Annotated in this window: 45 protein-coding genes and 5 tRNA genes; 27 read left to right on the plus strand and 23 right to left on the minus strand. The window is 41.5% G+C overall.

Features of this window, described 5'->3' with window-relative positions:
* The 7 genes from AX660_RS01750 to AX660_RS01780 form a co-directional block, all read right to left on the minus strand.
* Nucleotides 1–1020, minus strand: a 1020-nt coding sequence (locus tag AX660_RS01750; RefSeq protein WP_407669331.1) for a sodium:solute symporter family transporter, incomplete at its 3' end; no start/stop codon positions are given.
* Between the two features lie 495 nt (nucleotides 1021–1515).
* On the minus strand, nucleotides 1516–2211 hold the full coding sequence (locus tag AX660_RS01755; protein ID WP_068371595.1) for a DUF6445 family protein: 696 nt from the start codon (nucleotides 2209–2211) through the stop codon (nucleotides 1516–1518).
* Nucleotides 2212–2219: 8 nt separating this feature from the next.
* Nucleotides 2220–3707 (minus strand): tryptophan halogenase family protein, encoded by a 1488-nt coding sequence (locus tag AX660_RS01760; protein WP_201027394.1) that lies wholly within the window; start codon nucleotides 3705–3707, stop codon nucleotides 2220–2222.
* Between the two features lie 44 nt (nucleotides 3708–3751).
* Entirely contained in the window at nucleotides 3752–4786 is a 1035-nt protein-coding gene (locus tag AX660_RS01765) for a cupin-like domain-containing protein (RefSeq protein ID WP_068371598.1), read from the minus strand.
* 35 nt (nucleotides 4787–4821) lie between these two features.
* Nucleotides 4822–5559 (minus strand): SapC family protein, encoded by a 738-nt coding sequence (locus AX660_RS01770; protein ID WP_068371605.1) that lies wholly within the window; start codon nucleotides 5557–5559, stop codon nucleotides 4822–4824.
* A gap of 173 nt (nucleotides 5560–5732) precedes the next feature.
* Nucleotides 5733–8795: a TonB-dependent receptor gene (locus AX660_RS01775; protein WP_068371606.1), complete on the minus strand. Its 3063-nt coding sequence runs from the start codon at nucleotides 8793–8795 to the stop codon at nucleotides 5733–5735.
* A 421-nt stretch (nucleotides 8796–9216) separates the two neighbouring features.
* Complete coding sequence (locus tag AX660_RS01780; protein WP_068371608.1) at nucleotides 9217–11022, minus strand: M61 family metallopeptidase; 1806 nt, start codon at nucleotides 11020–11022, stop codon at nucleotides 9217–9219.
* 158 nt (nucleotides 11023–11180) lie between these two features.
* Between AX660_RS01780 and AX660_RS01785 the strand changes: the two genes are divergently transcribed.
* The 4 genes from AX660_RS01785 (at nucleotide 11181) to AX660_RS01800 (ending at nucleotide 14486) form a co-directional block, all read left to right on the plus strand.
* A complete protein-coding gene (locus tag AX660_RS01785) occupies nucleotides 11181–11864 on the plus strand; it encodes a PilZ domain-containing protein (protein ID WP_068371610.1) in 684 nt (227 codons plus the stop codon).
* A gap of 90 nt (nucleotides 11865–11954) precedes the next feature.
* On the plus strand, nucleotides 11955–12416 hold the full coding sequence (locus AX660_RS01790) for an Mpo1 family 2-hydroxy fatty acid dioxygenase (protein ID WP_068371612.1): 462 nt from the start codon (nucleotides 11955–11957) through the stop codon (nucleotides 12414–12416).
* 176 nt (nucleotides 12417–12592) lie between these two features.
* Nucleotides 12593–13678 carry a sensor histidine kinase gene (locus AX660_RS01795; RefSeq protein WP_068371615.1) on the plus strand — a complete coding sequence of 362 codons (1086 nt, stop codon included), beginning with the start codon at nucleotides 12593–12595 and terminating at the stop codon, nucleotides 13676–13678.
* Nucleotides 13668–14486 (plus strand): LytR/AlgR family response regulator transcription factor, encoded by an 819-nt coding sequence (locus AX660_RS01800; protein ID WP_068371618.1) that lies wholly within the window; start codon nucleotides 13668–13670, stop codon nucleotides 14484–14486. The genes AX660_RS01795 and AX660_RS01800 overlap by 11 nt, the downstream gene beginning before the upstream one ends.
* Here the strand turns inward: AX660_RS01800 and AX660_RS01805 are convergent.
* Nucleotides 14476–15498 (minus strand): ATP-dependent 6-phosphofructokinase, encoded by a 1023-nt coding sequence (locus AX660_RS01805; protein WP_068371622.1) that lies wholly within the window; start codon nucleotides 15496–15498, stop codon nucleotides 14476–14478. The two genes, AX660_RS01800 and AX660_RS01805, sit on opposite strands and share 11 nt — an antisense overlap.
* Nucleotides 15499–15751: 253 nt before the next feature.
* Between AX660_RS01805 and AX660_RS01810 the strand changes: the two genes are divergently transcribed.
* Nucleotides 15752–16675, plus strand: a complete 924-nt coding sequence (locus AX660_RS01810; protein ID WP_068371623.1) for a DMT family transporter — start codon at nucleotides 15752–15754, stop codon at nucleotides 16673–16675.
* 23 nt (nucleotides 16676–16698) lie between these two features.
* Here AX660_RS01810 and AX660_RS01815 read toward each other — a convergent pair whose 3' ends face one another.
* Both AX660_RS01815 and AX660_RS01820 read right to left on the minus strand, forming a co-directional pair.
* Nucleotides 16699–16983: a hypothetical protein gene (locus AX660_RS01815; protein ID WP_068371624.1), complete on the minus strand. Its 285-nt coding sequence runs from the start codon at nucleotides 16981–16983 to the stop codon at nucleotides 16699–16701.
* The gene (locus AX660_RS01820; RefSeq protein ID WP_082768695.1) at nucleotides 16980–18635 is read right to left on the minus strand and encodes a response regulator; all 1656 of its coding nucleotides are present in this window, start codon (nucleotides 18633–18635) and stop codon (nucleotides 16980–16982) included. Before AX660_RS01820 ends, AX660_RS01815 begins: the two co-directional genes overlap by 4 nt.
* Nucleotides 18636–18965: 330 nt before the next feature.
* Here AX660_RS01820 and AX660_RS01825 point away from each other — a divergent pair, with 330 nt between their 5' ends.
* The 6 genes from AX660_RS01825 to AX660_RS01845 all read left to right on the plus strand — a co-directional run bounded on the left by AX660_RS01825 (nucleotide 18966) and on the right by AX660_RS01845 (nucleotide 24871).
* Nucleotides 18966–20144 (plus strand): FAD-dependent oxidoreductase, encoded by a 1179-nt coding sequence (locus AX660_RS01825; protein WP_068371627.1) that lies wholly within the window; start codon nucleotides 18966–18968, stop codon nucleotides 20142–20144.
* 53 nt (nucleotides 20145–20197) lie between these two features.
* Entirely contained in the window at nucleotides 20198–22027 is a 1830-nt protein-coding gene (locus tag AX660_RS01830) for a DUF885 domain-containing protein (RefSeq protein WP_068371630.1), read from the plus strand.
* 17 nt (nucleotides 22028–22044) lie between these two features.
* Nucleotides 22045–22221 (plus strand): hypothetical protein, encoded by a 177-nt coding sequence (locus tag AX660_RS23385; RefSeq protein WP_164483511.1) that lies wholly within the window; start codon nucleotides 22045–22047, stop codon nucleotides 22219–22221.
* Between the two features lie 54 nt (nucleotides 22222–22275).
* Entirely contained in the window at nucleotides 22276–23343 is a 1068-nt protein-coding gene (locus tag AX660_RS01835; RefSeq protein ID WP_068371633.1) for a nucleoside hydrolase, read from the plus strand.
* A gap of 72 nt (nucleotides 23344–23415) precedes the next feature.
* Nucleotides 23416–24438, plus strand: a complete 1023-nt coding sequence (gene ylqF, locus AX660_RS01840; RefSeq protein WP_068371636.1) for a ribosome biogenesis GTPase YlqF — start codon at nucleotides 23416–23418, stop codon at nucleotides 24436–24438.
* A 184-nt stretch (nucleotides 24439–24622) separates the two neighbouring features.
* Nucleotides 24623–24871, plus strand: a complete 249-nt coding sequence (locus AX660_RS01845) for a DUF4282 domain-containing protein (RefSeq protein WP_068371639.1) — start codon at nucleotides 24623–24625, stop codon at nucleotides 24869–24871.
* 145 nt (nucleotides 24872–25016) lie between these two features.
* On the opposite strand, the gene AX660_RS01850 is transcribed toward AX660_RS01845, so the two are convergent.
* The 12 genes from AX660_RS01850 to lolB form a co-directional block, all read right to left on the minus strand.
* Nucleotides 25017–26423, minus strand: coding sequence for an alanine/glycine:cation symporter family protein (locus tag AX660_RS01850; protein ID WP_068372064.1), 1407 nt, complete (start codon nucleotides 26421–26423; stop codon nucleotides 25017–25019).
* Nucleotides 26424–26971: 548 nt separating this feature from the next.
* Nucleotides 26972–27046 (minus strand) — tRNA-Gln (locus tag AX660_RS01855).
* A gap of 41 nt (nucleotides 27047–27087) precedes the next feature.
* Nucleotides 27088–27162, minus strand: a tRNA-Gln gene (locus tag AX660_RS01860).
* Between the two features lie 30 nt (nucleotides 27163–27192).
* Nucleotides 27193–27277 (minus strand) — tRNA-Leu (locus AX660_RS01865).
* Nucleotides 27278–27326: 49 nt separating this feature from the next.
* Nucleotides 27327–27403 (minus strand) — tRNA-Met (locus AX660_RS01870).
* Nucleotides 27404–27589: 186 nt separating this feature from the next.
* Entirely contained in the window at nucleotides 27590–28681 is a 1092-nt protein-coding gene (ychF, locus tag AX660_RS01875) for a redox-regulated ATPase YchF (protein ID WP_068371645.1), read from the minus strand.
* Nucleotides 28682–28755: 74 nt separating this feature from the next.
* On the minus strand, nucleotides 28756–29340 hold the full coding sequence (pth, locus tag AX660_RS01880; protein WP_068371649.1) for an aminoacyl-tRNA hydrolase: 585 nt from the start codon (nucleotides 29338–29340) through the stop codon (nucleotides 28756–28758).
* Nucleotides 29341–29345: 5 nt separating this feature from the next.
* Nucleotides 29346–29975, minus strand: a complete 630-nt coding sequence (locus AX660_RS01885; protein ID WP_068372067.1) for a 50S ribosomal protein L25/general stress protein Ctc — start codon at nucleotides 29973–29975, stop codon at nucleotides 29346–29348.
* A gap of 295 nt (nucleotides 29976–30270) precedes the next feature.
* Nucleotides 30271–31218: a ribose-phosphate pyrophosphokinase gene (locus AX660_RS01890; protein WP_068371652.1), complete on the minus strand. Its 948-nt coding sequence runs from the start codon at nucleotides 31216–31218 to the stop codon at nucleotides 30271–30273.
* Nucleotides 31219–31249: 31 nt separating this feature from the next.
* A tRNA-Gln gene (locus tag AX660_RS01895) sits at nucleotides 31250–31324 on the minus strand.
* A 92-nt stretch (nucleotides 31325–31416) separates the two neighbouring features.
* Nucleotides 31417–32289, minus strand: coding sequence for a 4-(cytidine 5'-diphospho)-2-C-methyl-D-erythritol kinase (ispE, locus tag AX660_RS01900; RefSeq protein WP_068371655.1), 873 nt, complete (start codon nucleotides 32287–32289; stop codon nucleotides 31417–31419).
* 1 nt (nucleotide 32290) lies between these two features.
* Complete coding sequence (lolB, locus tag AX660_RS01905; RefSeq protein ID WP_201027385.1) at nucleotides 32291–32917, minus strand: lipoprotein insertase outer membrane protein LolB; 627 nt, start codon at nucleotides 32915–32917, stop codon at nucleotides 32291–32293.
* Nucleotides 32918–33050: 133 nt separating this feature from the next.
* Between lolB and hemA the strand changes: the two genes are divergently transcribed.
* The 6 genes from hemA to AX660_RS01935 all read left to right on the plus strand — a co-directional run bounded on the left by hemA (nucleotide 33051) and on the right by AX660_RS01935 (nucleotide 39522).
* Nucleotides 33051–34313 (plus strand): glutamyl-tRNA reductase, encoded by a 1263-nt coding sequence (hemA, locus tag AX660_RS01910; protein ID WP_068371658.1) that lies wholly within the window; start codon nucleotides 33051–33053, stop codon nucleotides 34311–34313.
* An 84-nt stretch (nucleotides 34314–34397) separates the two neighbouring features.
* Entirely contained in the window at nucleotides 34398–35483 is a 1086-nt protein-coding gene (gene prfA / locus AX660_RS01915) for a peptide chain release factor 1 (RefSeq protein WP_068371662.1), read from the plus strand.
* Nucleotides 35484–35524: 41 nt separating this feature from the next.
* On the plus strand, nucleotides 35525–36400 hold the full coding sequence (prmC, locus tag AX660_RS01920; protein WP_068371665.1) for a peptide chain release factor N(5)-glutamine methyltransferase: 876 nt from the start codon (nucleotides 35525–35527) through the stop codon (nucleotides 36398–36400).
* A 106-nt stretch (nucleotides 36401–36506) separates the two neighbouring features.
* On the plus strand, nucleotides 36507–38057 hold the full coding sequence (locus AX660_RS01925; RefSeq protein ID WP_068371668.1) for a DUF3369 domain-containing protein: 1551 nt from the start codon (nucleotides 36507–36509) through the stop codon (nucleotides 38055–38057).
* Between the two features lie 173 nt (nucleotides 38058–38230).
* Nucleotides 38231–38608 carry a SirB2 family protein gene (locus AX660_RS01930; RefSeq protein ID WP_068371671.1) on the plus strand — a complete coding sequence of 126 codons (378 nt, stop codon included), beginning with the start codon at nucleotides 38231–38233 and terminating at the stop codon, nucleotides 38606–38608.
* 95 nt (nucleotides 38609–38703) lie between these two features.
* The gene (locus AX660_RS01935; RefSeq protein WP_068371674.1) at nucleotides 38704–39522 is read left to right on the plus strand and encodes a SirB1 family protein; all 819 of its coding nucleotides are present in this window, start codon (nucleotides 38704–38706) and stop codon (nucleotides 39520–39522) included.
* Here AX660_RS01935 and bioA read toward each other — a convergent pair.
* Nucleotides 39519–40787 carry an adenosylmethionine--8-amino-7-oxononanoate transaminase gene (gene bioA / locus AX660_RS01940; protein ID WP_235594632.1) on the minus strand — a complete coding sequence of 423 codons (1269 nt, stop codon included), beginning with the start codon at nucleotides 40785–40787 and terminating at the stop codon, nucleotides 39519–39521. The two genes, AX660_RS01935 and bioA, sit on opposite strands and share 4 nt — an antisense overlap.
* A 126-nt stretch (nucleotides 40788–40913) precedes the next feature.
* On the opposite strand from bioA, the gene bioB reads away from it, so the two are divergent.
* The 10 genes from bioB to AX660_RS01990 form a co-directional block, all read left to right on the plus strand.
* Nucleotides 40914–42065, plus strand: a complete 1152-nt coding sequence (bioB, locus tag AX660_RS01945; protein ID WP_068371680.1) for a biotin synthase BioB — start codon at nucleotides 40914–40916, stop codon at nucleotides 42063–42065.
* On the plus strand, nucleotides 42065–43261 hold the full coding sequence (locus AX660_RS01950; RefSeq protein WP_068371683.1) for an aminotransferase class I/II-fold pyridoxal phosphate-dependent enzyme: 1197 nt from the start codon (nucleotides 42065–42067) through the stop codon (nucleotides 43259–43261). Before bioB ends, AX660_RS01950 begins: the two co-directional genes overlap by 1 nt.
* Nucleotides 43262–44074: a methyltransferase domain-containing protein gene (locus AX660_RS01955; RefSeq protein WP_068371688.1), complete on the plus strand. Its 813-nt coding sequence runs from the start codon at nucleotides 43262–43264 to the stop codon at nucleotides 44072–44074.
* Between the two features lie 4 nt (nucleotides 44075–44078).
* Nucleotides 44079–44804 (plus strand): dethiobiotin synthase, encoded by a 726-nt coding sequence (bioD, locus tag AX660_RS01960; protein WP_068371691.1) that lies wholly within the window; start codon nucleotides 44079–44081, stop codon nucleotides 44802–44804.
* 179 nt (nucleotides 44805–44983) lie between these two features.
* Entirely contained in the window at nucleotides 44984–45466 is a 483-nt protein-coding gene (locus tag AX660_RS01965) for a low molecular weight protein-tyrosine-phosphatase (protein WP_068371694.1), read from the plus strand.
* Nucleotides 45467–45469: 3 nt separating this feature from the next.
* The gene (locus AX660_RS01970) at nucleotides 45470–46438 is read left to right on the plus strand and encodes a FecCD family ABC transporter permease (protein WP_235594633.1); all 969 of its coding nucleotides are present in this window, start codon (nucleotides 45470–45472) and stop codon (nucleotides 46436–46438) included.
* 1 nt (nucleotide 46439) lies between these two features.
* On the plus strand, nucleotides 46440–47180 hold the full coding sequence (locus tag AX660_RS01975; protein WP_068371698.1) for an ATP-binding cassette domain-containing protein: 741 nt from the start codon (nucleotides 46440–46442) through the stop codon (nucleotides 47178–47180).
* A gap of 107 nt (nucleotides 47181–47287) precedes the next feature.
* Nucleotides 47288–48631: a class II 3-deoxy-7-phosphoheptulonate synthase gene (locus AX660_RS01980; protein ID WP_068371701.1), complete on the plus strand. Its 1344-nt coding sequence runs from the start codon at nucleotides 47288–47290 to the stop codon at nucleotides 48629–48631.
* A 119-nt stretch (nucleotides 48632–48750) separates the two neighbouring features.
* Entirely contained in the window at nucleotides 48751–48981 is a 231-nt protein-coding gene (locus AX660_RS01985; protein ID WP_068371704.1) for a FeoA family protein, read from the plus strand.
* Between the two features lie 89 nt (nucleotides 48982–49070).
* Nucleotides 49071–49819: FeoB small GTPase domain-containing protein (locus AX660_RS01990; RefSeq protein WP_201027386.1), on the plus strand; the 749-nt coding region annotated here is incomplete at its 3' end.

Genomic DNA, 49819 nt, shown 5'->3' on the forward strand with positions numbered 1-49819 from the left:
CAAGTCTAGTTTGTCGTAATACACCACGGCCAATACGGTAAAACCGGCAATCATAAAATAACGAATAGGCATTAAAATCACAGAAACAAAACCGCTCATTAAAGCACCTTCACGAGGTGATTTAGTGGCCAATATTTTTTGCATATCATAGTTAGGCATGGGGCCTGCGGCACTTTTGAAAATGCCGTTAAACAAGGTCATCATCACAAATATGCTAAACAGTGAGAAACCATCAGAGAGGATTTTTTCGTTTACTTCCGCAAAAATACCTTGCCAGTTTATATCTAAGTTCCATCCAAAGAAGGGATCCATCCAACCTGCTGGTACTGCAGCATTGAGTGCTTCTGGTGACACTTGCATCATGGCTACGATGCCGATAAATAGGGCAGAGAAGGTCATAATCGAAAACTGCAACACGTCAGCCCACACTATGCTCATCATGCCGCCTAATATCACGTAGATGGTAGCGATGGCGGTAAATACTATGCCATAAAAATGCGGAACGTAGGCGTCGGCAACGTCGAAAGGTACATAGGGGGAAACATTTTCCCAAGGGATGAAAATTTCAATAAACTTGCCTATGCCAACAAAACCATAGGCTAGAAAACCCAGTGCGCCGATGACCGCAAAGGCAATAACAATCATGTGGGATAACTTGCCACTTTGACCGTCGCCAAAACGACTGCGTATCCACTCAGCACCGGTCAGTACATTAGAGCGGCGTAACCACATGGATAAATAAACGGCGAGGAAAATTTGATTAAATACCGGCCACAACCAAGGGATCCAGATGCTTTTCATGCCGTACACAAAACACAGAGTAACTAACCACATGGTTCCGGAAATATCGAACATGCCTGAGGCATTGGATAGCCCCAGTAAATACCAAGGGAGCTTTTTACCACCAACAAAGTAATCATCCATACTTTGTGCGGCACGTTTTTTAAGATAAAAACCAATACCAATAATGGCTGCGAGGTAAGCAGCGATAATGATAAGGTCAAGTAAGGCTATTTTCATTCGGGGATCCCAGTTTACTTTGTTGTGTTGCGCAACATATAGATATATCGCATTGAAATACAACAATTAATTAACAAGCCACTTTGTGTTTCAATAAACTTTTGAATTAGTTTCTTTCGAACAAGGCTTTGCCTGAACTACAGTTAACAACATAAATTAGAATGAAAACGTTTTCAAGATAACTTTGTTAAATTTGTTAAATAAATGTGCTTTTTTGATGTGGGCAGGCAAGGGGCTAAACCAATATGCTCTAATGTCTGGTTAGATCTTTATAAAAGGAATGAACAATAGTCGTCTTGCTAAGCCTTTGTTATTGAGATTTAATTAAGGTTATTAAAAATTTTTTATTCTGCGTTTAGCTACATCGATGTAGTGCTGCAGAGGATATTTTATAAAGGCTAGTAACATTGTATTGGCAAGGGTGAATATCAAACGCATATTTCATTAGTGCAAACGATTACACTTACTGTGCCTAAGCCAGTTTTTTGAATACCCTTAAAGGCAGTCAATAAAACTACTGATCGTAAGTCTGCCTTTTTGCGGATCGTCACTGAAATTAAAATCAGTGGGGATGGAGCCTGAATGTAGTGAATTACGACGATAAACTATCAACCGATTGAATATCCCTTTTTGTTCATTAATACGTTCAAATAAGGGGGTATTACCATTGATATAGCCTTCTTGCGGGATGTTATCACCATCATTTTCGCTTTCCAGTGACTTATAATAAGTGAGTTGGCGTGAAGCATCTATATATTCAAAGCCCGTTTTTTTATGCCGATAAAATGAAGTACCGCCAAAATCTTGTTTAAAGAGATAAAAAACTGAGGCTAGGGCATTTTGCTCAACGGAGTCAAAATGGGGAATGCGTTGGAGTAGCTTGAGTTGCTTAGCAGGAGTTGTAACTAATGAATAGTGGCACAAGGCTAAGCTCAGTTTATTGCCTGTTAATGCGAAGATAGAAGGCGCATGTAGCTGCAAGGTACTCATCAAGAGTAATTGAAATTCTTTTGGCGCAAGCGCTCTTGGCCCTGGATAAAAAGGAGAGTTATATTCAAAAGACTGCTGGCTAGCGTGATCTAGTAATAATTCTGGGTTTTGTAAAAAGTTATCAATTACCAATAATGGCGCTTGCTCTGCACCAAGCTGATGAACACTGATAGCCATATTGTTGTGTAAGGATAAGTGCATTTCAGTTCTCAGCGCGGGGCCTTGCAATAATGATTAACAAAATCCTGATGGCTAGGGAGTTTAGCCACCGCAGTATTAATTGTATTACGGGTATTGCTTAAGTGGCCCATTAACTCTTGGTCAGTCATGGTTTTAAATATGGAATGGTAGTGTTTAGGCATAATACCTTGACCTAACATGACGTGAGTCCAAGACTCGAGTCTGAATAGCTCTCTTTCGCCTTGAAAAGCGAGGGCATTTTCTCTAAACAGTTCCATGCGATGGGATAATGAATCCGGTACCTGCATATTTTTACAATAACGCCAGAACTCACTGTCTTCGCGGGATGTGGCATGGTAGTGCAATATAATAAAGTCGCGTACGTTTTCTAGTTCAGCAATGGATTGTTGGTTGTATTCATCAATGGAGGATTTTGTTACACCATTAAATGGAAATATCTTCATCAAACGCACAATACCATTCATAAACATATAAATACTGGTTGATTCTAAAGGTTCAACAAAACCACTAGAAAGTCCTAAAGCAACACAGTTGCGGTTCCAAAAGACCTTACGTCGTCCAGTCTTATATTTGATTACTCTGGGCTCGGTTAATACTGCGCCTTGTACGTTGTCTAACAGATGTTTTTTTGCCTCAACGTCAGACATAAATTTATCGCAAAAAACATTGCCATTACCCACGCGGTGCTGCAAGGGAATATGCCACTGCCAACCAGCATGATGAGCAGTACAAGTCACATAGGGCGCTGCGGCGCCTACCGATTCGGTTTGTATCGCGATAGCGCTGTTACACGGCAGCCAGTGTGACCAGTCTTCATATTCAGTTTTTAGCGTTTTATCAATTAACAAACCTGCAAAGCCTGTGCAATCGATAAATAAATCAGCATCAATGACTTGTCCTGACTCTAACTGTAAGGCTTTAATATCACCATTAGCATGTTGCTGAACCAGTTGGATCTTGCCTTCAATACGTTTAGTACCGAGTTTTTCACTAAACTGACGTAAGTATTGAGCATAACGAGTGGCATCTAAATGATAGGCATAATTAATACTACTGTTTTTAGAGGTAGCGAATTTCCCTGCTTTAGCGGCTTGAATTTCAAAGCTATATTCGCCAAATTCGGCGTTTATGCCTTTGCTTTTGCCATGTAACCAAAAGTGTTGAAAATCGGCTAAAAAGCTACTTTGGCCGGTAGTACCAAAGGGATGAATATAATGATCGCCAATTTGGCCCCAATTTTTAAATGAAATTCCTAACTTAAACGTGGCCTCAGTTGCAGCCATAAATTCTTGTTCATCAATACCCAACAATGAATGGAATACTTTCATGGGGGGAATAGTGGCTTCGCCAACTCCAACCGTACCGATTTGGTCAGATTCGACTAATATTACCTCTACAAACTGTCCAAGTTTTTTAGACAAAGCGGCCGCCGCTACCCAACCCGCGGTGCCTCCACCTGCAATGACGACTTTCTTTACTTCATTGTTCTGCAAAATAGTTCTCACTTAGTTAACTTAGCTTACTATCACTTGGTGCCTGCTCAGCGATTGAGCTTATTTAATAACATGGCGCGCAAAGTTCTGGCTTTCATTGGGTCTAATTTTCCTAAATGACCTTGGGCATGTTCTGGCAGATGCTGCGCGGCCTGCTGGCCATCACCAAAAATGTAATAATCAAAAACATGCCGCCACGCTTGTTTTTCATGTTCTGGCTTATCCCGTAAACTCAACATAGCGTGATACAACACGTTCATGGCTGTACCTGTGTATTGAGGGGCTTCACTCCACCAATAATTGATGAGTATGTTAAAAGGGCTCAAACCTTCAACTTGATGCCACCACATACTAGGCAAATACAGGGCATCGCCGGCTTCTAGTTCAGCAATCTGCCCATGAGCAAGAGCCTCAGGGAAATTTGGATAAAGATTTAAATCTGGTTCAGCAAAATCCACCATACTCAGAGCTTGGCCACCAGGGGTAATATCCAAAGGGCCAGGGTATAAATTAGCAATTTGCTCGGGTGGAAATAAGGTAAAGCGTCTTTTACCCACCACACAACAGGCTAAATTATCAGACATATCATAATGGCAGCAGGCCGTCGTGCGATTACCTATCCAGATACCAGCACGAATAGACTCAACTGGAGTCGTGCTATCTGGCCTTGGAATAACAATGTCATTGTCAGCTCTGAGCTGTGGAAAATGACTATCAATAAGGTTAGAGGCGATATAAAGCGATGGGGGTAGGGGATCATCAATTGTGGCTAAAATGAGATCTAAAAACTCGTCAATACGGATTTGTTTGTTTTCGTAATTTAATCGAGTAACGTGCTCATCATAAAAAAAACGTCCTTTTAGTGAGGAAGAACCAAAATAGCCAAATGATGGCCTGCCATTATAATGCTGTTTCAAATAGTCGATACTAGCTTGAGGGGATTGCAAACCTAATTTAACTAACTTCCAATCACTCACTATCCCTTTCAGAATAATAGGCTCGGGAGAGACAAATATCTCTGCTGGGATCTGCCCCGCGGGGCAATTTTCTATGACCTTTGTTAGGGTTTTTATATTGCTCATCGTTTATTCATTCAGTGCTAGTTTATTGCGCCGTTTTATTGTTTATGTTCTTGCCGATTTTTGAGTTCAATTAATTTTCTTATATTGGTCATTGAAAAAACGACAGCAAACGCGAGTTGTAAAAAGCCAGCTTTATTCAACTGCATTAATTGATCTGCAGTTAAGGCCTGAAGTTTGCTCTCGTTAATCGTAAAGTTACCGGTTAAACGATGCTTTTGACCATTATCTAAATCAATTTCAATCTTCACCGGCTCTATCAATTCAAATTGCTTAAAAGCGGTAAACATCAGGTCATTTACGGTCATACCTTGATGAGCAATATTCAATACTTTTGAAATGTATTCTAAATACGGGCTATTGCCACCTTGTTCTAAAAACAAGGCTTGGCCTTGTTCCTCGTTTACTCTAGGGTGGTCAACATCAATATGGATAACGGCTGTTTGTTGTTCATTATCATTTTGCTGACGTTGAAAACCAATTAAAAATGGACCACGAGCGATATTGGCCGGAATATACCGGGCCGCCCAACCAGATTCAGTAGTGGGATCTAAAAATAAATTTTCGTTTTGTTGCAAACCTAATAATGTCGTTGCAAAAAAATTTCCATTGGCTGGATCTTGACGAAACAATATGGGGTACTCTTTTTGTAATTCTAAAAATTCCGTTGGATATACCATAACACTTGCAACATCGTCGCCGTAGCTATCAGCAAACTGAGTGATCACGCGGATATTTTGATGATGAATATTATTGAGCAAAACATGTTTAGTCATAAAGGGGATACCGTAATATTGCTGTTGTAAAAATTACATAATCTATATTAACTCATTGAAAGAGTAACAATTATTTAACCATAAACAGGTGGTAATTAGAATGGAAAATAAACAAAAGCCGCTGAGATCAGCGGCTTTTAATTAACACTTTTTGGTACTAACTAACATCGCTATTAGAATTTGTAACGTGCACCAACTTGGTAACGAGCACCTAAGTCATACATGTCCCACATCATGTCGTAGTTACGACCATGAGAGCGGCTGTTTTCACCTGTTACGTTGATACCTTCAAATGAAACAGTTAAGTCTTCAGTCACATCGTAACTGACGTTAACATCAATTTGTGAATAAGCTTCAATATAACGCGGGTTAGCTGAACCACCACGGCTTGTTTCATTCAAATACTCACCGCGCCAGTTGTAGGATATCCGAGCTTGTAGGCCGTCTTTTTCGTACATACCGATTAAGTTTGCGGTATCACTTAAACCAACTAAAGCAAATTGTGACACTGTAGTACTGCCTTCGTTATCAAAACCTATATCACCACGAACGATAGTGTAGTTGGCTTGTACACCAAAGCCTGTTTCACCAAAGAAGTGTTGTACGGCAAATTCTGCACCGTAAATTTTAGCTTCTTTACCGTTATTTGGCGTATTGGTTCTAAAAGTGATCTCTGGATCTTCATCACGAGACTCAATATCCCATAAACCGCCGCCTCTGTTGGCTAGGTAGAAGTTTTGTGCATCAGTGGCTGTATATTCAACGTTACCAAATTGCGCAATCCAATCTGGATGACCTTTAGCAAATTCAGTGTAAACCATCATGCCGTGTAAGTTATCATCGTTGAGTGCATATCCAGCGGCTTGTAACGCAGCAGCTGCAGCTTGTGCACGAGGACCACCGGTAACATCACGAATACCCAAAATTTTACGGTTTACTTGTTCGGAACCAATAAAGTTATAAACGTTTTTCTCGAATATGCCCGCAGAAACATAACTGTAAGGGTTGTAATACCACTCAACAGATAAATCAAAGTTAGTTGATTCTAAAGGCAACAAACCTGGGTTTGAAGCCGAAGCTGTAGGCACTGCACCTAACAAGGTTGAACCACCGCCAGCACCAAAACCAGAAGCAGACACACCTAAACTGCCTAAACCAGCACGTGCAATTGTTTTACTAAAAGAAAAACGGCTGACTATATCATCGGTAACTTTAAGAGTTAAATCTAAGCTCGGTAACAAGTTATCATAGCTTGCATCAGCAGATGCTAGAGCAGAAGGCTTACTGCTATCTACACGAATAGCAACATCGTTGTTATCTTCCCACACACCTTTGTAAGCAGCAGCTAATGAACTTGAAAATACATCAGTAGCTTCATAACGCAAACCAGCCAAAACATTAAAAGGCATGTTGCCAACTTCACCGTTAAGGGTAAATTGGAAATAAGCTGCTGTGGTTTTTTCGTTTACTAGGTTATCAGCTGTTTGGCTCATAGCTGCTGGTAAAAAACCGCTATAACGACCAATTTTTTGTGCTGCTTCATACATTTCTACTGCACTTGCATTAAAACCATAACCGCCTGCACGAGGGTTCCAGTCATCAAATTCACCCTGAATATCAAAAGGTTGAACGATATCGCCAAACTCACCTGGATATCCCGCATTCCAGTTACCTAAGGCAACGTTGTTTGCAGCATAGTTAAGTGAGTGAGATTCCATATCACGGGTTTCAAGACCAAAATCAAACTTACCATCGTCAAATTCATATGTCCCATCAACTTTAATTTGAGTAATAGATGATTTTTGATCAGCTTGACGTAAGTTAAACATGGATGAACTAATGTCACCACTTTCAACTATACCGTTACCATTAGATTCAAAACCAGTGTTACCACCTTTGGTATCATCATAAACGTTTAAGTAAGTTGGGAATTCACCACCAAACCACCATTCTCTTTCAACAACAGTTGGATTACCAAGTCCCATACGTACAGATCCTGTACCGTAAGGGCCGGTACCACGGCTGTGCATTTCTGAATCATGTACGTCTAAGCGTAAGCTAAAGGCGTCGTTAACTTGATAGGCTAAGTTAATACCTAGTGACGTTAGAGTGTTGGTTTGGTCACGGTCTTGTTGCTCATGACCTTCGTCAATTCCACTTGGATAAATTTCACGAGCATAAATAGGTGTTGCGATAGTTTGGTTATCAAATTCAATTTCTTGAAGTCTGGAACCTGCTTGCATCCAGTTACCTGTTTGACCTAAATGTTCTTGGATGTGGTTTTCCGCAAAAGTGTAATCTACGGTACCAGTGAAATTATCAGTAGGAGCAAATTGCAGGGTTAATTGTGCGTTATCACGAGTACGCTGAGTATCAGTAAATTCATAACGCAAATCGTTGAAACGAGCATATAACTGACCTTCGTCCGGCGCATTTATTACCACAGTATCGGCGTTATTCCAGTGGCGACCAGGGTTGTTAATACTATCCCAAACGCGAATATTCCAATCGTTAACAGTGGCGCCAACAGTACCTGAGTCACGCTCTTGATGACTTGCAGATAAAGATACACCCCAAGTTGAATCATCATTAGTAAAACTGAAAATGCCTGATACTTCAGGTGTGACATCGTCACCTGCACGATTAGTGGTATCCATTGCTGCTTTTGCACCAACGCTGGCAACAAAACCTTCACTACTTAGCGGTTTGCCAGTAATGATGTTAATTGTTGCACCTATGCCACCTGTTGTAATTGCTGCTTTACCAGTTTTATAAACTTCAACCGCGCGTACACTTTCAGACGCTAGGTTAGCAAAATCAAATGCGCGAGAACCGCCGCCATCACCATTAAAGGTTGATGCTGCTGGCATGGTACGTCCGTTTAAGGTCACCATGTTATTGCCGGCACCAAAACCACGCACCGTTACTTGTGAACCTTCACCGTTACTACGGCTTATTGATACACCTGTAATACGTTGAAGTGATTCAGCAAGGTTAGTATCAGGGAATTTACCTATATCTTCTGCAGATATTGCATCAACAACACCCATAGATTCGCGTTTGATAGACGTTGAAGCTTGTAAGCTGCCGCGTATACCACGAACCTGAATGATTTCAGTGTCGTCTGTGGCAGGTGCCGCTTCTTGAGCCATCAATGGTGACATCACAGATGCCCCCAACATTAAGGTAATACTTTTAGCGAGTAGCGTTTTATTAAATTTATTATATGAATTCATAGTGTTCTGGCCTTTTGTGTTCCTGTTTATAGAATCAAAAAATGTAACGTTTACAAAACGCATTGAAAATCCAGCGAACAATGTACTGCAAACGTTTTCATAAGATAAGGCTATGTTAAGGGAGTGTCAATAATTTGTTGCTGCTTTTATTAACATTGGATTAACGTTTTTTGTTATTTTATATAAAATTTCAAACTGTTAATTTTTATTCGTCAATGCCAATAAATGCTTAGTTTTAAAGTGTTTTTTGGAGGGTGATACAATGTCAATGTAGCTAAACAAAATGTATTAAACAATCAGTTAATAAAAATATGTTAATAAAAAGAAAAAAACGTAAATAAAAACGTTTTCAGTTGAGTGGGCTTCACCCTGTTACTGTAAGATTCAGCCCATTGAAAAGATAGTTTGGGTATAACAGGGCTTAATTTGCTAGCCAGTTTGACGTTTTTGACACTGAGTCTGTGGTTAAATAAATGGTGTCTAAGGGGGCTATTCGAACCTTAAATGGTAATTGCAACAGGCGTTTATCCCGCAAGACGTACAATGTAGTGAGTTGCCCATCATCTAATTGATTCAGTAAACGGTAAGCATTTTGTGCACTCACTTGCCATGTATCAATAGCAATAAGTTGATCGCCTGCCATCAGGTTGGCCTCAAAGGCTGCAGAGTTTTGATTTACTTGAGTGACTTCGATACCAGTAGTGCTAGGTTTAAACTGGGCACCAAAATCATTTTTAATTACTTTGTCGGCGGGATTACCGCCTTTGTCATTGATGTCTACTCTGGCTCTGTAATTGACTTGTACACCAAAAGCCTTCAAAAGGGCTTCGACAGGCAGTTCATCTGTCGTGTAAATAGCTGCGTCTAAGTCGAAATAATCACTGAGATCCAATTGTAGATGTTCACTTAAGATATCGTGGATAACTGTTTTAGGAGTAGGGCGAGCTGTCTTGCCAAACTCCTGCCAAAGGCACTGCATTACATCGTCGAGAGAATAACGTTGGTTTGATACCAATCTAATGGCTAAGTCTAAACATAAGGCCACAATAGCGCCTTTATTGTAATAACTGACAATATTATTAATGGCACCTTCATCTTGTTTATAAAACTTGGTCCACGCATCAAAACTCGACTCAGTTACACTTTGTTTTAATCTTCCGCTATTTCGTTGCAAGCGTGTCAGGTTTTGTCCTACTACAAGTAAATAGTCTTGTAGTGAAATCAACTTGCTGCGTTGCAACAACAAATCATCGTAATAGCTGGTAAATCCTTCATAGATCCACAATTGTTCGGTGTAACTTTCAGTTGCTAGTGTGCCGCTTACCAGTTCAACAGGTCTGATACGTTTGACATGCCAAGTGTGGAAAAACTCATGACTGCACAAACTTAAAAAATTCCGATAGCCTTCGCTAGGTTGGCTATGTTCGGCTACGTCGGGTAGTTCATGACGGGCATACATCAAAGCGGTAGACGCTCTGTGTTCTAGCCCTCCAAAGGCTGAGTCGGTAAGCAAGGTAATAAAGATATAACGTTCAATCGGCGCGGGGCTGCCAAACAATTGCAAATGTTGTTGGCATACCACTGACAAATCATTAGCAATACGCTGCATATCACTTTGATGACCACCGGCAAATACTAATTCACAATCGATAGTGCCAATTTTAAACCGTACAGTATCAAAATCTCCCATTAAAAAAGGATGATCAATCAGCTCTGCGTAATTTTCTGCATGATAGCGTGTTTCATCTTGATTACTTTGAAGGGTAACAAGCGGCATGCTGGTGACCACGGCAAAGTTATTAAAAAGATGGGAGGCATGTTTTATGTTCAACAAACACGGACTGTTTGCCTGTCCTTCAACTTCTAAAAACAGGTTTGAGCCATTAAAAAATCCATACTGATCATTAATATAGGCCCCTCTGACAGATAGATCGTAAGCGTAGAGTTGATACTCCACGATAATACATCCTTCAGTTGGTTCTACTAACCAAGTTTGTTTGTCAGATTTGCTGAGTTTAAGACTTTTGCCATCTTCATTTTTAGCTGTCAGGGTGATGATATGTTTGGCAAAATCTCTGATCATATAACTGCCGGGGATCCACGCAGGTAAACGGAGGACTTGGCCCTGTGGTTCGGGTGACATTATATGTAATGTAACATTAAATAAATGCCCTGAAATTGAGCTTAGGGTAACGTCATAGCGGATAGGGAAATTGGGAGTTGGCATAGATCGACACTTAAAATTTACACATTATGGTTATGATCAATCTTATTAGCACTTACTGCAAGTCGATAGTTATACTTATGTTGTTGTTTTTCCCAAGTTTAATTACCATAGTAAGGTATAAACTTAACTATTAAAGTTCAATTAGGAAGATTCTCGACATGGCAATTGTGCAGGATACCGTAGGTTTAACTAATGAAGACTTTCGTAAAATTCGTTTAATGCGTCCAGGTACGGCAATTGATTTGCAAGTATCCTCGGCGAATATGATTAAACGAGTTAGAACTGAGTTTGTTGGTATGGATGGTACTCGCTGTATGATCATCCGTTTTCCGGATGAAAGTAAGTGGGGCAGCTTAAGAGATTCTATTTTTACAGATCAAAATTTGGTTATCCGTTACATACTGGAAGATGAAACCGGCGAAATCATTGCCTTCAAAGTTAAAATAACCCTGATATTAACCAAACCCAGTCATTTGATTTTTACCTCATTTCCACTGTCTATTCAAAGCCATGATTTGCGTGCAGAGCCTCGAGCTCAGACACGAGCCGCTGTAACCTTAATTGATGCAGATAAAAAAAAGGATATTTGCCAGTGTCTGGTGCGTGATATTTCCTTGAAAGGCTGCCGTATCAGTATTGATAAATCCAGTGAATCCCGTCCGTTATTAAAACAAAACGTCATTATGAAATTTAAAGATGCGGCAGGTAATAATTTATTACTCAAAGGGAGTGTCATGAATTCCAAATTTGATGAAGTCACGGTGTATTTTGGCATTAAGTTTCAAAACACCGAGGAAGAAGTTGGGCTGTTGTTGCAAAAAATGATGTTAGTAACGAGTTAGAATCAGTTTAATTGATAGATTAGTTTCTTTTTTATTGCTGCATGAATCCCTAGTTGTTAAATTAAGGTTAATAATAAAAAAGGAAATAACATGCGTCAGATTGAATTTTTACTTAATGAATACGGTGAGAGCCATAAAAACAAAACCAATATCATCATCCATGCTATAGCGGTTCCTGCCATTTATTTTGTGACTTTAGGTTTGTTATGGTCACTTCCCACTCCTAATTTTCTCGATTATTTTGATTTAACTTGGGCCCACGTATTGGTTATTCCAGTACTGTATTATTACTTTAAATTGTCGGGCCCAATTGGAGCGGCAATGACTTTACTGTCCATAGTGTCATTTTTTGGAATTAAATTACTGGAAGGTTTATCGATTCCCGTTTGGCAGGTTTGTGTGGCGCTTTTTGTGGTTATGTGGATTTTGCAGTTTGTGGGCCATCATGTTGAAGGCAAAAAACCGAGTTTTTTAAAGGATATTCAATTTTTGCTAATTGGCCCTGCTTGGTGGTGGGGACACTGGTTAAAACGCCTAAACATCAATTATTAAGTATTACCTACCTTACTAACTCTTATCATTGGAATTTCAGAAACGCTGAAACTCGTATCTTCAGGTTGTTTGGGTATATATTGCGACCAACCACCTCTATCATCAGACCAAGGATAAGTATCTAAGGTCTGTTTTTTGTATAATTTCTGCAAATTCAAATCAATCTAAGGTTAATTGTGTATCAGTGGGAAAAGTGGGTTGATAGTCGTGAGCGCCTATTCTGGACTTTGCAAACTGCGGGCTGGTGCGGTTTCGCAATAGTTTATTACATTGGTTCTTTTCTTGCTGAAATGCGCAGTATTTGGCTATTTATTATTATACTAAATGCCTATGCCGGTTGGTTGCTGACGATCCCTTTAAGATACCTTTATCGCTGGGCGATGAGCCTGAGTCCACTTAAAATGCTGTTGATTGTGGTCAGTAGTATGTATGTGATAGCACTGGCTTGGGCGGTGGTTAAAAACTTTAACAACTGGACTATCTATAAAAAAGGTTACCAACCAGAAGAATGGTATATGTATTTTTACAATACCGTTGATGCTTTGATTGTAATGGGATGTTGGACAGGGGCTTATTTTGGTATTAAAAACTATCAAATGCTGCTCAAAGAAAAACAAAATGTCCTTAAAGCTTCTTCTATGGCGCATCAAGCCCATATCAAGATGCTACGTTATCAACTTAATCCGCATTTTTTATTTAATACCCTTAATGCTATTTCTACTTTAATCCTGATGAAGGAAAACAAAACCGCTGGTGCCATGGTCTCGCGGTTAAGTGATTTTTTACGTTACTCACTGGATAAAGATCCGATTAAACGAGTGCCTCTCAAACAAGAAATTCAAGCGCTGGAACTTTATCTTGAAATTGAAAAAGTGCGTTTTGAAGACAGATTACAAGTTACGTGGGACATCCAGCAAAAAGCGCAAGATGCTTTGGTTCCTAGTTTAATTTTACAACCTCTTATCGAAAACTCGATCAAGTATGCTATTTCTAGGTTACAAGAAGGAGGCCAAATCAGTATTGCGGCACGTACTTTTGGTGACGATTTAATGTTGGAGGTTGCTGATAATGGTCCACTTACCGACATGTCTGAAGGCGAGTTATTTAGAACTAATGGTGTAGGTTTAACCAATATTCGTGAAAGGCTCCAGTCATTATATGCAGATAATTTTTCCTTTGTTATTGCTCAAAATAAGCCAAATGGTATAAAAGTAAATATTCGTATACCTCATGAATTAGCTGAGATGAGCCATGAAAATTAATACACTTATTGTGGATGACGAGCCTCTGGCTCGTAAAGGTTTGAGTTTACGTTTAGCGGAATTTGACAATATTAATTTGCTGGGTGAGTGTAAAAATGGTCTTGATGCGGTAGCGCTAATTCCCCAATTACGTCCTGATTTGGTTTTTCTGGATATTCAAATGCCAGGTTTAAATGGTTTTCAGGTGATTAATAAACTGAAAGAACTTAAGCAGCCAATCCCGATCATCATTTTTGTGACGGCATTTGACAGTTATGCCATAAAAGCCTTTGATATTCATGCACTTGATTACGTACTCAAACCAGTGGATGAACAGCGTCTACGGGCTGCGGTGGCTAAAGTAGAACAGTATCTGGCGATGAAAAATGAGGGTGATAATACCCACAAACTTATCCGCCTAGTCGCTGATTTTACCGGTGATGACTGTGAAGATATACTACGCAAACTCGCTGCAGGTGAAAAAATACAATCACCACATTACCCTGATATTCTGGCAATAAAAGATGGTTCCGAAGTCACTAGAGTACCGGTCAGTGATATCCATTGGGTAGATGCCGCCGGTGATTATATGTGTGTACATACCTCTGATCAGACTCACATTATGCGCCGCACGATGAAAGAGCTCGATCAACAACTCGACCCTCGTAAATTTGTGCGAGTACACCGCTCAGCAATTGTAAATATCAGTTTTGTGCAAAAGTTGGTAAGCCATATCAGTGGCGAATATCACTTGATATTAAGCAATGGCAGCGAATTAAAAGTCAGTCGTAGTCATCGTGATCGCGTCAAGGAAATGATCAACCTTTAACATTAACAACATGTTCAGCTTGTTTGGTGATGTCAAAAAATTCCTGCTGGATTTTAACCAGATAGGGATCAAGTGTTTTGCGTTGTTGCCAACTGGTTTCGATAGGTAAACACAGTAGTTGATTATTTTGTTCTGCAACCATGATATTGGTCTTGCCGGCGATAGCCTGTTCTACTGCATAAGCGCCCATTTTAGTGGCAAGTAAACGGTCCTGACTGACCGGTGAACCGCCACGTTGCACATGCCCGAGTATGACTGGACGACACTCAAGTTTGGTTTTTTCATGTAAGGTTTGCGCTAGATTAGTAACACCACCTGGCCATAAATTTTCAGCAGTAACTATGATGTAGCTGCAGTTTCCACGTTTATTCATCGCTGCTTGTAGATGACTAACAATATTATCAACTTCAGTGTTTAAATCAGTGCAAAGTTCGGGTACTAATACCTGATCAGAGGCCGAAGCTAATGCCGCACTAAGACCTATAAAACCGGCGTGCCTACCCATAACTTCGACTAAAAATATGCGCTCAAAAGCATCCGCAGTATCCCTCACTTTATCAATTGAATCTAAAGCGGTTTCTATGGCGGTGTGGTAGCCAATGGTGGCATCGGTACCGTAAATATCATTATCTATGGTACCAGGAAGGCCAATTACCTGACCTTGCCAATGTTTAGCTAAATGACAAGCACCGCGAAACGAACCGTCTCCACCTATGATCAATAGGGCTTCAATGCCTAAGGCATTAAGATTTTTAGCGGCTAGTTTTGCTGACTCTTCGGTTTTGAAGCTTGAGCAACGGGCACTGCGTAATATAGTGCCGCCGCGTTGAATGATATTAGCGACATTACGGGCTTTTAAGGGCAAATATTCTTGATCAAGTAAACCATTGTAGCCATGTTTATAGCCTATAATCTGAACGCCAAAATGTTCAGCGGTTAATACAATTGCACGGATGCAGGCATTCATTCCGGGCGCATCGCCACCCGAGGTTAATACAGCAATTTTTCGCATAATTCACTCATATAAACTTCGTTTTTGTCTACAGTAGAGTAGAATGCAACATCCGAGTAAACAAGATCATTTGTACTTGTTGGTGACCTCTTTTTTATTCTCGCAATATTTTTCACTCACGCTACCAGCTAATGCCGTTTCAGAATGATAAGTGCCACTTATCACTATGGAAGGATATAACTATATTGTATGATAAATGTGCCAAAGCAATTGGCGTTGAATTAATTTAATACTATTTAAAGGTAAAGATTACATGGATCCAATCAGGCATTGGTATGGTTTTGGTTTGTCGTTAACCACTGCTGTGTTGTGGGGGATCTTACCGATATTTATCAAGATATGTCTGGAAGCGATGGATGCTGTGACTATTACTCTTTATCGTTTTGTTGTTGCAGGTTTATTTGTTTTTATCGTTTTAATGCGTAAAAAATCGGTACCACGTTTAAAGTCGTTGGGTCTGAAAAAAGGCATGTTATTAGTTGTTGCGACCTTGTTTTTGGTTTTGAATTATGTGGCTAATGTTAAAGGTTTAGAGTATTTAGCCCCAGAAACCACTCAGGTTGTAATGCAAGTTGCGCCATTTCTACTGATGTTAGGTGGAGTGATCTTTTTTGGTGAGCGTTTAAAAAAGATCGAAATTATGGGCGCTGCTCTGATCTTTTCTGGTTTGTTGTTGTTTTTTAATGACAGGTTGGCTGATTTATTTTTGTCGTTAAATCATTTCACGATTGGTGTTTTGATTGTTATTTTTGCCGCCACAACGTGGGCCGCATATGCCTTAATGCAAAAACCACTGCTACGGGTTTTGACTGCTAAACAATTAACGTTGTTGATCTACATTATTGGCGCATTGATGTTATTGCCTTTTGCACACTTGAGTCAGTTATGGGCAATGAATACCTTACAACTTGCTGCTTTGCTGTTTTGTTGTATTAATACCATAGTGGCTTATGGGGCGTTTACTGAAGCTATGCATGTTTGGCAAGCGTCTAAAGTCAGTGCGGTTATTGCATTATCCCCGCTCTTTACCTTCATCAGTATGGTTATTGCCGTACATTTTTTTCCAGAGCAAGTAAAAGCCAGTGATTTGGATATTTGGGCTTATATTGGTGCGGGCATTGTTATTACTGGCTCTGCTTTGACTTCCATGGGGCGTGCGTCAAAGCCAAAGATTTAGTTAAGCTGTAACATAGTAAAAATTTAGTGTTCAGTTTTACTTTTGCCAATTGGGGTTTCGTTACCCTTACAAATCGTATCGTAGTCATCGCGATAATAACGTAAATCTTGGCACTCTTGCTCATAACGCTTTTTAGCCGTCATGGCTTGTTGTGGATAGTTGTTATTATTCATGACTTTACGCCATTGTTCACATTGCTGAACCTGACGTTTTACTTCGAGTATTTCTTCGCAGGGATTGTCCTTAGATGCACAGGCATTCAGACCAGCCAATAAAAACGACATTAAGACTTTAGTGATACTGTTCATCTTATATCCATTATTTTTTCGAGTTCTAAGGCCAGCAGGTTGAATTTTTGCCGATGTTTATCGAGCATAGTCATGTTTTGTAATAGACGGTATGTTTTTTTACTCGAATTCACTAAGGCTGGATCGTGTTTAGCGGTTTTTTGCAATAAACGTAAGCTGCACTGTAATAGGTTTAAGATGATGCCAATATTAACCGGTGCTGATTTTTGCGCCTCACTGAATGCGCTAAAAGCCGCGGCAAATTTTCCTTCAGAATAGAAGTTAATACCTTGTTGATTGTATTTAAAAAAATGTTCCTGTTGCAGATTATTTCTGCCTGTGGCATCAGCCAATAACGCTAGGGTATTACAGTCAGATAATTTACCGCTGGCAAGCAGTGCTTCCGTTATGAGCTGAGCATCTTCAAATTCGCCCAAATCAAGCAGAGCGGTAATTCCGTCTGGTGCTAAGGGTAGGGGGAAATCAGAGAATTTTGCGGCAACACTATTCTGTGCTTGTGTCATGGCTTGTTTGGATTGAAATAATTTGCCATTTTGACTATGAATACGCGCTTTTATGAGTTCTTCAAATATATCGAAATCAAATTCATCCTGAATATAAACATTCTCGTTATGGCGATAACGTTGTAGGGCGTACAAAGCCTCCTGTTGAAAACGACCTTTGACTTTGTTATCACTGGTGTGCTGAGCGACTTCCAAATAGCTTCTGACATGGGCGCATAAGTAACTCAGGTTGCGGTATACCGATTTTTTTGAACATTCCCAAATATTTTGCGTTAAACCGATGATTTTTTCATAATTTTCATTTTTACGTGCATAAGTACAAGCTTTAAACAGTCGTTCGATGGAAAAAGGCGACAGTCTGAGCGCGGTATCAATGGCAATTTCTGCCTCGGCAATCTTCCCCAGTTCAAACCAGCTCTGTGCAATAATGTCATGAGCTTCTATTAATAGATTATTTTTTCGCAAAGCATGGTTAGCGAGCTCAATGGCTATCTCATAATTTTTCAGTAACATCTCGGTTTGCGCTTTTGAAACGCCTAACCAGGTCCGTTTGTGATCTTCACTGTAGCTGTTTAACCATTTTTGAGCTTCGGTGAACTGAGTGGTTGTCCAGTATAATTCGGCCAATAAACGGCCCACTAACTCTTTATAGCGATTATCGGCTTGAATAACCTGCTTGCAGACTTCGATCGCCATAGGGAAGTCTTTAGCATAAATGTGTTTATATATGGGGGCTAAAGCCAGTTTACGTGCATGGGCTTTTTCTAAACGTAAAATTAATTGTGCTTGTGAAAATGGTTTAACAACATACTCGTCGGGCTGTTTTTCTAAGCTGCCTAACACGGTAGGGCGCTGAGAATCTGCACTCACCAGCACAAATACCGTGGTCGGCTTTAATAATGATGTTTCTCTGAGCTCTTCTAAAAATTCGAAACCATTTTTTCTATTAGACCCTAAGTGTAAATCGCAAATAATAAAATCAAATTTCTCTTTGCGACAGCTGGCTAATGCGACTTCACAACTTTTTGCAGTGACAATAGAATTGGCTTGGGCGCCAGCACTGTTCAGTACACTTTTTAGTAAAGCCAAAAAGGGCTTTTGATCATCAACAATGAGAATACGTTGCTTAGAAAAGTCAATTTTATTCACTGGAGGGGGTGTTTCCGTGTATCGCTGTTGGGCAAGTAGTACAAATTAAGCCAGTTAATGTCATGGTAATCAAGGCGTGTTTAAATGATTAACATATCCAACAACATTAGAATTGCACGGCGACGGCAAATGAATGAGATCCCATGAGCTTAGATCACAAAGTACTAAGCTATTTACAAATCTCGGAGAATGAGTGCAACCACCTATCGCGCAGATCAAAGATGGGGGATATAGATAATTATTTGAAGGTTTTTTACGAACCAAGGCAAAGCGATTTGTATCATTACGTTTCGCTGGGTAGACTGTTAAAAAATCTAGTGAGTATTACATTTGATTGATGTTTGCATAGTCGGTGGTGGCATGGTGGGCTCTGCCTGTGCCCTAGGTCTGGCGAGGCTTGGTTTATCGGTGACGCTGATAGAACATCAGCAACCCCAGGCCTTCGCTCGAGAGCAAAAACCTGATCTGAGAGTTTCTGCACTTAATTTAAACACTGAACAATTTTTTCAGAGTCTAGAGGTTTGGCAAGATATTAAGGACATGCGCAGCTGTACCTATAAACGTTTGTCTGTGTGGGAAAATAAAGGCTTTCGTACTGATTTTGATAGTGCCGCTATTAAGCAAAGTCATCTTGGGCATATTGTTGAAAACCGCGTTATTCAACTGGCCTTACATCAAGCTTTTTCAAAGTACAGTAATCTACGCTGTGTCTTTGCACAAAACATCCAAAAAATTGAGCAGCAAGGCCATGTCAGCATTACGCTGCAGAGTGGCGAGAATATTTGTGCGCGAGTATTGATTGGTGCTGATGGCCTTAATTCTGTGGTACGCCAAGCGGCTAATATTGGTGTGCAAGGTTGGCAATACAGTCAGCAAGCACTGGGGATTACTATCGAAACCAAGGCACCTCAACAAGATATTACGTGGCAACAATTTACCCCGCAGGGGCCGCTGGCCTTTTTACCCTTGTTTGATCGTTATGCCTCGTTAGTCTGGTACAACCATTCGCAGCAGATTGATAGATTAAAAAAACTAACAAAACATCAATTAAAACAAGAGATTATTCGCTATTTCCCAAATGAACTTGTCGATTTTGACGTGTTACAGTGGGCTAACTTCCCACTGACGAGAATGCACGCTAATCAGTATTGTAAAGGCAATATTGTATTACTTGGTGATGCGGCCCATAGTATTAATCCTCTGGCTGGGCAGGGAGTTAATTTGGGTTTTAAAGATGTACAGGTTTTATTAGAGGTTTTTGCTAATAATCAACATAGGTTTCAGCCTATTGGTTCAGTGGCCAATAATGACAGTATGTGGTTAATGGATTATGAAAAACTCAGGCGTCGCGATAATTTGCTGATGATGAGTGCCATGGATATTTTATATGCGGGTTTTGGCAATAATATTGCGCCACTAAGATTGTTACGTAATGTAGGACTTAAATTGGCCAACCATGCTGGTTTTCTTAAAACACGAGCTTTGCAATATGCTGTTGGTATTAAGTAGCGTAGGTGAAACTAACAATGACATTAAACAAATAGAAGGTTAAACATTAAATCATGAAAATAAAATCTACTCTGCCTTTGTTAGTATCACTATTGTGCGTAGCTTGTTCACCAGAATCTGAGCAGGTTATTGCCAATCAACATTTAAGCGCAGTAGTTGACAAAAGCACGGTGACTTTTGTCGAACAGCAACCGACCTTATCTACCATGTTAGCTATTGAGCCAGCAAAAGCAGGTGGCACTTATAATGATCGTTTGCCTAATTATTCCATCGCCAGCATGCAAAACCTACAGAGTGAAATGCGCTATGGGGCCATTGCACTACATAAAATCGACGACAAATTATTAAGCAAAGATAATGTACTACATAAAAAAGTTGTCACCGAAATTCTTAATTATTACGCTGGTGACGCTGACTTTGGCGCTGGCTACATCGACACTTGGGCAGGTCATTTACCCTATATTATCAATCAAATTTCAGGCCCTCTTATTGATGTGCCTAAAGTCATGCAAGAACAACAAGCAGTTGTTAATCAGCAGGATGCACGGGACTACCTAGCACGTTTATCTAATTTTGATGGTTTTGTGGTTAATGTTCTCAACAAGTACCAAGATGATCTGAAAAGCGGCGTAGTACTTCCGAAAAATCTCCATGTTAAAACCTTGGCCTTTTTTGATAGCTTTCTGGCCGCCGCGCCAGCAGAACACGGCTTAGTCACCAGTTTTAAACGTAAATTACAAGATTCAAACATCGATGAAGCAACTCAGCAAACTATGCTAAATAAAGCAGTCGAGCTGGTAGAGAGCATGGTTTATCCCGCTTATCAAAGGGCTAGAGCTACTGTGGTAGCTAGTGAAACAGTTGCCTCAACCGATGATGGTATCTGGGCTCAAGTCGGTGGCGAAAAGTTTTATTTACATGCCATTCAATATTTAGGTGATTCAACACTTAGTGCTGATGCTATCCATGAACTCGGATTAAGTGAAGTTGAGCGTATTAGCCAAGAAATGGATAGCATATTAAAAGCCAATGGTTTTAATGAAGGCAGTGTCGGCGAGCGTATGGTTGCTTTAGCAAAAGAGCCACAGTTTTTATATGCCGATTCTGATGAGGGTCGACAAGTATTATTGGCTGATCTAAATCTACAAGTTAAAGCCGTCATGGCAAAAGCACCACAGTTTTACCACACAATTCCCACTCAGCAAGTAGAAGTTAAACGTATCCCGCAAGTATCTGAAGCGGGTGAGGCTGGTGGTTTTTATTCCCCTCCTTCTTTGGATGGTAAACGCAGCGGTATTTATTGGATCAATCTGCGTGACATGAATGCGGTACCCAAATTTTCCTTAAAAACGCTGACTTATCACGAAGCCGTACCAGGTCATCATTTCCAGATTGCCATTAACATGGCCCAGCAAGATATTGGTTTATTACGTCAAAACGCGCCTTTTAATGCTTACGTTGAAGGTTGGGCTTTATATTCAGAATTGATCGCCAAAGAAATGGGGATGTACGATAACGATCCCATTGGTGATTTAGGCCGTTTACAAGCAGAATTATATCGAGCTGTGCGTTTAGTGGTAGATACTGGGCTACATCGTAAAAAATGGAGCCGCGAGCAAGCTATAGCGTATTTTCATACTACTACCGGCACATCAATGACTGATGTCGTTGCGGAAGTGGAGCGTTATATGGCATGGCCGGGACAAGCCTTGGGTTATAAGTTGGGCATGTTACAATTTGTAGAGCTACGTAAACTAGCGCAAAACGAGCTTGCCGATAAATTTGACATTAAAACCTTTCACGATGTGTTGCTGTTGCCGGGTGCTAGACCCATGTCTATCGTTAGGTCAGATGTCATGGCGTGGATTGCGTCTCAGAAATAATTTAACCAAGGAAAGATATGACAGTTGTTATTATTCTGGCTGTTTTATTAGTTGCACTACTTGTTGTAGTGCCTTTACTGGAACGCTCTAATTTCAAAATGTCCGACGGGCAAATGAATAAGTGGGCGCGCTGGATATTGCCATTGGCGATTGTTCTGGCATTAGTACAATTATTTCGCCACTTGCTTAGTTGATGTTATATCTACATTAAGCGAAGCAAAGTTTGGCGTTTGACTAAGGGGCTCTAAATGACAAATAAAGTGGTTCGTATAATCCAAAATGGCGCACAGTTTATCGTGTTGTTACTGATATTAATGAGTACTCAAGCTTGGTCAACGTCTGAAAAACGCAAAATCATCATAGATTGTGATGCTGGTTTTGATGATGTCTTGGCATTGACTCTGGCATTGCAGTATCCGGGTTTTGAAGTCCTAGGTATTACCACGACTAATAACCATCCAGAGTCTGACCATGCTACGCAAGTTGCTTTGCGCATTGTTGAATTATCCGGCCAAACCATACCTGTGTACAAAGGAGCGGCAAAACCCCTAGTGGTGGAGAGCACTACATTATCTGGATTTAGCCCCTTAGCTAATACTCAGCACTTGAAATCCTCTGAACAAGCACAAGACATACCTGCGGCGCAGTATTTGGTAGAAACAGCCCACGCTTATCCGGGGCAAATTACTGTAGTAGCAATTGGCCGTTTAACTAATTTAGCCCAAGCGATTAAGCAAGATCCAAATTTTGCTAAAAATATCCAGCAAGTAATACTAACTGGCGGCAGCCTTTATACCCCAGGCAATGTGAGTCCTGTCGCCGAGGCCAATATGGCGGGTGATCCTCATGCTGCTGATATCGTGTTTACGGCACCTTGGCTAGTCACTATGGTTGGACTGGACGTCATCAATAAAGTGAATATTGACGACAAAATGCTGACCAGAGTGAAGGCCCGTAATCAACGTTTTGGTGAATACGTTTATGCACTTACGCGCAATTACGCTGATTTTCAGCAACAGCCCTTGTCAGTTGGTCGTTTTTTTGCACAAGATCCAGCGGCATTTGTTTATTTAATTGAGCCTGCGCTTTTTCAACTTAAGCAGGGGCCAGTGCGAGTCGTCTTAGATGGTATCGCTATTGGTCAAACTATTATGGCAGCCAATGATGCTCAATATGCAATGCCAGCGTGGAAAAATCAGCCCATGGTCACTGCTGCGATAGGTGTAGATAAAATTCGATTTGAACGTAACCTAGAAACTTTGCTGTTGGGTGAGTGGCCGCCTTTGACAGATATGCGCCGCAGTAAAGCAAAATGATAGATAAACTTAACTTCAAGGGCGATGAATAGGGTACTATGCCGCTTTTTAGCATGGTAACAGGTTAAGTTTATGGCAGTTCATTGGTATCCAGGGCATATGCACAAGGCCCAAAAAGAGATTAAAGAGGCTTTGCCTCAAGTCGACCTACTAATTGAAGTATTAGATGCCCGTATCCCTTATTCCAGTGAAAACCCTGCTATAGCACAAATGCGTGGCGACAAACCCTGTATCAAAGTCATGACCAAAACCGACCTAGCGGACCCTGAAGTCACGGCTCGTTGGCAAGCCCATTTTGAGCAGGATAGGGGAGTAAAAACCTTTGCCACCACCACTCAAGATCCTGCTAATATCAAACAGTTATTGTCCCTTGTACGCCAAATGTTGCCTGAGAAAGACGCCAGTATAAAAGCGATACACACCATGATTGTGGGTATCCCTAATGTGGGTAAGTCTACTTTAATCAATATACTGGCCGATAGGATCATTGCTAAAACGGGTAATGAAGCGGCGGTAACTAAAAATCAGCAACGCATTGGCTTGGGCAACGGTATTACCTTGTTTGATACCCCAGGTATTTTGTGGCCTAAGCTTGAAAATCCAAATAGTGGTTATCGTTTAGCGGCCTGTGGCTCGATAAAAGATACCGCGATGGAATACGACGATGTGGGCTTTTTTACCGCTGACTATCTGATTAAAGCTTATCCTGACTATCTTAAAGAGCGGTTTCAGTTAAAAGACATACCTGACACCGAAATTGAATTTTTAGAATTGGCAGCAGCACGCCGCGGTGCTTTAATGGCTGGTGGTCGAGTAAACCTGCACAAAATCTGTGAAGTTTTAATCAACGAATTCCGCTCCGCTAAAATTGGTCGCATCAGCCTTGAAACACCAGATATGATCGCTCAAGAAGAAATCCTCATGGCCGAAGCGATCGCTAAAAAAGCCGCTGATAAAGTCAAACGTAAAGAGCAATTCAAAACCGGCTCGCTCACTCCAGATAAACGTGACCGCAAAGAAAAACGTGAACAAGATAGGCGTGAAATGTCGGCTAGGATGAAAGCGGATAATGCTCGCAAGAAAAACACTAAATAAAGGCTAGATAAAAGCTGCTAGTAAAAACGAAATAATCACGGAAAACGGCTGTGTAAGTTGGAATTATCCCTGCTAAAAGACTAGATTAACTTTCTGTGATATTTTCTGCTAATGTTGGGCTAGTTAAAACTCCGCTAGCTTTTAGTACATTTTTATAGGAGTTATTAATAAAAAGGACTTACCCATGAAAGATGTGTTTTTTTTCGATTCAATGTTAACCCCTAAAATTATCACCTTTGTTTATTGGCTTATGCTTTTAGGCTCGTTAATTTCGGGCTTAGCTTCTATGTTCTCGCAGTATGGCGGCGGCTTTTTAGCTGGCTTAGCTATTATTGTTTTTGGTGCTATAGGTTCACGTATATGGTGTGAACTATTAATTGTATTATTTAAAATTCACGAAAATCTACTAAAGATTGCCAACAAATCTGAGTGAAGCTGAATAGAACAGTGTTAAGCAGAATTGAGCAGAGCAAGTTGCGTTTCTTCTGCTTTGTCTTGTGCCAACCGTAGTTAAACACCTTAAGATTTTGGCTAGTATCTATTTACTAGCCACTATTTACTGCTGTTAAGTTGAGAGTTTAGTCCCAAATCCCATCTTCACTTTTACCTTGTATTTCGCAGTCACCGGCTTTGTATTCGATTTCCTTACCTTGTTTGCGTTTAGCAAAATAATCCTGACTAATGGAAACGATGGTAGGTGTCATCCACACTAGGGCGATAATATTAATCACTGTCATTAAACCTAGCGCCATATCTGCAGCTGCCCATACTTCAGGTAAGTTAGCCCGTGAACCCCAATATATCATCGCCAAGTAGCCCAAGGTATAAGCCGCCTTACCCAGTTTGTTATCAAGCTTAAACATATGTAGGTTACTTTCACCGTAAGCGTAGTTTGCCACCACAGAGGTAAAAGCAAACAGGGTAATGGCAGCTGCAACAAAATCGCCACCTCCTGCTCCTAAATGAGATGTCATAGCACTTTGGGTTAAACGGATACCTTCCATACCTTCGTTACTTGAACCACCAGCCAATAAGATGACAATGGCGCTACAAGTACACAAGACCAAGGTATCGATAAACACCCCCAGCATTTGCACATAACCTTGAGAAACAGGGTGGTTGGGGTTGGGCGTAGCGCTTGCTGCGGCATGAGGCACGCTACCAGAACCCGCCTCGTTAGAATACAAACCACGTTGCACACCATTTTTAAAGGCGGCGCCCATGGCTCCTGCGCCTGCTTCTTGTAAACCAAAGGCTGAATAAATAATATTAAGTAGCATGTCGGGCACCAGATCAATATTCATCACGGTGATAAAAATAGTGACAGCAACATATGTAAGGGCCATAAAAGGTACAACCCATTCGGCAAAACGGGCGATGGCACGTAAACCACCAATAACAATGAGTCCAGCGACAAATATGATGGCTAAACCAGAATAATTAGTGGGGATGTCATAGGCGTTGTTAAGTGCGTCGGTTATGGTATTGGCTTGAACTGCACTGAAAATAAAACCATAACCTAAAAATAAACACAGCGAAAAGGCAATAGCTAACCAGCGTTTGTTTAATCCTTGTTGGATGTAATAAGCTGGACCTCCGCGATATTCACCGTTGGCATCTTTAACCTTATAAAGCTGGCCTAGCACACTTTCGGCAAAACCAGTGGCCATGCCTAAAATGGCAATCACCCACATCCAGAATATTGCGCCAGGTCCACCTAGTGATATGGCAACAGCCACACCGGCTAAGTTACCTGTGCCAACTCGCGCTGATAAACTAGTACACAGGGCACCAAAGGAGCTGATCCCTGCTTTATCGCTTTTGGTACTGCCCTTCATGATGCTGAACATGTGTCCAAAATGGCGCAACTGCACAAAACCTAAACGGTAGGTAAACCATAGGCCGGCGGCCAACAGCATGAAGATCAGAACTTGGCCATTACCCCACAATACATTGTTGATGGCTGCTACTATGTCGTTGATCAAGTTGGTGCCTATAAGCATTTGAATTATGGTTAGAAGTCTGCCGAACAATGGGTTTTATGTCTAGGTGAAAGCGGGGAATAATTACTGCTTAATTAGGCTTTTATACCTAAACAACCTGAAGATACGAGTTTCAGCGTTTCTGAGGGAGCTTAGTTCACTAAGTGGCTCAGTCTAAAGCGGAGAATAAGTGTAGCTAACTAACGTGCCGTTTTAATACCAACTCCATTAAATAAATGTCCACTCAGCGAGCATTTAAAAGCACATAATCAAGGCGCTTGAATGAAGTCATAGTGGCGCTCTTTCGAGTTCGAGCAACGCTGAGTAGGTGCTTTTAAAACACGCCCAAAGGGAACGCCCCAGCGGATAAGGCTCTGCGTTCTCGCTATTTGAAAGGCTAAGGCCATTCCTGCATAACGACGCCTTGTTCCTTAACCGCTGGATGCGTTCTAAGTACCTATTTATTTAATGGAATTGGTATAAGGATGAAGGGTATGCAACACAAACAAAAACGCCAGACAGAGTCTGGCGTTTTTGTGCATCTAATAAGATGGCAGGGGTAGATGGACTTGAACCACCGAATGGCGGGATCAAAACCCGCTGCCTTACCACTTGGCTATACCCCTAAAGAGTCATGAATGACCAACAGTCAATCACATATAAAATTTGGCAGGGGTAGATGGACTTGAACCACCGAATGGCGGGATCAAAACCCGCTGCCTTACCACTTGGCTATACCCCTGTACTTTTGCTTTGTACATTTTTTGTAACATGGTGCGGAAGGAGAGACTCGAACTCTCACGCCGTGAAGCACTGGAACCTAAATCCAGCGTGTCTACCAATTTCACCACTTCCGCATTTATTTTTTTGTAATCTTTACAGATTACTATCCAACTTATAAAAAGTTGGTGGCTACAGCGGGATTCGAACCTGCGACCCCATCATTATGAGTGATGTGCTCTAACCAACTGAGCTATGTAGCCATTTATTCCACCCCGTTCCCGAAGTGGCGCGTATTATGCCATCTGAATTAGGGTCGTCAACCGTTTTTTCGGGGCAAACTAACTGTTTGCTTAGTTACTAAACAAAGTTGAGTTTTTTTAAGCAAATTTTTAATTAAATCGACTTAAATCTTCCCTCTTTAAATGACAAATACACGTAAATCAATTTTAAACGTTAAACAAAAAGTGCATTACATCGCCATCTTTGACGATATATTCTTTGCCTTCTTTACGGGCTTTTCCGGCGGTTTTTGCGCCTTGTTCGCCTTTGTATTGGACAAAATCTTCGTAAGCGATAGTTTCAGCGCGGATAAAACCTTTTTCAAAGTCACTGTGAATTACTCCGGCAGTTTGCGGAGCAGTCGAACCTGCAGGGAAAGTCCAAGCACGTACTTCTTTAACACCTGCGGTAAAGTAAGTGTGCAACGCTAATAGTTCATAGCCACAACGAATAACTCGGTTTAAGCCAGGCTCTTCTAAGCCCATATCAGCCATAAACTCAGCTCTTTCATCATCGTCTAAACCGCCTATTTCAGATTCCATTTCGGCACATACTGCCACCACTACGGCATTTTCTTTAGCGGCGATGGCACGGACTTGATCCAGAAAAGGGTTATTTTCAAAACCATCATCATTAACATTGGCGATGTACATGGTGGGTTTGAGGGTCAAAAAGTTCATGTAGCCTATGGCTTTTAATTCTTCTTTATCCAGAGTAAAGGAACGTAGCAAATGGCCTTCATCTAAATGGGGTTTGATTTTTTCTAGGACTGACAATTCGAATTTAGCATCCTGATCACCACCTTTGGCACGTTTAGCCACGCGTAATATGGCTTTTTCGGCAGTTTCTAAGTCAGCCAACGCTAATTCGGTATTAATAACGTCGATATCGTCCTTTGGACTCACTTTGCCAGCAACGTGCACAATGTTGTCGTTTTCAAAACAGCGTACTACATGACCAATGGCATCAGTTTCGCGGATGTTGGCTAAAAACTTGTTGCCTAAACCTTCACCTTTAGAAGCACCTTCTACCAAACCGGCTATATCCACGAACTCCATGGTGGTCGGGATAACACGTTGTGGTTTAACGATTTCAGCTAGTTTATCTAGTCTTGGATCAGGTACTGGTACCACGCCAGTATTTGGCTCAATAGTACAAAATGGAAAGTTTGCTGCTTCGATGCCTGCTTTAGTCAAGGCGTTGAATAGTGTTGATTTACCGACGTTAGGAAGGCCTACGATGCCGCATTTAAAACCCATGTGAATATCCTCTTTGTTCATTAATGTGATGACAGACCTGTACAGGCTGCAATCTATCTTGGTAGGTAGTTTACCTATTCTGCCTTAAATGCGTGTAAACGGTTCATGGCTTTTTTTAAATCATCTTTAATCAGTATGTCGGTGCAGCGTAATGCTTCGTCCATCACAGCATCAATTTGTTGTTGCTCTGTCTGCGAGGCTTTACCCAATACATGACCGGTTACGCGGCTTTTATCACCTGGATGGCCTATGCCGATGCGTAAACGTAAAAAATCTTTTTGGTTGGCTAATTGGCTGACAATGTCGCGAATGCCATTTTGACTTGAACTGCCACCTATTTTAAATTTGGCGATGCCTGGCGGTAAATCCAGTTCATCAAATGCCACTAATATGCTGGCAAGGGGAATACGATAAAAATTGGCCATGGCAGCGACAGCTTGCCCACTTCGATTCATAAACGTCGTTGGGATCAGCAATTTTATGTCTTGATTACCTATGGAGATACGGCCGGTATAGCCAAAAAATTTGTTTTCTAACTTGAGTGTGCAGTTATAGCTTTTTGCCAGATGTTCGACAAACCAAGCTCCTGCATTGTGGCGAGTTTGTTGATATTCGGGGCCTGGATTACCCAGGCCCACAATTAACTGAATATCAGTCAAGAAAATTAAGCCTCTGGGGCTACTTCTTCTTCAGCGTCATCGGCTTTTGGCCCTTTAGCTGTTTTGATAGTCACTACCGCTAAGTCGTGTGACTCACCTTTATTTAACTCAGGCAAAGTAACACCTTTTGGCAATACTAAGTCAGTTAAATGTAAGGTTTGGCCTAACTCAACATTTTGTAAATCTACTTCAATGAACTCTGGTAAGTCAGCTGGTAAACAGCTGATTGCAACGTCAGCCATGTGGTGTTCAGCGTGACCGCCTAATACCTTGATAGCGTTAGCTGTTTTTTCATTGATAAAATGTAGAGGAACATGAGTTTGAACCGCTTTTTTAGCGTCAACACGTAAAAAATCGATATGAGTAACAAGTGGTCTAAACGCATGACGCTGCATAGCTTTAACCAATACTTCAACACTTTCACCGGCGATGTTTAAGGTCAACACGTGTGAATAAAAGGCTTCAAACTCTTGAGCTTGAAAAACTTTGTTGTGTACTAAAGTTAGTGAAACGGCTTTTTGGCCAGCTCCGTATAAAACAGCAGGTACTTTTCCGGCATGACGAAGGCGGCGGCTCGCACCTTTCCCCAGGTCATTACGGACTTCTGCGTCTAGTGTAAAAATTCCATCAGACATTGAGATAACTCCAATTAAGTAAATAGTGTGTAGATTTTTGCGACCAAAACCTACTATTAAACCGCGTTGCTTGATTAATTTTAAACAACTTACGGCGACCCCTAAAAAAGGGCGGCGAATGTTACCATCGCACTGTGGGCGAAACAAGCTAAGTACAGGTTTTTAGACTAAAAACGGTGATTAATTGTTATTAACTTGAAGGGATAGGAGGTAAATGGCGTTTAATGGGTAAAAACAGCTGAGCTAACTTGGTTAAGTCAGATGATTTTGACTTAACCAAGCTAATCAATGGATATTAGTATTCAAACATCGCAGAAATGGATTCTTCGTTGCTAACTCGGCGAATAGCCTCAGCTAACATGTTTGAAAGAGTAAGCAATTTTACTTTGCTGACTTTTTTCATTTCTTCGCTTAAAGGAATACTGTCGGTAACCACAATTTCGTCAATCACTGAATCACGTAAGTTTTGTGCTGCATTACCAGAAAAAATGGCGTGTGTTGCGTAGGCATAAACATTTTTAGCGCCGTGAGCTTTTAAGGCCTCAGCCGCTTTTGCCAAGGTACCACCAGTATCAATCATGTCATCCACAATAATACAGTCGCGGTCTTGCACATCACCAATGATATGCATCACCTGAGCAACGTTAGCTTTAGGGCGACGTTTATCGATGATGGCTAAATCAGAGTCATTTAACAGTTTGGCGACTGCACGAGCACGTACTACACCACCAATATCAGGCGATACAATTACTGGGTTTACCATTTTACGTTGACGCATATGGTCTAATAAAATGGGTGTACCAAAGGCGTTATCTACAGGAACATCGAAGAAACCTTGAATTTGCTCTGCGTGTAAATCTATTGTCAGTACTCGGTCTACGCCAACGTTGGATAAAAAGTCGGCGACAACTTTAGCAGTAATAGGTACACGGGCAGAACGTACACGACGATCTTGACGGGCGTAACCAAAATAGGGGATTACCGCAGTAATACGTCCGGCAGATGCACGTCTGAAGGCATCGATCATCACGATCAATTCCATCAAATTGTCATTTGTTGGGGCACAAGTTGATTGAATAATAAATACGTCAGCGCCACGCACGTTTTCGTGGATTTCTACGCTAATTTCACCATCACTAAAACGTCCCACGCTGGCGTGGCCTAATTTAGTGTAGAGTCGGTTTGCCACTTTCTGGGCGAGTTCTGGAACGGCGTTTCCGGCGAAAATCTTCATATCGGGCACGTTAAAATCCTCGGTGCATTACGTTTGAAGGTGGCTGGGGTAGATGGACTTGAACCACCGAATGGCGGGATCAAAACCCGCTGCCTTACCACTTGGCTATACCCCAATAATCTGAATTTTACTCAGTTATCTTACTACACAGTTAGCTAATCGCCGTGTTAATTAATATTTATTTTAAACTGCAAACTAAAACAAATATTAATCTGGCTGAGCGTCTAAAAGCTGATGCAATGGTGATCGGCTTAGACCTGCGGCAATAAAACTTATCGACCCTTCAGGTAACAATTTTTGTACTTTTGTTGCTTGCGCAGCATCTTTAAACACTGCAAAAACACAAGAGCCTGTCCCCGTCATTCTCGACGGCGCGTATTCTAACAACCAGTGTAATGTTTTTGCAACATTAGGGTAGAGTTCGCAGACTAATTCCTGGCAATCATTGTGGGTATTGTCGAATTGGTAATCATTTGCTGAAATTTTGGCGGTATTACGAGGTAAATCAACATGAGTAAATACAGCTTGGGTCGAAACGTGGCAATCGGGAAATACCACCAAATAAGTTGCTGGAACAACAGTAAATGGCTGGAGTTTTTCCCCCACACCTTCGGCAAATGCAGTATCGCCCATAACAAAAATCGGCACATCAGCACCAAGCTGTAAACCTAAGTTGGCAAGTTCGTTAGGGTTTAGCCCTCCATGCCAGAGTTTGTTTAATACAACTAAGGTTGTCGCCGCATTAGATGAACCACCTCCAATGCCACCACCCATAGGTAAACGTTTTTTAAGGTAGATCTTACAACCTAAGGCACTTAGATCTCTGTTTGCGTGTTGAACCTTGATATGTTGTTGTAACAATCGTGCTGCCTTCACAATCAGATTGTCGTCGTGTTCAACACCTTCGATAGGCGTACACAATGCGATTTTGCCTGAGTTATCTATTTCAAAAGCTAATTCATCACCAAAATCCAAGAGTTGAAACACACTCTGTAATTGATGATAACCGTTGGCATAACGGCCATTAATATGCAGAAATAAATTAAGTTTGGCAGGACTGGGCCACCACTGCTTTAACATCTTATTTTACTATCCAAGTATTGATTTTAATGGTGACTTGCAACTGATTGTGTTGATTAAGTAATACTATTTTATGGGGCAACCACTGCTGATTGTTTAAGGCATATTCTGCATAATTGATCAGCCAACCTTCACAATTTTCGCAAGTAGGTTGTAGTTGAGTGATCCAGCCTTGCTCGGCTAGCACTACTTTGTCGTTAGGCAAGCTTTGCCCTTTTATCCACACGGGTAACTGTTCTACAGGCAAAGTCCAGCCAGTAATTTGCCAGATCAATTCACTGGCATTGTTACCACTATGGGTTTCGTCATCAGCTATCAAGGTCGCACCACTATGGTTGCCTTGCATAGAAAGAATTGAAGTACCTAATATGCTGTTGAGGGATAACTGATAATCATCCTGTTTTTGTTCCCAGGATAAACTGGCACTTTGTTTTTTTTCTGGGCTTTTAAAACCTAACTTACCTCTTATTTGCCAGTTGTTTAACTTAGCTAAGGCGCTTTGATGTTGTTGGCTATTTAAGTCAACGCTCACAGGCGGTAGGGTGCTACAGCCCACAAAGGCTGCACCGAGGATAAATATCCCAAGCCAACGGACTTTGTTAATAAAACAGGAATAATGGCAAGTCACAGATTGATTCTTAATATAAATGTGTGGCGCTATGGGAACATAGAAGTGAGTTTGCTTTCAATAGTTTTACCTTTTGCGTACAATGCCGCCCTCTGTCTGTATCAACCTTAGTTGTAACCAATATTTACACTGCATGACCCTAATTGCCTTTGGAATAAATCACAAAACAGCGCCTGTTGAGCTACGTGAGAAAATTGCCTTTTCTCCAGATGCTATCGTCAGTGCTTTGGCTTCGCTAACCAGTAATACTGGCGCGCAGGAAGCGGTGATCGTGTCTACATGTAATCGTACAGAGGTTTATACCCAATTAGAGGTTGCAGACAAAAGCATTTTAATCAACTGGTTAGCTAATTTCCATCAGGTTGATGCGAGCTTTTTGGCGGATAATTGTTATCACTATGAACAACACGATGCGGTGCATCACATTATGCGCGTGGCCAGTGGTTTAGATTCATTAATGGTCGGCGAGCCACAAATATTAGGCCAAGTTAAACAGGCCTATATTGACGCTAAAAATTCCGGTGTGATTAATAGTCAGTTTGAACGCTTGTTTCAACATACCTTTGCTGTCGCTAAACGGGTGCGTAATGAAACTGAAATTGGTGCTAACGCGGTCTCGGTTGCCTATGCATCAGTACAACTGGCTAAACACATATTTTCGTCCTTAAATAAAAGCCGAGTTTTGTTAATCGGTGCGGGCGAAACTATAGAGCTTGTCGCCAAACACCTCGCTGAACAAAATGTGCTGTCTTTAACTGTGGCGAATCGCACCTTAGCTAGAGCAGAGTTAATAGCTAAACCATTAGGCGCTAAAGTATTGACCTTGGCGCAAATTCCGCAACATTTAAAAGACGCGGATATTGTGATCAGTTCCACGGCCAGTCAGTTGCCTATACTGGGTAAGGGCTTGGTAGAAAGTGCTTTGAAAGAACGTCGACATAAACCCATGTTTTTGGTTGATTTAGCGGTGCCACGAGATATCGAACCTGAAGTAGGGCAACTCGATGATGCCTATCTGTACACAGTCGACGACTTACAACAGATAGTCGAAAAAAATCTGGCTAATCGTCAGGATGCCGCTTTGCAAGCCGATGATATGATCCAGCAACAAGCTGTGCAGTATTGGCAATGGCAACAAAGCCAGTCGTCGATAGATTTATTAAAAACCTTTAGGGATCAAAGTTCGGTTCAACGGGATGTTTTAGTCGCCAGAGCCTTAAATCAACTGGCAGATGGCAAAGACGCATCTATGGTGTTAGTAGAGTTAGCTAACAAGTTAACTAATAGCTTAATCCATGCACCGACTACGGCCTTAAAAAAGGCCGCTCATGAACAAGATGTTGAGCGTCTCACTATGCTGCAAGACATACTAGGTTTGGCGAATCAAAAAAGCTGAGCCAAGGGCATCAAGCTGGCGGATGAGTCACAAAATCGAATTATAAACAATATGGCCTGATAAGCAGGCGAGTACAGGAAACACATGAAAGCATCGGTACAACGCAAATTAGAGTCACTCGCTGAACGTTTTGAAGAAGTTCAGGCTTTATTAAGTGACTCGTCAGCCACTGCAGATCAGGACAAATATCGCGCCCTGACCAAAGAGTATGCCCAATTAGAAGACGTGGTTAAATGTTTTGCTGACTTCCAACAGGCCCAACGTGATTTTGCCTCAGCTCAGGACATGATGGAAGAAGATGATGCTGACATGCGTGAGATGGCGCAGGACGAATATAAATCGTCTAAAAAACGTATGGAAGAGTTAACCCAAACCTTACAAATACTCCTGTTGCCTAAAGATCCCAACGATGACAATAACTGCTTTTTAGAGATAAGAGCAGGGGCGGGTGGTGATGAAGCCGCCATCTTTGCTGGTGACTTATTTCGTATGTATTCACGCTATTGTGAATCACAGCGTTGGAAACTTGAGCTTGTCACTTGTAACGACGGTGAACATGGTGGTTATAAAGAAATCATTGTTAACGTGATGGGCGAAGGCGTTTACGGCATATTAAAGTTTGAATCTGGTGGGCATCGTGTGCAACGTGTGCCAGAAACCGAATCTCAAGGACGTATTCATACTTCTGCTTGTACTGTAGTGGTTATGCCGGAAGTACCAGAATCAGAAGCCATAGAGATCAATAAAGCCGACTTAAAAGTGGATACCTTCAGAGCCTCAGGTGCCGGTGGTCAGCACGTTAACAAAACCGATTCGGCTATTCGTATTACCCATATTCCGAGCGGTTTAATCGTAGAATGTCAGGATGAACGCTCGCAGCATAAAAACCGCGCTAAAGCCATGTCGGTACTGCAATCTCGTTTGAATCAGTTAGAAGAAGAAAAACGCAAAGCGGAAGAAACCACCACTCGTCGTAGTTTAGTGGCCAGCGGTGATCGTTCAGAGCGTATTCGCACTTATAATTTCCCGCAAGGTCGTGTGACGGATCATCGCATAAATCTTACCCTCTATCGTTTAGATGACATCATTGCTGGTGAACTTGATGCGCTTATCGATCCGATCAGACAAGAGCATCAGGCCGACTTGTTAGCCTCGCTTTCTGATGAATAAAAGTCTGATGATTAAAGCTGTTTGACGGACAAGACTGCCTCATGAGTAAAGCCGATTTGTCTGTTGGTTTTGATATTGCTGCCCAATTACGTTGGGCAGCAAATGAAATAACAGATTCAGCTGCACAATCAGATAGTGCCATATTGGATAGCAAACTTTTGCTGGCTTATTGCCTCAACTGCGAACAAAGCTATTTACATACTTGGCCTGAAAAAATCTTAACGGAAGGCCAGATTCAGCAATTTCACAGCTTAGTGGCACAGCGAATGGCGGGGCATCCTATCGCTCATTTGGTGGGCTATCGTGATTTTTGGACTTTGCGTTTGCAGGTATCCAACGCCACGTTGATCCCAAGACCTGAAACTGAATTATTAGTCGAAAGCGCACTCGCATTAGCACTTGTGCCACAAGCCAAGGTACTGGATTTAGGCACAGGAACGGGCGCAATCGCTTTGTCTTTAGCCTTTGAAAAACCGGAGTGGCAAATTACTGGGATTGATAAAAGTCACGACGCGGTAACGTTAGCCCGTAGTAATGCCGTGTTAAATAAACTTGACGCTGTTAGTTTTAGACAAAGTGACTGGTTTAGTCAGCTTGACGCGCAGTTATTTGACTTAATTGTGTCTAATCCGCCCTATGTTGAGCAACATAGCCCCTATCTTCAACAAGGTGATGTTAGGTTTGAGCCCTTAAGCGCCTTGACCTCTGGCGATGATGGGCTGGATGATATTCGTTTTATCATCGCGCAAGCAAAACCTTATTTAAATGACGGGGCTTATTTGATTTTAGAGCATGGATATCAGCAAGATGTACAGGTAAGAAGCATATTTGAATCAAATGCTTACGTCGAAATACAAAGTATTGCAGATTTTAATGGCTTACCTAGAATAAGCATGGCAAAGTTCTACCAGAAATAGACTTGTAGCTTGGTAAAATTCGTTTTATTTTAGATCACTTTTGATAGAAACGTGCCGAGCTTTTACGTTAGCTGGTGGTCTCAGGGCTGCAAATAGGAAGATATAAATGTCTGATGAAATACTTTTTGCTGAAGATGTTGAAGAAGAAATAATGGAATGCCATGGCAAATGGAAGGTTCTCATTGTTGATGATGAACCCGAAGTCCATGCCGTGACTAAGTTAGCCTTGAGTGATTTTGTATTTCAAGATAAACGTCTCGAATTTATCAGTGCTTATAGCGGTAAAGAAGCCAAGCAAATTTTCATTGATCATAAAGATATCGCCGTTGTTTTACTTGATGTGGTAATGGAAACCGACGATGCCGGACTCCAAGTGGCAAATTTTGTACGCAATGAAGCCATGAATAATTTTACCCGCATTATTCTACGTACCGGCCAGCCGGGACAAGCGCCAGAGCGTGATGTTATTATTAACTATGACATCAACGACTATAAATCCAAAACCGAACTCACCGCACAAAAACTCTTTACCGTGGTTATCGCAGCCTTACGCTCATACCGAGATATTACGGTAATTGAAGAAAACCGTATTGGTCTGGAAAAAATCATTTCCGCCTCTGCTGATTTGTTTAGTATTCATTCCTTAGAACATTTTATTGAAGGCATAGTGCAACAATTAGCCTCTTTATTGGGGGGAAGCAAGGATTGTGCTTATTTAACTTCAGCGGTCGCAGGCCCCAAACCCATCGAAAACCCCAATGCCAGTGAGTTATTTGTTTTTACCGGTAAAGGTGAATATGAATCACGGGAAGGTGAACGCTTAGAAAATGTTTTATCTGGCAAACAACTACTGTCTTGTAAAACGGCATTGGCGAATAAATCATTAGTATATGAAGACGAATATTTGGTGGCGTATTGTAAAAGTAAATCCATGCGTGGTTCACTTTTGTATATGTCAGGTTTGCCTCGTAAGTTAACTAATGTTGATAAGAGACTCGTTGAAATATTTGCTCAAAATGTTCAGATTGCGTTTGATAATGTGTTGTTAAATAAAGATATTGAAGATACGCAGCGGGAAATTATTGAACGTATCGGACAGGCCATGGAAGACCATTTTAGCGAAGGTAAACATATCCTACGACTGGTTAAAATCTGTGAGTTGTTGGCGCGTAAAATAGGTTTGTCGGAAGATGACGTTAAAATGTTGGGTTTAGCGGTACCTATGCATGACATCGGTAAATTCAAAATTCCCGAAGTGATTTTGTACAAAACTGACAAACTGGATGCCTCAGAACGTAAAATTATTCAAAACCATGCTGAATTTGGTTATACATTACTCAAAAATTCTAAACGCCCACTGATTAAAACTGCCGCTTTAATTGCTAGAGATCATCATGAGTATTGGAATGGTCAAGGTTACCCACGAGGCAAGTCGGGTGAAGATATTCATATTTTCTGTCGTATAACGGCTTTGGCGGATACTTATGATGCACTTAGACATAAACGCAACTACAAAGAGGCGTGGTCGCTTGAAAAAGTAATGGAAACTATTCATCAACAGAAAGGATTGCAATTTGATCCCACTTTGGTAGAAGTGCTACAAGAAAATATCGCCTTGGTTGAAAAAATTGTGGCTGATAATCCTGATCCAGAATGAAGTTATAAATTTATACTCTTCATCCTTGAAACTGCACGTTTGTTGGCTGCAATCACACGCCGTGATTTGTAAGTAACTTAGTACTTAATGCAGCTAAGCTCATGGGGCTGAGTTCATTGGCCGCCACCTCGCAATTCCAATGATTTTAAATATACATAAAAAGAGTGATAAAGATGTACGAAGCAGTCAAACATATTCACATGAATGCCATGTTATTAAGCGTAATATTTTTTATTTTGCGCTTTGTATTAACCCTTAAAACATCACCCTTGTTACAAAAAAAATGGTTAAAGGTCGCGCCGCATATTATTGATACTTTGTGGTTGTTATCTGCCCTAGGCCTTTGTGTAATATTACAGCGTTATCCCTTTGTCGATGCTTGGGTAAGCGAAAAACTGCTGGCTTTACTTATGTATATGCTGATGGTGACAATTGCGCTGAAACTGGCTAAAACTCACTTGATGCGTTTTATCGGTTTAATAGGCGCTTTCAGTTGGTTAGCTTATGCAATGATGCTTGTAATAACTAAACAGCCGCTTTTATTGGGTTGAGTTTTAGTATTCAGTTTTTATCACCTGTGGGCTTAAGGATTTTCATAGAATCCCGATACAGTAAACAATGTAGTTATCTTTAAGCGAGAAATGTTGTGCAGGGTTTAATACAAACTATCGCTAGTCAAGAGTGTTTTAAAGCGAGTCTGCTGTTAGCTCAGTATTTTCAGAAAGAGTGTTTGCCTGTCGAACACTATCAACAAACCTTAGATGAATGGGCTAAACAAGCAAAACAAAGTCTTGGGTTCTCTATACCTAATCTAAATGCACTTAAACAGTTCATCCGTTTTTTTTATGTTGAGTTAGCCTTTAGCGCTGATGAACAACATTATTTTGCTAAACAGAATAGCTTGATCAACAAAGTCATGGAGTATCGTACCGGCATCCCTATGAGTTTGGCGATAGTATTTCAGGCCCTTGCTGAAAAATTAGGTTTTAGTGTTCATGGCATCAATTTTCCGGGGCATTTTTTATTAAGAGCAGATTTTGTGCAGGCTGAATCTGTGTACCTTGATCCCAATAACGGTAATGTGCTGAGTTACAGTGATATAGAAGCACTTTATTTCAAGATACTAGGGGATGTTGAGCAGCAAAAAATGCCGCCAGAAGCTTTACTACCCGCGACTTGCGAAGAAAGTGTAGTGCGTTTATTACATAATCTAAAAGCGGCTTACATTAACGCACAGGATTTTCACTTTGCCTTGCTGGCGGTGGAATTATTGGTGGAATTGTGCCCCAATGATCCCTATGAAAGGCGTGATCGGGGCTTTTTACTCCATCAACTTGATTGTTTGCAAGTCGCCGTCGCTGACTACCAGTATTTTATCCGCCAGTGTCCGCAAGATCCGGCCAGTGAGTTATTAGCTGCTCAGGTCAAGCATCTCGTTGCTCAGCCCTTAGCCGTTTTTCACTAGACCAGTACCTTATAAATAGCGCTGGTCAGTTGTGTCAGTTGTGTAGGGCTGATGATGTAAGGTGGCATGATATAGATCAACTTGCCAAAGGGCCTTATCCATACGCCCATTTTTAACCAACGACGTTGTAAGTCTGCCACATTCACTGGGTTTTTACATTCCACCACGCCAATCGCCCCTAGTACTCGCACATCAGCTACCGCCGCAAGTTTACTGCACGCGTTTAGTTCATCTTTGAGTTGGCGCTCAATGCTGGCAACTTGAGTTTGCCACTGTCCTTCTAGTAAGAGTTTTAAACTGGCATTAGCTACCGAGCAAGCCAAGGCATTGCCCATAAAAGTGGGGCCATGCATAAAAACGCCGGGCTCGCCCTGACAGACTCCTTGGGCGACATCTTCTGTGCATAAGGTTGCGGCCAACGTCATGTATCCTCCGGTTAGCGCTTTACCTAAACACATTATATCTGGGCTAATATCGGCATGTTCACAGGCAAAAAGTTTGCCGGTACGACCAAAACCGGTAGCAATCTCGTCGCAAATTAACAGCAAATTATAATCATCACATAACTGCCTACAGCGTTTGAGGTATTCGAGGTGATAAATTCGCATGCCTCCGGCATTTTGCACTATGGGTTCGATAATGAGAGCCGCTAGTTCGTGATGATGTTTTTCAATCAGGTCTTGCAGAGGTTTGATATCGTCTTCATTCCAATGCCTATCAAAACGAGTTTGTGGCGCAGGCGCAAAAATTTGCTGACTGAGAGTATTGTTAAAAATACTGTGCATGCCGTTTACCGGATCACACACTGACATCGCGGCAAAGGTATCGCCATGATAGCCATTTCGGGGAGTGATAAATTTATGTTTTTTACCATTGCCCTGACACACCCAATATTGCAGGGCCATTTTCATCGCCACTTCGACCGATACTGAGCCAGAGTCAGCCAGAAATACCCAACTTAATCCTTGCGGTGTAATGTCTAACAAGGTTCGACACAAGTCGATAGCAGGTTGATGGGTCAGGCCACCAAACATAACATGAGAAAATTGACTGATTTGCTGATTGAGGGCAGCATTTAATGCAGGGTGGTTATAACCATGGATAGCCGTCCACCAAGATGACACACCATCGATCAGTTTTTCGCCACTGGCTAATTCTATTTCGACACCTTGTGCACCAACAACCTGATAACAGGGCAGGGGATTTAGGGCAGAAGTATAGGGATGCCAAATATGTTGTTGATCGAAGTTCAGGTTTTCTTGCATGGAATTGCTCAAAATATGCTCACATGTAAAGTTTGAAATTGATAAAAGGTTGACAATGTCCGGCCGCGACATAGACTAAGCGCGCTCGTCCACTATGTAAAGTTTGCTTATCTAAAAGGCACTATTATGACAAATTCTTCCGTTTCGGCCAGTTCATCACCTGCTGCTATTCAAACCATTCGTCATGATTGGACGGTGGCTGAAGTTAATGCTCTGTTTGCCTTGCCATTTAACGATTTATTGTTCCAAGCCCAGACAGTACATCGTCAACATTTTGATGCTAACTATGTGCAAGTCAGCACACTGTTATCGATCAAAACCGGAGCTTGCCCTGAAGATTGCAAATATTGCCCACAAAGTGCTCGTTATGATACTGGTTTAGAAAAAGAGCGTTTGATGGAAATTGAAAAAGTCATCCAACGTGCCAAAGAAGCCAAACAAGCGGGTTCAACCCGTTTTTGCATGGGCGCCGCCTGGCGTAATCCGAAAGAACGTGACATGCCCTACGTAACCGAAATGGTTAAAGAAGTTAAAAAGCTCGGCATGGAAACCTGTATGACGCTAGGCATGTTAAGCCGCGATCAAGCTGTGGCTTTGCAACAGGCAGGTCTTGATTATTACAATCACAATCTTGATACCTCACCTGAGTTTTATGGTGACATTATTACTACTCGAACTTATCAAGACAGATTAGATACCCTCGCAAATGTTAGAGAATCAGGCATGAATGTTTGTTCTGGCGGGATTGTTGGTATGGGTGAAAGTGCTGCAGATAGAGCAGGTTTGTTAGTGCAATTAGCTAATTTGGAACACCACCCCGAAAGTGTACCCATTAACATGTTGGTTAAAGTTAAAGGTACACCATTAGAAAAAGTCGAAGATTTGGATAATTTTGAGTTTATTCGTACTATTGCTATTGCACGGATCATCATGCCTAAGTCTTTTGTACGTTTGTCGGCGGGGCGTGAAGCCATGAACGAACAAATGCAAGCCCTGTGTTTTATGGCGGGTGCCAATTCGATTTTTTACGGCTGTAAATTGCTCACCACCTCAAACCCCGATACTCATGAAGATGTGATGCTGTTTAAAAAACTCGGCATTAACGCCAAACAGACCCGTGAATATTCTGATGAAGCCCATCAGGCAGCCCTCTTGGATGAAATTAAGACCTCTGAAATAGCAAGGGATGAAATCAAAAGTGCTGGAATCGGCCAAAACCAAAAAGCCGAATTGTTTTATGATGCCAGCAAGCCACGTAAAGAACTAGCGACTAATTAATGGCGTTTGAGTTTATCAGTAGTGTTTTAAACCAGCGTAAGCAGGATAAGCTGTGGCGCTCGCGACACATTATTGAATCAGCGGTTGATTGTATGATTCAAGTTGATGGTCGCCATTACCTGAATTTTTCGAGTAATGATTATTTGGGCTTAAGGCGTTCAACTGTGGTTGCTCAAGCTTGGGTTGACGGCATTGCTGAATATACGGGGGGAAGCGGGGCTTCGCCTTTAGTTACTGGTTATACCCAAGCGCATCATGAGTTAGAAGTCTATTTAGCTAAAGTGCTGAAGCGTGACAAGGTCTTATTGTTTAATTCGGGCTTTACCGCTAATCAAGCCATTTGTCAGGCTTTATTTTCCGCAGGCTCGCGCCAATCAACGGATTTAATCGTTGCTGATAAACTTATGCATGCTTCTTTTGTGGATGGTGCACAAGCTTGTGATGCGGTATTTAAACGTTTTCGGCACAATGATTGTCAGCATTTAAGTAGCATATTAAGAAGCCAATCCGCCGTAGCTACCAATACACTGATTGCCACTGAAGGCGTATTCAGTATGGATGGTGATCAAGCGCCGATACTGGAACTACTTAACATTACTCAACAACATGATGCGTGGCTAATGCTTGATGATGCTCACGGTTTTGGTGTGTTGGGTGAAACTGGTTTAGGTGTTAGCGAATTGCATCAGTTATCGCAGCAAAAATTACCAGTGTTAATGGCCACCTTTGGTAAGGCGATTGGCACAGCCGGAGCCTTTATCGCAGGTAGTGAGCAGCTGATTGATTATTTGGTGAATTTTGCCCGTCACTATATTTACAGCACCGCGATGCCAGCAGCTCAAGCCCATGCGACCTTAGAGAGTCTGAAAGCTAATGTTAAACCTGACAGGCGTCACTTGTTGCAAACCAGAATTCAGCAGTTTAAACAACTTGCCAAGGCGGTGAATATTCCATTATTGCCTTCCGATACGGCTATTCAGCCCATATTGATTGGTGATACCGATCTTACTTTGGCTTTGAGTGAAAAACTCAAACAACTGGGAATTTGGGCTTCTGCCATACGTTACCCCACAGTGCCTAAAGGGACTGACAGATTGCGTTTAACCTTAAGTGCCATTCATCAGGAGCGAGATATTGTTGCCCTGGTTGATGCCCTTTCCCTAGCTATCAGCAGCCTTAAAAAAAGCTATATTTAGATGCCACAAGTTCAAGCTGTAGATAATTATAAATCCCGTATTGCTCGACAATTTAGTCGGGCCGCAACTCACTATGATGACTTAGCAACAGTGCAAGGTGAAATTGCCGCTGACGCTAAAAAATTACTCCCACTACAGTGCCATACTTTATTGGATATTGGGTGTGGAACCGGAAGGGTTACTCGTCAGCTATCACAACAAAGTGAACACGTGATCGCAATGGATCTGGCTTTGGGTATGTTAAAACACGCCAGTTCTGGCAGTCATGATCAATCAATCACGTGGATACAAGGTGATGCAGAGCAACTCGCTTTGTTAGATGCATCGCTAGATACGGTGTTTTCTTCCATGGTATTGCAGTGGTGTAAGTCGCCTTTACAGGTTATGTCTGAAATAAATCGCGTTTTAAAAATGCAGGGGCAGGCAGTATTAGCAGTCATGTGTGATGGTTCGTTCACTGAATTACAGCAGGTTTGGGCGCAGGTGGATAGTAAGCAACATATCAATCATTTTGCTACACCTGAAGTTTGGCAACAAGCTGCGGTAAATAGTGGGCTACAGGTAAAACTCACAACACAATTTTACCAAACGTGGCATGCCGATCTGCGCTCATTATTGGCCTCAATAAAAGGTATTGGCGCGAATGTGCTAATGAAACCACAAGTCGGACAAGATTTAGTGACCAAAGTTGGATTTAATCGGCGGACCTTAGCAAGCTTAGAGGCACTTTATTTACAACAAAGTGGTGAAAATAGGCATCTTCCATTGTCCTACCACATTGCTTTTTTACATTGCACTAAATTAAAAGGATAAAACCATGGGCAATTTGGCCGCGAACAGTCGGGCTTTTTTTGTAACAGGGACAGACACCGAAGTAGGTAAAACTTTCTTTTCAGTTGGATTATTAAGTGCCTTAAAGGCCAAAGCACTAACAACTGGGGCTTATAAACCTGTTGCGGCGGGCTGTACTCTTACCAGTGAAGGTTGGCAAAATGACGATGCTTTAGCTTTGCAACAAGCCTGTAGTCTTGAGCTGAGCTATGCAGAAGTAAACCCCGTGGCCTTGGCCGAACCTATGGCGCCACACATTGCTGCTCAAAAAGCAGCAGATAGTGGAAATATTGTTGATATGTCAATCGGGCGTATTCAACAAGGTTTTAGCCATATTTTGCAAAAGCAAGCTGATGTGGTGGTGGTGGAAGGCGCGGGAGGTTGGCGTTTGCCCTTAGGACTAAACCAACAAGGCGAGCAAAGTTATTTGTCTGACTTTGTGGCCCAGCAAAATTTAGCAGTGATCTTGGTTGTTGGTATGCGTTTAGGCTGTTTAAATCACGCTATTTTAACCGCTGATAGTATTCGACAACATGGTTTAAAATTGGCGGGGTGGGTGGCAAATACCATGGACCCTGCGATGCCATGTTTAAGTGAAAATATTGAATCCTTAAAAGGTCTATTAAACGCGCCTTTGATAGGGGTGATTCCACAATTAGCTAAACCTGAAGATGCCCAACACTATATCGATCTAAGTTGTTTAGCTTTATAAGTTGTTCATCCTTGAAACTGCACGTTTGTTGGCTGCACTCATTCGCCGCCGTTCTGCATTTCCATTGATTTTGCGTATAGCCAGATAAAAAGTAGTGGCATATTTTAACTAGACGCAAAAATATAGCGCGCTAGAATGCTAAGTTATAAAAAGTAATCAAAAAATTGGGAAATCTTGAGATGGCTAACATCGTTACCTCAGTATTGTTTGTGTGTTTGGGTAACATTTGTCGCTCACCAACTGCAGAAGCGGTATTCAAAGAAAAAGTTAAACACAGCGATTTATCTTTTGAGATTGATTCAGCTGGTACTATGGGTTATCACACTGGAGCGTTACCCGACCAACGCTCACAAGCGGTAGGTGAAATGCGCGGTTATAGCTTTAAAGGGCTGAAATGTCGTAAAGTTGTTATCGAAGACTTTGAAAAATTTGATTATATTCTGGCTATGGATAAAGAAAACTTACGTCACTTGTTGGAGTTGTGTCCTCATGAACACCAACACAAAGTAGCGTTATTTTTATCTTTTACTGACTCTGATGTACAGGAAGTGCCCGATCCTTATTATGGTGGTAAGCGCGGATTTGAGTATGTTCTAGACTTGATCGAGTTAGCAGCAGATGGACTTTTAGCTGCAATAAAGACTCGCGCTGGCAAGGTTTAATTTTTGAACCATTCTGCCAAACTGTGGTTAAGTGCTTTTGTGGTGATGCTGATAGTCAGTGCATTACTACTATTGTTCAATGGCTTAAGTGCGCCTTTCACTGATCCTATCGACCAACAAATACTGTTAAAACTGCGACTACCCTTGGTACTGACCGCCTGTTTAGTCGGCTCTGCTTTGGCCCTAAGTTCAGCGAATTTACAAGTGTTATTGCATAATCCATTGGCCGATCCTGGCATTATTGGTATTACGAGTGGCGCCAGTTTGTGTGCGGCGGTGTTTTTGTTATTAGGTGGTCAACTCGCTCCGAACATAGTGCAGTATGTATTGCCTTTGTGTTGTTTTGTCGGCGCGATCTTATCTACAGCTTTGATTTATGGAGTAGCCCGTAAGTTAGTTAATAACCATTCTGCGGTGATACTGGCTGGTATTGCTATTTCGACTATCGGTGGTGCCATAGTGGCGTGGCTGCACTTTTTTTCTGATGCTCAGTCGATGCGCAATCTGACGTTTTGGTTAATGGGCAGTCTGCACCAAGCTGATTGGCCAATATTGATGTTTGCTATCCCTTTACTTCTGCCATTAATCGTCTATTTAGCGAGTCAGGGCAGGGCATTGAACTGGTATTATTTTGGTCATAACAGTGCTCAACTAGCAGGTTTAGATGTACATAGGTTTCACAGAAAAATGTTGTTGTTATGTGCCCTAAGTGTGGGGGCTGCCGTATCAATGGCAGGTTCAATCGCTTTTGTGGGTTTGTTAGTGCCGCATCTGTTACGTAACTTTTTTGGCTACGATAATCGTTTTATATTGCCTGCCTCGGCGTTATTAGGTGCCTGTTTATTGTTATGGGTTGAGCTAGTCTCGAGTTGGGTTATTGGCATTAGTTTGCCCGTTTCAATGTTAACTGCGACTTTGGGGGGGCCGGTATTTTTATATTCGATTGCGCGCATGACTAGGGGCGCAAAATAAAATGCTAGATTTTAATCACGTTGAGATAAAACACCGACTTAAGAATGTAAGTGGCAGTGCGCAGGCAGGACAGTTTGTACATGTAATGGGTACTAATGGCTCTGGTAAGTCATCCTTGTTACATAGTTTGGCTGGTTTACTTAGCCTAGATAAGGGGATGGTCCGCTTAAATAGGCAAGATTTGCAGCACTATAGTTTGCCACAACTTGCCACTATTCGTTGTCTGCAAGAACAGCAGCAACAGAGCATGTTTGCTCTGAGTGTCGCAGAGGTACTGCATTTTTTTAGTGGTCAACATGGCTTACCAGAGGAATTGGAACAAGCACTTGAATTAAAAGATTTTTTGCCAAGACCTTTAAATCAATTATCCGGAGGCGAAGCCAGACGAGTACTAGTTGCTAGAGCGTTGTTACAAGTTTGGCCGGCCATTGAACGTGGACAGGCCTTAGTCTTGTTAGATGAGCCCAATCAGGGTTTGGATTTTAAACACCAGCATTTGTTATTTCAGTTGTTGGCCCAAATTTGCCAACAAAATAATCTAGTTATCGTAAATCATCATGATTTAAACTTGTGCCAGCAATACGCCAATCAAATTTGGTTAATGCAAAAGGGCCAGATTGTAGAGTCTTTACGCTCTTTAGATAGTATTAGTAATCAAGCCTTAAGCCACATATTTGGCTGTGGTATTCAATGTGCAATTGACCACACCGGCAATAAGATATTTCAAACTTATCTAGATTAATACAGGTTATGATTGCTTTCGTTTATCATTGCCACTAACTTCTTATTCCAGCTCGTGTTTTATGGAAATACAGAGCTATTTTATATTGAAACCTAAAAGGAAATATTGTGAGCCAGTGGCAACCAGATAGTTGGCGTGCAAAACCCATTTTGCAACAACCTACGTACGAAGATCAGCAACATTTAGCATTAGTAGAGCAAAAACTGAAAGGTTATCCACCCTTGGTGTTTGCCGCAGAAACGCGCGAGTTATTTAGGCAATTAGGCGCAGTAGCAGAAGGCCAAGGCTTTTTGTTACAAGGCGGTGATTGTGCTGAATCATTTAATGAATTTAATGCGCCTAAAATCCGTGATACTTTTAAAGTCATTCTACAAATGGCCATAGTACTGACTTTTGCTGGTCGTTGTCCGGTTACCAAAGTGGCACGTATGGCTGGCCAGTATGCCAAACCCCGTTCAGGTGATTTTGAAACCATCGATGGTGTATCTTTACCCAGTTATCGTGGTGACATCATCAATAGCTTTGAATTCACCGAAGCGTCTCGTAAGCCTGATCCACAAAGAATGTTAGAGGCTTATAATCAATCAGCTGCAACCCTAAATTTGTTGCGTGCTTTTGCTCAGGGTGGTTTGGCTGATTTACACGAAGTGAATCGTTGGAATATGGCTTTTGTTGACAATAATCCGCTTAAAGATCGTTATAAAGATCTGGCGCAACGTATTGAAGAATCCTTGGAATTTATGAAGGTGATGGGAATTAACTCTGTTAATACCCCTACCTTACATGAAACGTCTTTATTTACCTCTCATGAAGCATTATTGCTGAATTATGAGCAGGCCTTAACTCGTGTCGATACCTTAACGGGCAATTGGTACAACTGCTCTGCGCATATGTTATGGATAGGTGAGCGTACCCGTCAATTAGATCATGCTCACTTAGAATTTTTCCGAGGGATCCATAATCCTATCGGGGTAAAAGTAGGTCCAGGCATGGGGGAAGATGAGCTTATTCGTTTAATCGATGCGCTGAATCCGCAAAATGATGCTGGTCGCCTTACCTTGATTACGCGTATGGGCGCGGATAACCTTGAGAAAAATTTGCCTAAATTACTGCGTCGAGTCAAACAAGAAGGGCGTAAAGTAGTATGGAGTTCAGATCCCATGCACGGCAATACTATCAAGGCGTCTAGCGGTTTTAAAACCCGTAACTTTGATGCTATTTTAAGTGAGATTCAGCAGTTTTTTGCTGCTCATAAAGCTGAAGGTACACATGCTGGTGGAATTCACTTGGAAATGACCGGTCAGCATGTAACTGAATGCACTGGTGGGGCTTATCAGATCAGTGATGATGATCTTGCGCAAGCCTATAAAACTCAATGTGATCCTCGTTTAAATGCTGATCAGGTATTAGAAATGGCCTTCTTGGTGGCAGACCACTTGAGAGCTAAATAATTTTTAAATACGGTTAGTTAAAATATGCCGAGAGTGTGATGTCATTGTTTGCACTCTCGGCCACTTTAATGGTATAAATGCGAATAATTTGCATTTGTGATGCTTTTAAAGGTAATGCCATGACCCTCTGGGAACTTAAAAATAAACAGTCTGCTTCTATCGAAAGTTTAGATCCCACTTTATTACCTGCCATATTTCATCGATTAAATGAGATGGGATTTGCCGCAGGTCAAGTTATTCAATGTTTGCGTCGTAGTCCTATGAAGGGCCCTTTGGTCTTGCAATTGGGTGATTGTGTTTATTCACTAGAACAGAGCATTGCCAGCCGTATTAACATAAGTGCTGCCTAGTTTCGGTTCGAACAGCCTCTTTGTATCAATCAGTTCACATGTGTTATGTGGAATCAAAATATTACGTAGTGCACATCCTAAGGTAGTTAATGAAGAATATTATCCTGGTAGGTAAACCCAATTCAGGTAAAAGCCTGCTGTTTAATCAATTGACCGGAATGCGTCAAAAAGTCGCGAATTTTCCTGGTGTAACCGTTGAGCTTAAAAGTGGCAAGTTTGACCAATATCAAATGGTTGATTTTCCTGGCACTTATTCATTAAAAAGCTTGTCCCGCGACGAAGAACTTGCCATCGAAAAACTGCATGAAGCCATGCACAGCGATGACACAGCGCTAATAATATGTAATCTCGATGCTACCCGTTTAGAGCGTAGTTTAGTGTTTGGTTTGCAAGTCAGAGATTTAGCGCAGCAACATGATAAAGGTGTGATTTTTGCACTGAACATGATTGATGAAGTACAGCGTTTTGGCCACAACATTGATACGGCAGAACTGGCAAAGGATCTTGGCTGTGCGGTTTATGCCATGTCTGCCAAAACCTTAATTGGATTACATGAGTTTAAACTGGCACTGATTGATGCGGCTAAACATCCACAAGATTTTATCCCTTTAAAAAATGACGACGCACCTCGACCTGTATTAGAAATCAGTCGTGAACTATCTGGCCGCTATGGTATTCACGCTGATGTAGTACTGAAAAGACAAAATAAAATTGATGATTTTTTGTTGAACAATATGTTTGGTGGCCTGATGTTTTTGGTCATTATGTTTTTATTATTTCAAAGTATCTTTACTTGGGCGAGCCCATTGATGGATGCGGTAGAAGCCGCAGTTGGTGA

Origin of the sequence: Paraglaciecola hydrolytica, assembly GCF_001565895.1 — a bacterium.
GTDB lineage: Bacteria > Pseudomonadota > Gammaproteobacteria > Enterobacterales > Alteromonadaceae > Paraglaciecola > Paraglaciecola hydrolytica.

Coding starts and splice junctions, on each gene's coding strand:
- AX660_RS01755 (WP_068371595.1), bottom strand. CDS start 2,211: ATGCACTTATCCTTACACAACAATATGGCTATCAGTGTTCATCAGCTT.
- AX660_RS01765 (WP_068371598.1), bottom strand. CDS start 4,786: ATGAGCAATATAAAAACCCTAACAAAGGTCATAGAAAATTGCCCCGCG.
- AX660_RS01770 (WP_068371605.1), bottom strand. CDS start 5,559: ATGACTAAACATGTTTTGCTCAATAATATTCATCATCAAAATATCCGC.
- AX660_RS01775 (WP_068371606.1), bottom strand. CDS start 8,795: ATGAATTCATATAATAAATTTAATAAAACGCTACTCGCTAAAAGTATT.
- AX660_RS01780 (WP_068371608.1), bottom strand. CDS start 11,022: ATGCCAACTCCCAATTTCCCTATCCGCTATGACGTTACCCTAAGCTCA.
- AX660_RS01785 (WP_068371610.1), top strand. CDS start 11,181: ATGGCAATTGTGCAGGATACCGTAGGTTTAACTAATGAAGACTTTCGT.
- AX660_RS01790 (WP_068371612.1), top strand. CDS start 11,955: ATGCGTCAGATTGAATTTTTACTTAATGAATACGGTGAGAGCCATAAA.
- AX660_RS01800 (WP_068371618.1), top strand. CDS start 13,668: ATGAAAATTAATACACTTATTGTGGATGACGAGCCTCTGGCTCGTAAA.
- AX660_RS01805 (WP_068371622.1), bottom strand. CDS start 15,498: ATGCGAAAAATTGCTGTATTAACCTCGGGTGGCGATGCGCCCGGAATG.
- AX660_RS01810 (WP_068371623.1), top strand. CDS start 15,752: ATGGATCCAATCAGGCATTGGTATGGTTTTGGTTTGTCGTTAACCACT.
- AX660_RS01815 (WP_068371624.1), bottom strand. CDS start 16,983: ATGAACAGTATCACTAAAGTCTTAATGTCGTTTTTATTGGCTGGTCTG.
- AX660_RS01830 (WP_068371630.1), top strand. CDS start 20,198: ATGAAAATAAAATCTACTCTGCCTTTGTTAGTATCACTATTGTGCGTA.
- AX660_RS23385 (WP_164483511.1), top strand. CDS start 22,045: ATGACAGTTGTTATTATTCTGGCTGTTTTATTAGTTGCACTACTTGTT.
- AX660_RS01835 (WP_068371633.1), top strand. CDS start 22,276: ATGACAAATAAAGTGGTTCGTATAATCCAAAATGGCGCACAGTTTATC.
- ylqF (WP_068371636.1), top strand. CDS start 23,416: ATGGCAGTTCATTGGTATCCAGGGCATATGCACAAGGCCCAAAAAGAG.
- AX660_RS01845 (WP_068371639.1), top strand. CDS start 24,623: ATGAAAGATGTGTTTTTTTTCGATTCAATGTTAACCCCTAAAATTATC.
- ychF (WP_068371645.1), bottom strand. CDS start 28,681: ATGGGTTTTAAATGCGGCATCGTAGGCCTTCCTAACGTCGGTAAATCA.
- AX660_RS01885 (WP_068372067.1), bottom strand. CDS start 29,975: ATGTCTGATGGAATTTTTACACTAGACGCAGAAGTCCGTAATGACCTG.
- ispE (WP_068371655.1), bottom strand. CDS start 32,289: ATGTTAAAGCAGTGGTGGCCCAGTCCTGCCAAACTTAATTTATTTCTG.
- hemA (WP_068371658.1), top strand. CDS start 33,051: ATGACCCTAATTGCCTTTGGAATAAATCACAAAACAGCGCCTGTTGAG.
- prfA (WP_068371662.1), top strand. CDS start 34,398: ATGAAAGCATCGGTACAACGCAAATTAGAGTCACTCGCTGAACGTTTT.
- prmC (WP_068371665.1), top strand. CDS start 35,525: ATGAGTAAAGCCGATTTGTCTGTTGGTTTTGATATTGCTGCCCAATTA.
- AX660_RS01925 (WP_068371668.1), top strand. CDS start 36,507: ATGTCTGATGAAATACTTTTTGCTGAAGATGTTGAAGAAGAAATAATG.
- AX660_RS01930 (WP_068371671.1), top strand. CDS start 38,231: ATGTACGAAGCAGTCAAACATATTCACATGAATGCCATGTTATTAAGC.
- bioA (WP_235594632.1), bottom strand. CDS start 40,787: ATGCAAGAAAACCTGAACTTCGATCAACAACATATTTGGCATCCCTAT.
- bioB (WP_068371680.1), top strand. CDS start 40,914: ATGACAAATTCTTCCGTTTCGGCCAGTTCATCACCTGCTGCTATTCAA.
- AX660_RS01950 (WP_068371683.1), top strand. CDS start 42,065: ATGGCGTTTGAGTTTATCAGTAGTGTTTTAAACCAGCGTAAGCAGGAT.
- AX660_RS01955 (WP_068371688.1), top strand. CDS start 43,262: ATGCCACAAGTTCAAGCTGTAGATAATTATAAATCCCGTATTGCTCGA.
- bioD (WP_068371691.1), top strand. CDS start 44,079: ATGGGCAATTTGGCCGCGAACAGTCGGGCTTTTTTTGTAACAGGGACA.
- AX660_RS01965 (WP_068371694.1), top strand. CDS start 44,984: ATGGCTAACATCGTTACCTCAGTATTGTTTGTGTGTTTGGGTAACATT.
- AX660_RS01975 (WP_068371698.1), top strand. CDS start 46,440: ATGCTAGATTTTAATCACGTTGAGATAAAACACCGACTTAAGAATGTA.
- AX660_RS01985 (WP_068371704.1), top strand. CDS start 48,751: ATGACCCTCTGGGAACTTAAAAATAAACAGTCTGCTTCTATCGAAAGT.